The sequence below is a fragment of the Clostridium sp. LS genome (assembly GCF_002760435.1).
Lineage (GTDB): Bacteria > Bacillota > Clostridia > Clostridiales > Clostridiaceae > Clostridium.
In genome coordinates this window covers 1-57,671 of the sequence record NZ_AUUU01000031.1, presented here as the reverse complement: position 1 = coordinate 57,671, position 57,671 = coordinate 1, and the positions used below count along the sequence as shown (strand labels likewise).

The window sequence follows — 57,671 nt, the reverse complement described above, 5'->3', positions numbered from 1 at the left end:
GAAGATTGTTTTTGCTGTACCAGGAATAATACTCGCAACAATATTTGTAACATTTCCATTCGTAGCAAGAGAAATAATACCTCTTATGAATGCTCAGGGGACTGATGAAGAAGAAGCAGCGGCAATGATGGGAGCTAATGGCTTTAATATATTTAGAAAAATAACTCTTCCTAATATTAAATGGGGACTTATATATGGAGTGATACTTTGTGCGGCAAGAGCTATGGGAGAATTTGGAGCAGTTTCTGTAGTATCTGGCCATATTAGAGGAAAGACAAATACTTTACCATTACACATTGAGATTTTATATAATGAGTATCAATTTTCAGCAGCCTTTGCAGTTGCTTCTATATTAGTTATTATTGCAATTGTTGTTTTAATATTACGTAACATTGTGGAATGGAAAAGCAAGAAGGGGGTTTAGGACATGTATGTAGAATTAAAGAATATTAATAAAAATTTCGGAGATTATAAAGCCTCTGATAATGTTAATTTTAGAATAGAGCAAGGAAAGTTAATTGGTCTTTTAGGTCCAAGTGGAAGTGGTAAGACTACAATACTTAGAATGATAGCGGGGCTTGAAACGCCTGATGACGGTGATATCATTATTAATGGGGTTAAGGTTAATGATATAGAAGCAGGAAAAAGAGGAATAGGTTTTGTTTTTCAAAGTTATGCTTTATTTCGTCATATGACAGTTTATGATAATATAGCTTTTGGCCTTGTAGTGCAGAAGGCTAAAAAAGACTATATACATGAAAGAGTTATGGAGCTCATAGAGCTTATAGGTCTTAAAGGACTTGAAAAAAGATACCCAGGACAATTGTCTGGTGGGCAAAGACAACGTGTAGCCTTTGCTAGAGCACTTGCACCTAATCCACAGCTGTTACTATTGGATGAGCCTTTTGCAGCTATAGATGCAAAAGTAAGAAAAGAGCTTAGGAGATGGCTTAGAGAAACAATTTCAAAATTAGGAATAACAAGTATCTTTGTAACTCACGATCAAGATGAAGCAGTAGAAGTAGCAGATGAAATAATAATAACTAATAAAGGTAAGATTGAGCAAAAAGGAACTCCTGTTGAGATATATAAAAATCCAAAGACTCCTTTTGTGGCACAATTTATCGGTGAATCAAATCTTATAGAAGATTATACTAAGCTAAAGGGATTTGAAGCTGTAAACCCTAAAGAAACAAAGGCAATAGTACGTCCGGAATTTATACAAATAGCTAAAAATGACAAAGAAATATTAACTCCTCTTGCAGCAGAAAAAGGAATTATAAAAGATATTGCTTTTAGAGGAAATAATCTTGAAATAGATGTACAGGTAGGAAACCAAATACTTTATGCATACCGCAGTTTAGAGGATGAAGAACTAAAAATTGGCGAAGAAGTTTTAGTTTTAATTCATAGAGTTTATGCATTTAATGAGAATAGCGCTAATGTTGTAGAAAACAAAATTAAGACAGAAGAAATGTCTGTATTTATTTAGTAAAAATATTGACCTTAGAAAAAGGAGATATGCTATGAGTAAGAACGTTCAAGTAAAACAATTAGAGACAGATATATTAATTATTGGCGGGGGTACTGCTGGGTGCTATGCAGCACTAACAATACGAGAAGAAAATTCTAATGCATCTGTACTTATTCTCGAAAAAGCTAATATTAAAAGAAGCGGCTGTCTTGCAGCAGGAGTAAATGCAATTAATGCTTATATAGTTAAAGGAAGAACTCCAGAAGACTATGTAGATTATGCTAAAAAGGATGCGGATAATATTGTAAGAGAAGATTTACTACTTACAATGTCACAAGGCTTAAATAAAGTAACAAAAAAACTAGAAGATTTAGGGCTTGTTATTTTAAAAGATGAAAATGGTGAATATGTAGCTAGAGGAAATAGAAATATTAAAATTAATGGTGAAAATATTAAACCTATTTTAGCAGATGCAGTTAAAAAGCTTCCAGATGTTACAGTTATGAATCAAGTTAATGTTATTGATTATATTGTAAAAGATAATCATATACTTGGAGCCTTTGCAGTAGGAGTTGAAGATGAGACTCTATATGAAATTAAAGCTAAAAAAGTAATATGTGCTACAGGTGGAGCAGCAGGGTTATATAAACCTAACAATCCAGGGTTCTCAAGACATAAAATGTGGTATCCTCCATTTAATACTGGAGCGGGATATGCTATGGGAATAAAAGCTGGAGCTGAAATGACAACTTTTGAAATGAGATTCATTGCTTTAAGATGCAAGGACACTATAGCACCTACAGGTACAATTGCGCAAGGTGTTGGGGCAAAGCAAGTAAATTCAAAAGGTGAAGTATATGAAACAAAATATGGATTAACTACTTCAGAAAGAGTTTATGGCACAGTAAAGGAAAATCAAGAAGGTAGAGGTCCTTGTTATTTAAGAACAGAAGGTATTAGCTCTGCCCAAGATGAAGAATTGAAGAAGGCATATTTAAACATGGCACCTAGCCAAACTTTAAAATGGATAGAATCAGGCAAAAATCCAAGTGAGCAAAATGTAGAAATTGAAGGTACAGAACCATACATAGTAGGTGGACACACTGCTAGCGGATATTGGGTTGATACTAAAAGAGAGACTACAATAAAAGGTCTTTATGCAGCAGGTGATGTAGCAGGTGGATGTCCGCAAAAATATGTTACAGGTGCATTAGTAGAAGGTGAAATTGCAGCAAAAGCAGCAGTAGAAGCAATAAATAGTGATGAGAATAATATTACTTTATCAAAAGCTGAAGAAGACTCACTGATAGAGAAAAAGAAAGCAGAAGTTGAAAAAGTATTAAATTCTGAAAATCAAATATTCAATGTTGAACAACTTGAAGAAGCAATGCAGAAGGTAATGGATACTTATGCAGGTGGAATTGGAAGTAGTTATCAATTCAATGAAAAGCAGCTTGAACTTGCTGCTGAGAAAATTGAGCAAATTGAAAAATTAAGTGAGAATCTGCACGCAGAAGATATGCATGAGTTAATGTTTGTATATGAGTTAAAAGAGAGACTTACTCTTTGTAAATCTGTAATTGCTCACTTAAAGGCTAGAAAAGAAACTAGATGGCATAGCTTTGCAGAGAATCTTGATTATCCAGAAAAGAGTGACGAATGGCTTAAATATGTTAATTCAAAGCTTGAAGATGGAAAACTTACAATTTTATATAGAGATTTAGTGGGAAGAGGTGAAACATATGAGCATAGCAATAGATAAGAATAAATGCATAGGATGCAAAAAATGTTTAGCTGTGTGTCCTGGAAGTCTTATAAAATTAAGAGATGATGGAAAAGTTTATATAAAATATCCTAAAGATTGTTGGGGATGCTCTTCTTGTATAAAAGAATGCCCTACAGGTTCAATTTCATTATATCTAGGAGCAGATATGGGTGGAAGAGGAAGCAAACTTACAGTTAAATTTAAAGATGATATTGCGGATTGGAAAATTGAAGAAACTGATGGAACAGAGCATTCAATTAAAATAAACCGTAAAGATTCGAATCAATACTAAATTCAGTTAACAATTTACAATTAACAGTTTACAGTTGAAGTATGAAAGTCCTTGACTTTTATCAGAGTAATTCTACTTTATGAATTCAAGAAATCCTGTAAGGAAAGTGATGCTTGAAAAAGTGGGAATCAAAAAGTAAAGCTCCAAATTTTACATTTGGTTAGCTGCACTTTCACATAGTGCATTTTATATTTTGTTCTTTGAGCTTTCTCTTTAGAACTTTAACTACAATTGTAAATTTTTAATTGCAACATATAAATTTCAAAATTTTACTTAGTACACAAGGGGGACTAATATATGAGTGAATTATCACATCTTGATAAATTAGAAGCAGAAGCAATTTATATTATTAGAGAAGTAGCTGCAGAATGTGAAAAGCCAGTAATGTTATATTCTATTGGTAAAGACAGTTCAGTTATGTTACATCTTGCAATGAAAGCATTTTATCCTGAAAAACCGCCATTTCCTTTTATGCATATAGATACAACATGGAAGTTTAAAGAAATGATTGATTTTCGTGATAATACAGCTAAAAAATTAGGAATAGAAATGATTGTCCATTCGAACGAAGATGGAGTAAAGCAAGGAATTAATCCTTTTGATCATGGTTCAGCATATACTGACATTATGAAGACTCAAGCTTTAAAACAAGGTTTAAGCAAATATGGGTTTACAGCAGCCTTTGGTGGTGGTCGTCGTGATGAAGAAAAATCTCGTGCGAAGGAAAGAATTTTCTCTTTCAGAAATGAAGCACAAGCATGGGACCCTAAAAATCAAAGACCAGAGATGTGGAAACTTTATAACACTAAAATAAATAAAGGTGAAAGTATGAGAGTTTTCCCAATTTCAAATTGGACTGAAAATGACATATGGCAATATATAAAGCGTGAAAATATTGATATCGTGCCTCTATATTTTGCAAAAGAAAGACCATGCATTGAGCGTGATGGTAATATTATTATGGTAGATGATGATAGATTGAAACTATTACCAGGTGAGAAGGTTGAACATAAAACAATAAGATTTAGAACACTTGGATGTTATCCATTAACAGGTGGTTTTGAATCAGATGCAGTTACTTTAGATGCGATTATTGAGGAAACCCTTAGTGCCGTATCATCTGAGAGAACAACTAGAGTTATTGATAGTGAAGCAGCAGGTAGTATGGAAAGAAGAAAGAGAGAGGGGTATTTCTAAGATGAAGAGCTTATTAAAGTTTATAACATGTGGTAGCGTAGATGACGGAAAATCTACTCTTATAGGACATATTTTATATGATTCAAAGCTTTTATATGCAGACCAAGAAAAAGCTTTAGAATTAGACAGTAAAGTTGGAAGCAGAGGCGGAGCAATAGACTATTCTCTATTATTAGATGGCTTAATGGCAGAACGTGAACAAGGAATTACAATAGACGTTGCATATCGTTATTTTACAACTGATAATAGAAGTTTTATAGTAGCAGATACTCCAGGACACGAAGAATATACTAGAAACATGGCGGTAGGTGCATCTTTTGCAGAGCTTGCTATTATATTAATAGATGCAAAGCAAGGAGTACTTGTTCAAACAAGAAGACATGCAAGAATTTGTTCTTTAATGGGTGTAAAACATTTTGTATTTGCAGTTAATAAGATTGACTTAGTAGGATACAGCCACGAGAGATTTCTAGAAATTGAAGATCAAATTAAAGAATTAGTAAAAGAACTTTCATTAGAAAATGTTCATATAATTCCAGTATCAGCTACAGAAGGGGATAATGTTACAAAGAAGTCAGAAAATACTCCGTGGTATAATGGAGAGGCACTTTTAACATATCTAGAAAATGTAGAGATTGATAATAAATCAGAAGAAGGCTTCTATATGCCAGTTCAAAGAGTATGTAGGCCTAATCATACTTTTAGAGGATTCCAAGGGGAAATTGAAGCAGGAAGCATCGCTGTAGGAGATGAAATTACAACTCTTCCTAGTAATGAAAAAGCTCTAGTAAAAAGCATTCATGTTACAGATAAGGAATCACAAAGTGCAGGGCAAGGACAGGCGGTTACAATACAGCTTAATAAAGAAGTTGACGTATCAAGAGGCTGTGTACTTACAAAAGGAACTAGCATTGCTCCAAGCAAGCTGCTTAGTGCAAAAATTCTTTGGATGGATGACTCGGAATTAACAGCAGGCAAAGAGTATTTTGTTAAAGTAGGAACTAAGATGTTAACTGGTGTAGTAACAGATGTAAAGTATAAAATTGATGTTAACACTGGAGAACATTTACCAACTGGCTATTTAACAAAAAATGAAATAGCAGCATGTGATATTTTACTTTCTGAAAAGATAGTAGTTGATAAGTTCGATGCACATAAAACATTAGGAGAACTTATTTTAATAGACCGTATCACTAACATGACATCAGCTTGTGGTGTTATAGAAGATGTTCATAATAATGATGCTAAAAATGGAAAATTTGCTTTTGAATACAATGAATTAAAAGCAAGAGGAGACATTTTTGAAGAATTCTATTATGATACAGAAACTCTATCTATATTCAAATATAAACCAGAAGAAAAAACTTATACTGTAGGCGATGAACTTCCAATAGAAGGTGATAGTTACCAATATCCAGAAAACTTTGATTTATTAGTTCTTCGTGATGGAGTAGCAATTGAAGTAAGAGATAAGAAAATTGCTGGCATTAAATTAATTGATGAATATAAATATCAAGAAGTTCCAGTTATAAATGGTAGAGGATTTGAAGTTAAGGTAAATTCCAATGAGGAAGTTACAACATTCTTAAATGAATATAAAGAAACTAACGAGAAAACTCTAGGAGATTTCTTAAATAAATGGGTTAGATTTGAGACTTATAGAAAAGTAGTTTTTCATAGTACTAACTAGGAAATACATTGACTAATCAATTATATTCGTTGGAATAAAGTTTAGCATCAATAGATTGTAGATACAATTTATTGATGCTTTTTTTTTCATTAAATACTGAAATTTGTATTTGCATATTTTTAGGATAATGAGTTTAATAATTATTGCAATATTTAAATTACATATTGGAGATTAAAGCAATAAACATCACAAAATGTGATAAAATAAATGTAGGTTGTAGGTTTTAATTATTAACTAAAGTTAATATCGTATTTTGTAGCGAAAGGATAAAATTACATGGAAATTATTTCAACAATTGTTGGGCAGGTTAGCATTATGTATGTGTTAATGGCAATTGGATTTATTGTTTACCGTAAAAATTTAATTAATGAAGAAGGAGCTAAACAAATTTCTAATTTGTTAGTTTGGGTAATTAATCCATTAATTATGTTGACTCGTTATCAAATGAATTTTTCAATGGAGAAGCTCGAAGAGCTTGGAATTTCATTTTTAGTTTCCTTATGTGCAATGCTAATTGGATTCCTTATAGGGAAAATTATATTTAAGAAAAATCAAAGAATTGATAAATTTGCAATTGGATTTGCTAACGCAGGGTTTATTGGGATTCCTTTAGTAACTAATCTAATGGGAATAGATAAGGTCTTTTTTTTATCAGCCTATTTAGTTTGTTTTAATATTTTGAGTTACACTTATGGAATATATATGGTATCAAATAATAAAAATTTAATCACGGTCAAAAGTGTTTTGTTAAATCCAGGAATTATAGCAGTAGCATTTGGACTACTTATTTTTGTTTCACCAGTTAAATTACCATCACTTTTTTATGATGCTTTTAATTTAGTTGGGCAGACTAATACACCTATAGCAATGATTTTACTTGGTACATATATTGCAAAAGCTGAGCTTATTACACTATTTAATGATAGACATGCATATTTTGTGGCAGCTATAAAGCTTGTTGTAATTCCAATAATAATAACTGTTCTATTTAAGTTTTTACCTCCATATCTGGTAGAAATAAAAAAGGTTGTATTAATAGCTATGTCTACTCCTGTAGGTCTTACAGTACCAATGTTTTCTCAAATGTATGGAGGGGATTATGAGTATGGGGCTAAATTAGTTGGATTAAGCACATTGTTATCATTAGCGACTATACCAGTAATTTTATTTTTTGCTAATATTATTTGGTAAATGGTTATATTAAATAATAAATGACCATAGCAATTTTAACCATATCATCAGATAAATTTATATAAGAATGAGGTTTAGAAGAATCAAACACAATTGAATCTCCAACATTTAAAGTATAATTTGTATTATCAACATTTAAAGTTAATTGTCCATTATAAACGATTATGTATTCTTGGGTTTTTTCACCATGGGGGTTAGAGTCATATGAACTATTGCCATCCAATTCTACATGAAATAGCTCAAAGTTTCTATTTGTATTACTTGTAAAATAGCAATAAACTCTAAATTTATTATCTGAGGATTCTTGTTCCGTAGAATCTTCTTTTTTTATTAAGATATTATTGTTTAATGGTTCATCAATAAGAGTAGTATATGGAATTTTTAAACCGTTAGCAATTTTCCATATTGTATTTATTGTCGGGTTAGATTCACCGCGTTCAATTTGTCCAAGCATTACTTTACTAACGCCACATATCTCAGAAAGTTTTCCGAGACTTAGCTGCCTTTCGCTCCTTAATCTTTTTAGGTTACTAGCAATAATATTATTTAAATTCATATTTCCACTCCTTGACAAATATAACGTACAAAAGTAAGATATAACATATAGAAAGTATAACGTACAATGTATATATTATATATTACGATTTTATATAAAAACTATCAAGGGGGCATTTTATGGAATTGGGGAAAATACCAGATAATTCGTACAAAGAAGAAGAAAAAAATAATTTGGATCACTTTATTAAAGGAATAAAAGACTGCATTCCAACTATTTTTGGATATTTAAGTTTAGGACTTGCCTGTGGAGTTTTAGGAAAATCATGTGGATTAACAATTTGGGAAGCCATGGGGATGAGCGCATTTGTTTATGGAGGATCGTCTCAGTTTATTGCTTCAAGCATGATTTTATCATCAGCGTCAGTGCCAAGTATAATATTTACTATCTTTTTTGTTAACTTTAGGCATCTATTTATGAGTGCATCAATTGCACCATATTTTAAGAAAAACTCATTGCTAAAAAATCTCTTTATTGGTGTACTGTTAACTGATGAAACTTTTGCAGTAGCATCCGAAGAAGGAATTAGGAAAAATAAAATTAATAATTTATGGATGATTGGATTAAATATTACTGCATATATAAATTGGATTATGGCTACAGGGGTTGGGGTTCTTTTAGGAAGTGTTATCCCAGACTACAAAGCTTTTGGCTTAGATTTTGCATTAGCAGCTATGTTTATAGGATTACTGATTTCAGCTATAAGGGTAAACTTAAAAATAAAAAAAGCAATAATAATAATTTTTACTGCAGTAATTATACTTATAATCAGCACGAAATTTGTTTCAACTAGCATCGGTGTAATTATAGCAGCGACCAGTGGTGCATTAATTGGGGTGGTGATTAAGGAATGAATTATTATGTATGGAGTGTCATTCTAGGGGGATGTATTGTAACTGTACTTCCAAGAATACTCCCTATAACTATATTATCAAAGATTAAATTAAATAAGAGAGTTGAAGAATTCTTAACATATATACCAATATCAATTTTAGCGGCTTTAATAGCGGTAGAACTTTTTACAGTAGATAATAAGTTTTCAATCGATGGGAATTTTTTGGAGTTAATAGCTGCAATACCAACAATATTAGTTGCTATTAAAAAAAATGAGTTATTATTAACAGTAGTTGTAGGAATTATATCAATTGCAGTTTTAAGATTTCTATATTAATAACGAGGATTAGATTAAAGGTATTACATTTATGTAGATACCTTTTTTATTTGACTTGGAATTTATATAAGTGTATTATCTTCTATAAGTAAAGGATAATAATGGTTATAAATTAATGATAAAGGAATAACAAAATGAAAGATAAAATAAAGTTAACAGCAAAAACTAAAATTTGTATTAAAAACAGTATAATACTTTCTATTATAATTAGCATTTTTGCACAAATATATATATATCCTTTTAGCAATAAGTTCGTTTTGGGAGCTGGAGTCATTGTAATAGGTTTTGTTTTTTCCATATCTGAAAATATATACCCATTTATAATAGGAGTAATAGCGGGAATTTTAACAGCATTCATCAGAAGTATGGGGTTAATAATAACTTCTTCCAGTTATTCAAATGATATTATATTGCAATTTATACCAGCTGCCATTTTTTATATTTCTTATGGAATTTTAGGCACAATATTTCCGTTGAATAAGAAAAATAAATCCATAATGTATTTATATTTTTCTTTAACCTCTTTTGATATAATATGCAATGTTATAGAAATAGAAATTAGGAATATGTTTTCTATATCAACAATGGAAGTGATTATAGTTACAGGCCTCATTCGAGCATTTATTCAATGTTCTGCTTACTTATTATACAATTATCAGAAGTTATATATTAAAAATTCAGAGCACCAAAATCGTTACGCTGAGCTAAATTTAATGGTTTCTAAAATATATGCTGAAGCATTCTATTTGCAAAAATCCACGCATGATTTAAATAAAGTAATGAAGGAAGCATATGATTTGTATGAAATAAATAAAGGTAAATCAGAATTTTCAACTAAAGCTTTAGCTATTGCTCAGAATGCTCATGAGATCCGTAAAAATAATGATAGGGTTCTTAGAGGAATAAATCAATTAGTAGAAAATGTTGAAAAAGCAGAATACATGACTATTTCAGAAATTTTTTCTATAATAGAAGATAGTACAAAAAGACAGGTAGATAGTATTAATTCTAGCATTTTTATAGAATTTAAATTAGAAAAAGATTGCTCAATTAAAAGATATTACGATATTTTTGCAATTTTAAATAATTTAGTTATCAATGCTATTGAAGCATGTAATTATAAAAATACAATTAGTGTAACAGGGAAAGTTTTAGAAAAAGCATTGATGCTTAAGGTTTCAGATGATGGGACAGGCATCGATGAAGAAGTATTACCATATATATTCAACATCGGATTTTCTACTAAATTTGATAAGAATACTGGAGCAATGTCTTCGGGAATAGGGTTGTGCCACGTTAAAAATCTTTTGGAGGATTTAGGTGGAACAATAGAAGTTAAAAGTAATTCTAATATTGGAACCACATTTGTGATTAATATACCAATATTAAGTTTATAAAGAATTTATATTAAGGGAGTATTTATGGAAACAACATTTGTAATTATCGATGATGATATAGCGATATGCAAAATTTTAGAACAGACAATTAAAAAGAATAACTTAGGAAAAGTTTTATCAATTTTAAATTCAGGAAAAGATGCAAAAGATATAATAACCAAATTAAATCCTGACATTGTATTAGTTGATTTGTTATTACCGGAAGTAGATGGTATAGAAATTGTAAAAAACTCATATGAAAGTGGATTTAAAGGTAAAATTATAATGTTATCTCAAGTAGAGGAAGGCGAAATGATTTCTAATGCTTATAAAAGCGGAGTACTTTTTTACATTAATAAGCCGATTAATATGATTGAAACAATTAGTGTTATTAAGAATGTAAAAAAGCAAGTTGAATTAGAAAAATCTATATTAATGATAAAAAGCGTGATTTTTCCTGACAATATTGAAAAGACTAAAGAAGTACAAAATGATACAAGTTATTCCTCTGCTGAAGATAAGCTGTTAAGAATATTTTCGGATGTTAATATAGTAGGAACTGCTGGTGTAGATGAGTTAAAGCTTGTAATATTAAATATAATTGATAAAAAGAAAATAAATCCATCTAAGCCATATCAGCTAAAAGAAGTTTATATGGAAGTTGCAAGAGAATTATATGGTAAGGAACTTGCAGCTATTAATTGTAGAGCTATGGAACAGCGTATTAGAAGAACGATTACCAAGGCAATGACATCTATAGCTAGTTTAGGAATTGAAGATCTAAATAATAACATATACAAAGAATATTCTTCATCCCTTTTTGAGATTAAACAAATAAAACAGGAAATGAGATCTCTCAAGCAGTCTTCAACAAAACAGGGAAAAATAAATACTAAAAAATTTATTGAAGGTATATTAATTAAAATATTAAATTAGTATACAAACTACAATAAACTACAGAAAACACAGAATGCTTAAATCTATTGAATAAAATACTCTTAAAATATATAATCTATCTAAGATTTATGAAAAAGCGAAGGAGCTTTGGTGTATATGCCAAGGCTCTTTTTTTATACAACAAAATCTATTATGTGATAACTATTATTCGATTTGAAATAAAAGTTTAAATAAAAGGGGGGCAATAGATGATTAGGCTAGAAAACGTAGTTAAAAATTTTGGGGATGTTCATGTTTTAAAAAATGTAAACTTAACTGTTAATGAAGGAGAAAAGTTAGTTGTAATAGGACCAAGTGGATCTGGAAAATCGACTCTTATTAGATGTATTAATTATTTAGAGGAACCTACTTCTGGAAAAGTTATTGTAGATGAGTATGACTTGAGCTTGAAAAAAGATTTGGCTAAAGTAAGGCAGTCTACTGCAATGGTTTTTCAGCAATTTAACTTGTATCCACATATGACCGTATTAGAAAACTTAACTTTAGCACCTATAAAACTTCAAAAGGTAAGCAAAAAAGAAGCAGAAGAATCAGGGAGAAAGTATTTAGAAAGAGTAGGTTTAAAGGAAAAGGCAGATTCTTATCCAAACCAATTATCGGGGGGACAACAACAAAGGGTTGCAATTGCGAGAGCACTTAATATGCATCCTAAAATAATGTTATTTGATGAACCTACATCAGCATTAGATCCAGAAATGATTCAAGAAGTGTTGGATGTCCTAGTCGGCTTATCTAAAGAAAATATAACAATGGTTGTTGTAACTCATGAAATGGGATTTGCGAAACAAGTTGCAGATAGAGTTGTATTCATGGATGGTGGTCAGATTATTGAAGAGGCTCCACCAAAAGAATTTTTCTCAAATCCAAAGAATGAGAGAACAAAAGCTTTTTTAAATAAGGTTATTAGATAACAAATCAAATTTTACATAAAAGTAATGAAAATAGGGGGATAAATAGATGAAGTTAAGAAAAGTATTTTTAGCGTTAGGATTAGGTATATGTATAATGATGGCAGGTTGTAGTTCAACTCCATCAACACAAAGCAGTGCAGGAGTAAATACAACTGAAGCAAAAGAAATACAAGCTATAAAAGATAGAGGAGTATTGAAGGTAGGAGTAAAAGTAGATGTGCCTAAATATGGTTATAAGAATCCTAAAACAGGTGAAATGGAAGGTTTAGAAATTGATTTATCAAAAGCAATAGCAAAAAAAATCTTAGGTGATGAAAATAAGGTAGAATTCCAAGGGGTAACAGCTAAAACAAGAGGACCGCTTCTTGATAATGGAGAAATAGATATGGTTGCGGCTACATTTACAATAACTGATGAAAGAAAAAAGAGCTATAATTTTTCAGATCCGTATGTAAAGGATGGTATTGGATTACTTGTTAAAAAGAGTCTTGGCGCATCATCACTCAAAGATTTAAACGGAAAGACTATTGGTGTAGCTCAAAGCTCAACAACTAAGGATGCGTTACAAAAGGAAGCTGAAAAGCAAGGAATTACTCTTAAATTTTCTGAACTTGGTGGATATCCAGAACTTAAAACAGCACTAGATTCGGGCAGAATTGATTGTTTTGCAGTTGATGCTTCTATTTTAAATGGATATGTTGATGATTCAACAGTAATATTAGATGATAGATATAATCCTCAAGAATATGGTATTGCAAGTAAAAAAGACAATACTGAACTTGCTAAAGTAATAAATGAAGTTATAAATGATATGAAGAGTTCAGGGGAATTAGATAAATTAATTAAAAAGTGGGATATTAAGTAATGAATGGACCTTTTTCAATATTTAAATGGGAAGCACTTTTTAAAGACTTTAACATATTTTTTGAGGGATTTGTAACAACACTTGAGGTTTCAATATTAGGACTTATATTAGCCCTAATACTTGGAACTATCTTTGGAGTACTTTCTACAAGTAAAATTAAGATTTTTAAGATTATATGCAGAATATATGTAGAGGTAATTCAAAATACACCTCTTGTAATACAAGTATTCTTTCTATTTAATGGATTGCCATATGCAAAGATTGTACTGCCAGTATTTTTAATAGGAATACTTGGAGTTGGAGTTTATCATGGTGCATATATTGCAGAAGTTGTAAGAACTGGTATAACATCAATATCAAAAGGACAATTTGAGGCTGCTAAGTCACAAGGATTTTCACATATTCAAACTATGAGATATATAATATTACCTCAAACCATAAAGATAATAATACCACCGCTTGCAAATCAAATGGTAAATTTGATAAAAAATACTTCTGTATTGGCTATGATTGCAGGTGGAGATTTAATGTACACAGCAGATTCGTGGTCTAGTGCAAATATGTACTATGGTCCTGCGTATGTTATAACTGGTGCACTTTATTTTGTGATTTGTTATCCATTGGCAATGCTTTCAAGAAAACTTGAACTTAGAGAAAAAAAGAAGGCTTTAATAAAGGTTGAAGATTCTATATCAGGACAAACTGCTGTAGTAGAAGGGGGGCTATAATAATGTCAAGTGTATTTAATCAAGCTAATGTATCCTTTCTTTTGCAGGGAATGGAATTGACTTTAATAATAGCATTTCTATCAATTATATTAAGCGTGTTTTTTGGAACAATTCTTGCAGTGTTAAGAAATCATTCAAAAGGGATTTTAGGAAAAATTGCAACAATATATATAGAAATTTTTAGAAATACACCAAACTTATTATGGATTTTAGCTATTAGGTTTTTAGTTCCTATAAAACCTATGAATTCAGGAATCCTCTCTTTTACATTATTTACTTCAGCTGCTATGGCTGAAATATTTAGAGGTGGTATGAATTCTATAAATAAGGGACAGTATGAAGCAGCATATTCCCAGGGATTTTCAAAGTTTCAGACGTTAAGATATATAATATTACCTCAAAGCTTTAGGCGTTGTGTTCCGACTTTTTTATCTCAAGCAATTACTGTAATAAAAGATACATCTTTTTTATGGGCAGTTGGAATAGAAGAATTTACAGGAAAAGGCATGATTCTTATGGGAAGTTTTGTTTCATCTTTTCAGATATTCTTGTTGTTTGGAACTATAGCAGCAACGTATTTCATAGTAAATTTTGCAATATCATGTTGTGTGAGGACTATTAGAACTGAGTATTAAGATTAGATAAAAATTAATATATTTATTTCAAGTGGAAAAATAGTAGAAGTAAAACAGTTTTAGTTTAACTCCTACTATTTTTTATTTGGTTTCAATTCCAATTAATACATTGGAGCAAGAAAGATAAATTCCTAGAAGTACGAATATAAGACTGATAATATGAATTGGTAAAATTTCTTCTCTTAATACTATTCCGGAGAGCAAAATGCTACTGAGTGGCATAACTCCTGTAAATACAGCAGCATTACTTGCATCTACTTTTGCAATTCCTTTAAACCATAGTATATACGAAATTACGCAAACAAATAATCCATAATATCCAATAGATAGGTATGCTGTCGTGTTAAAATTACAAAAATCAAAGGATAGAAAATCATGTAGCGCAAATGGCATGAAACATACAACTGAAAACATTGTAATTAGTGTTGTTCTATATATTGGTGGTATTGGAAATGCATTTTTCTTGCTTAATATGGAAAAAAGAGCTTCACATATTACTGCTAAAAACACCAATATAGTTCCTTTAATAGAGTTTATATTACTCATAGGTAAGATAAATAAGTTGTAAAAATTTACGAGTAATATCCCTATAACAACAAACACAATTCCTAGAATTCTGTTTAAATATAGTTTTTCTTTTAATATAAAAAAAGCTAATATCCCAATTATAGCTGGGGTAGTGCTAGTTACTAATCCACTTTCAACTGCGGATGTAAATTTTAATCCGAAAAAAAGTAGAGCTCTAAATAAGCAAATTCCAGTAATAGATTGAAGAAACAATATAAGCATTGTTCTCTTATTAATTTTAGGGATTTCTTTTTTTATTTTATAAGTTAAAGGCACCAGTATAATTAACGCTATCATAAGGCTCAATTCTGAAGCTAAGAAAACAGGCAAGGTTTTAACTAGCAATTTACTTGCCACAACTGAGCTGCCAGCTATAATCATTGCTAAGGTTAGTTCTAGATATGCACTAAGTTTATCTTTCATTTTGGATTCTCCTTCTATCATTGTAAGTTTGTGGTGTTTATTTTATAATATTAACATCTGTAAAGTGGTTTATGTAGTTCCAATTAATATGGCTTTTTACAGTACCACTTTCGTTAGGAGATGATTAAGTAATGTGGTTAAGCATAGATAGACATAGTGATATATCACTTATAAGACAGATTTATGGGCAAATAAAATTACTTATATTGGAAGGGAAATTAGTTGAAGGAAGTAAACTTCCATCAACAAGATGGCTTTCTGAAGACTTAAATGTGTCAAGGAATGTTATATTGGAGGCTTACGAGCAGCTTATGGCTGAGGGATATATTGAAAGCAGGCATGGATCAGGTACGATTGTTTCAAAAGGTACTTATTTTAAAAGAGAAGCAATAAAAGAAAATCAAGTTGTTTCAGCCAAGATTCAAAAAGAATATGATAATGATATCATTGATTTTAGATCTGGAATACCCGAATTAGGAATGTTTCCTAAGAAGGAGTGGGGAAATTTGCTTAATAAAACTTGCATTAATAACTCATGCTCAATATTTAGGTACTGTGATCCTGAAGGAGTAATTGAGCTAAGGCAAGAACTTTCAAAATACCTATTTAGAACTAGGGGAATACAGAGTAAACCAGAACAAATAGTAATTATATCAGGTTCTACACAAGGATTATCTTTAATATCAAAGATATTATACAAATCTAATGCAGAAGTTATAGTAGAAGATCCTATTCATTATGGGTTATTAAATGTTATTTCATCCTGCGGATATTCAATAAATCCTATTCCTGTTGATGATAAAGGATTAAAAACGGAAATGATGAATTCAATAGGTAAGGTTGAATTTGTATATGTGACACCATCCCATCAGTTTCCACTAGGTGGGGTTATGCCTATACAAAGGCGTATAGATCTAGTTAAATTTGCTGAAAAGAATAATTGTTATATCATTGAGGACGATTATGATAGTGAGTTCCGCTATGAGGGGCAACCAATAAGTTCACTTTATGAATTAGAACCTAGTAAAGTAATATATGTCGGATCTTTTAGTAAAATTTTAGCTCCAGCATTAAGGCTGGGATACATGATATTACCAGAAGAATTATTGGATAGATATAAGAAACTAAAAATGTACACAGATGTACATACTGAGTCTATTTCCCAACTTGCTTTAGCAAAGTTTATAAGCGAAGGAAAGCTAGAAAAGCATATATGGAAAATGAGAAAAGAATATACAAAGAAACGGCAGATATTAATTAAAAATTTAGATTATTATTTTTCAAATAAATATATTGTTAAAGGACAAGCGGCAGGGTTACATTTAGTAATTGAATTCGAAGATATAACTTTTAATGAGAAAATATTAGAGGAAATTATTAAAGAAAAGGTAAAAGTATACCCAGTTGAAAAATATGCAATAAATAAAGGCAATCATAAGAACGAAATTATTTTAGGATATGGGCATTTGAGTATTAAGGAAATAGAAGAGGGAATTAGAAGAATTGAGAAGGCTTTAACGCAATATATTAGATTCAAATAAAAAAATAAAATAAATTTCTATATTGACTTAAAGCGCACTTTAAGTGATATGATTTTTTTGAGGAGGAAGTTTATGTTAGAATTTGAAATAAGTGAGGTATCAAAAATAACTAAATTAAAATCTCACACTTTAAGGTATTACGAAAGTATTGGGTTAATTAAAGATATCAAAAGAAATACAGCAGGAAAAAGGGTATATACTGAGGATGACTTAAAATGGCTTGAAGTAATAAATAGACTTAGGGAAACTGGAATGAATATAAGACAAATGCAAGAGTATGCAAGATTAAGGCACATGGGAGATGAAACAATTTCAGAAAGAAAGATAATAATGGAGAATCACTTAGAATCAATAAATAGAGAAATTGATAAATTATTGGAAGCAAGAGATTATGTAGAAAAGAAAATCAAGATTTATAATGAAATGGAGGAAAAGATTAATGAAAGAAGAAAGTAGATTTGAAAGAGGATATAAAAAATTACTTGAAATAGATGGAAAAGCAGGACAAGAGGTAGAGAATAGTTTAAAGGATATTTCCCCTGATTTAATGAACTATATTATAGAGTATAGTTTTGGTGATATTTATTCAAGAGAAGGTCTTGACTTAAAGTCAAAAGAAATTGCGGTGGTTGCTGCTCTAACAGCCCTTGGAAACGCACATCCACAATTAAAGGTTCATATAAATGGAGCATTAAATGTTGGATGTACAATTAATGACGTTAAGGAAGTAATCCTACAAATGTCAGGATATTCTGGTTTTCCAACGTGTATAAATGCAATGAATGCCTTAAAAGACGTAATTGATGAACGAAAAATTCAAGGTATTAATGATATTGTTGGAGAGGAACCTACTAATGAAGTATCTCCGGCTCAGAGATATGAAGTCGGAGTAAAGGAACTTTCAGAATTAGATAACAATCAAGTAAAGGTTCTTGAAGAAGCTTATAATGAGTTTGCACCAGACCTAGTAAAGTTTGTAGTGAATAGCTATGCTGATATTATTGGTAGAAATAACTTGAGTAAAAGATATAGACAGATTGCTACAATTGCAGCCTTAACAGCTTTAGGTAATGCACAGCCTCAATTAAAGTTTCATATAAACGCAGGTTTAAATGTTGGATTAACAGCTAATGAAATAAAAGAAATAATGCTATTAATGACTGTGTATTCAGGTTTTCCATCTGCAATAAATGGAATGAATATATTAAAAGAAGTATTAAATAAATAGTGTTCCTTTTTATTCAAGCATAGGATATTATTAGAACTGTGGTAAAAAATAATATTATAGTTTATACTTGTATCAAAAGGGAGATAATATATGTCTAAGATTATGATAATAGAAGATAATGAAAATATAAAAAAAGAACTTATTGAATTTTTGATGCGTTATGGATATGAAGCCTATGCACCATCAGACTATGAAAATATAGTAAGTACAGCTTTAAAGGATGAACCTAATTTAATTTTACTCGATATAAACCTTCCTTATTATGATGGATACTATATATGCAGAGAAATTCGAAAGGAAAAAGATATACCAATAATAATTGTAACAAGCCGCGATAGTGAAATGGATGAAATTATGAGTATGAACTTAGGTGCAGATGATTTTGTAACAAAGCCATATAATACTCAAATATTGCTTGCAAGAATAACTGCAGTGCTTAGAAGGACTTCAGGGAATAATTCGAATTTTGAAATAGTTGAACATAAAGGCTTGAAGCTTAATGTTACTAATGGAAGTGTAAGTTTTAATGAAAATAAAGTTGATCTTACTAAAAATGAATTAAAAATACTCCTATGCCTTCTAAAAAATAAGGGGGCTATTGTAAGCAGAGAGGATTTAATGGATTTTCTGTGGAATTCCGATCTTTATATAGATGACAACACATTATCTGTTAATATAACTAGACTAAGAAAAAAACTAGGTGAATTAGGTTTTAATGATGGAATTGAAACTAAGAGAGGGCTTGGATATATATTGTTATGAATACAAGAGAATACTTTATTTCAAAATCGCCTTATATAATAATTAATTTAATAATATACCTATTGATTTTAGTTATTATGAGTATAGCTAAAACGCCTGCTATAATAATGTTTATAGTTTTTCTTATATGGTTTTTACCTTTATTAATTTATATATTAATAGATCTTTTTATTAAGAAAAAATTTTATGATGATATAATAGGTGTTACTGAAAAATTGGATAAAAAATATTTATTACCTGAAGTAATAAAAGTTCCTAATTATTATGAAGGAAAAATTATTTATGAAACATTAATGGAATGTAATAGAAATATGCATGAGCATGTTAATTTTTATAAAAACCTTCAAAAAGAATATAGAGAATATGTTGAGACATGGGTTCATGAAATTAAAACGCCCATATCTTCTTCAAAATTAATTATCGAAAATAGTGAGAGTAAAGAAAAGAATGCTCTAGGAGATGAATTGAAAAAAATTGAGGAATATATTAATCAAGCTCTCTATTATTCTAGAAGCACAGATGTTAGTAATGACTATATAATAAAGGAATTTGAAATAAAGGAAGCGATTCAAGAAGCTATTAGAAATAATAGGAGAGATTTTATTAACAAAAAGATAGCTGTTGATATAGAGGAAGTATCTGGAACCGTAGTAACTGATATTAAATGGATAAAGTTCATTGTAAATCAAATCATAATTAATTCAATAAAATATAGTAAGACTAAAAATGCAATTTTAAAGGCATATACAATAAAGGGAAAAGACAATTTAATGCTTATCATTGAGGATAATGGTATAGGAATCCCGCAAAATGATGTGAACAGAGTCTTTGATAAAGGGTTCACAGGTGAAAATGGAAGAAAGTATGGAAAGTCCACAGGAATAGGTCTTTATTTATGCAAGAAACTTTGTGAAAAATTAGGACTTGGAATATCATTAAGCTCTGAAGAAGGGGAAGGTACTAAGGTTAATATAATTTTTCCCATTGGAGATTTTACAAGCTTTAAGTAATTATGTGAAATAGAATTAATTAATGAAAGCATTAAAAAGTATAGCATGCACCCTAAGTTTATGGTAGAATATGGATGTGATTAAACCATAATATTAAAATAACATTTCAACATTGGATCAGAGTAATAAGTTGTTTTATTACTCTTTTTTTATTTATGAGATTTATCCAATTGACAAAACTTATATGTAATATACAATTATGTTATATTAATCCAAGGAAAGGAATAAAGATATGAGAAAAATAAAGAAAAAATCTTTACTTATTATATTATTCGGGATAATTCTAATTGGAATTAATTTTCCTCAAAGTGCTTATGCAATATGGGAGAAAGACAACTATGATTGGAAGTATATTGGAGATTACGGATATGAAAAGGGATGGAAGCAAATAGATGGTAGATGGTATTATTTCACTCCAGATACTGGAATAATGAAGCTTGGATGGTTCTATGATGAGGAATATAAGAAATGGTACTATTTAAATGCAGATGGTTATATGGATTCTTCAAAGACTACTCAAAGCTATCCACTAGAATTACAGGAAATCAGTGATAAAATAAAGCAGTATGTAAGTGAAGAAATTAGTTACCAAGGCACTAGTAATATTGATGGAAATATTTTTGCGAGCTTTGTAAGTGACAGTAATGTAACGCCTAGGAAATATTATTATCACTTATCAACAGGCAATGTTTATGAAGTAAAGAATGGTATTTTCAATAACCTTGAAACTCATGATGTGATTAATATTTTTACTGAAGAACAAGCAGTTAATTTAGTAAGGGACTATCTTTCAAAGAATAATGAATATGTTCCAGGAGTAATTAAAGTGGAATCTGATGAAGGAGATTCTTACCTAGTTCATTGCTATGATGATATGGGAGGATATACTTCTGCTAGCAGCTGGTATTATGTTAATAAAGATACTAGAGAAATTAGATCTATGTCATAATTCATTCGCAGCGATAATTTTTGATGTAATAATAAAAAAAATTGTATTCTTTGAAATCATGTTGTAATACTAAAAATGGTGAAGTGTTACTAATATAGAAAAGAAGTGATATTTTTGAGTTTAGAAAATAGTAATAAATTAAATATTGGCGATGTAACATTAAATTATTATGAAAATGGATATGGTGAGAATTTAATACTTCTACATGGTAATAGCATGGATAGTAAAAGTTTATACAAAATATATAACTATTTTTCAAAAAGATATAAAGTAATTGCTATTGATAGTAGAGGACATGGATTGAGTGATTATGGAGAAATCCCTTATTCAATAAGTTTATTTACAGATGATATTTTCGCTTTTTGTAAACAAAAAGGGATTTCTGATATATGTATAATTGGGTACAGTGATGGTGCAAATATTGCATTAATGTTAACAAAAAAGTACCCTAAATTAATTAAAAAATTGATTATTATTTCAGGGAACTATAAAGTAAATGGTATTAAGAAATGGTTTATAAAAATAATAGAGTTCTCTAATTTGCTATTGAGTCCTTTTATAAAATATTTTAAATCAATTAAAACGCAGAAATGGAGATTTGATTTAATGTTGAACGATATGGGGATTTCAGAATTTGATTTAAATCAAATATTAAAACCAACTCTCATATTAGGAGCAGAAAATGACCTTATTTATGAAAAACATACATTAGATTTTTACAAAAATATTTATGACTCACACGTAAAAATAATAAAAAGAACTAATCATTTTAATATAGTACGTAATCAAAAAACTATTTTAGCAATAGATGAATTTTTGAATAGAAGTAACACATTATTATGATAAAAAATGGAATTTGCTTTATATAACACCAAAGGAAATAAATACTTGTTTTATAGCTATATTTCTTTAACTGATACAATAAATTGAAATAAAAATAGTATAATATTTTCAAAGGACTATTGAGAAATAATATTAATTCAATAGTCCTTTATAATTTAGTCTTTCGACGTCAAAAATAAATTTTAAATTATTTGAGGTTTATGAGAAATACAAAATTTAAAAATAAAATGGCTTTAATACTGATTTGATATTAAAATAATATGTATAAATACTTACCTTACAAAAATGTAAGATAGTTGAAAGGTAGTTCGATATGAAGAAAAGTAAAATAGCTTTAAAATATATCCATAGAGTTGATTAAATTATTTAGGGATTAGGGTTTAACTAGATTTATTCAGCTAACATTAGTCAATTAGGAGGATAGCTATGGAAAATATTTTAAATGTACAGAATGTAGAAAAATACTATGGGAATAAGGAAAATGTGACTAAGGCGCTTGATAATATAAGCTTTAAAGTTCAAAAAGGTGAATTTGTTGGAATAATGGGGCCTTCAGGTAGTGGTAAAACTACACTTTTAAACTGTATATCTACTATTGATAAGGTTACAACTGGAGCAATTATAATTGATGAAGATGATATTACTAGATTAAAAAGTAAAAAGTTAGAGAAATTTAGAAGAGATAAACTAGGTTTTATATTTCAAGATTTTAATTTATTAGATACATTAACTGCTTATGAAAATATAGCATTAGCATTAACAATAGCAGGAAAGAAGGGAAGTGAAGTTGACGATTTAGTTGAAAAATCAGCTAGAAGTTTAGATATATCAGAGGTACTAAATAAGTATCCTTACCAAATGTCAGGGGGGCAGAAACAAAGAGTAGCTGCAGCGAGAGCTATTGTTAATAATCCTAAATTAATTTTAGCTGATGAACCCACTGGTGCCTTGGATTCCAAATCTGCTAAACTGCTTTTAAATTCGATTGAAAAATTAAATGAGGAATTAGAAGCTACAATTTTAATGGTAACCCACGATGCATTTACGGCAAGTTATGCCCATAGAATTTTATTTATTAAGGATGGCAAAATTTTCAACGAATTAGTAAGGGGAGAGGATTCTAGGAAAGAATTTTTTAATAAAATAATTGATATTGTTACACTTCTTGGAGGTGATTCAAAAGATGTATTTTAAAATTGCCTTAAATAACGTAAAAAAGAGTTTTAAAGATTATACTATTTATTTTTTAACTTTGACTTTTGCAGTATGCATATTTTATAGTTTTAATTCCATTGACTCACAGTCAGTAATGGCAGATATGAATGCCGGGCAAACGGAGTATGTTAAAATTATGGGACAACTTATTTCGTATATATCAGTAGGGGTTTCTGTTATTTTAGGTGGATTAATCATATATGCAACTAAATTTCTAATTAATAAAAGAAAAAAAGAGTTTGGCATATACATGATTTTAGGTATGGGAAAAAGAAAAATGTCACAGATTTTGTTTTTTGAAACACTATATATAGGTGTAATATCTTTAATGGCAGGTTTGTTACTTGGAATGCTATTTGCACAAATACTGTCTATATTCACGGCTAAGCTTTTTGCTGTACAAATGACTAAATACAGCTTTGTCATCTCAATAAATGCTATTCTAAAAACAATTTTATATTTTGGAATAATGTATTTGCTTGTTATGATATTTAATATAGTTATCGTTTCAAGATATAAATTGATTGATTTATTATGTGCAGATAGGAAAAATGAAAAGGTGAAAATTAGAAATCCTTATATAGCAGCAACTATGCTGATTGCTTCAATAGCAGTCTTAGGATACGCATATTATTTAATTAACCTGGTAGGATTAAATTTTTTCGATAATAGGTTTAGAACCTCAATAGTGCTTGGAATTATAGGAACAGCCCTTTTCTTCTATGGAATTGCTTCAGTTATGTTTTTTATTCTTCAAAAGAATAAAAATTTATATTTAAGCGGATTAAATATCTTTAGTATTAGGCAGATTTCTAGTAAATTTAATACTAATTTTATTTCCATGACAGTAATTTGTTTAATGTTATTTGTTACCATAGGAACTTTATCAAGTGGACTAGGAATAAAAAATTCTATGGAAAAAACATTAGAAAATCAAACTCCGTTTGATGCTACTGTGCAAATAATTAATAATGAAAATAGTAAATTATCAGTTATAGATGCATTAAAACAAATGGATTATAATTTAGAGAATAATTGCAATTATGTTGTACTTAGACAATATAAGTATGATATGAATGTGAAAAATCTATTAGATAAATATACATTAACTAATGATGAAAAAGAAATTACAAATCTTAAGGTTTTTGAGACTACTGATATGATAAAAGTATCAGAATATAATAATATGAGAAAATTAAAAGGTGAACCAAATGTAAAATTGAATAATGATGAAGTAATAGTTAGTTCTAATTATGAGCCGTTAAAAGATTTACTTAGCAAATATGTTAAAAATGAAAATTCAGTAAAAATTGGAGATAAGGAATATAAGATAAAGGATAAGAGAATAGAAACTGAGGCATTTTCTACAACACCAACTAGTGATAGTATCTTTACGTTAATAGTACCTGATGATTTAGTAAATGGAATGGAACCTTCAAATGAAGCAGTAGATTTAAATTTTTCAGATAACAATAAAGAAAATGCAAAAAAAGAATTAACAACGATTTTAAATAACTTTAGATTTGATAATGCTGAATATAAGAAATTAGGCTTTAGAATTGCCGGTGAAACAAGGGAAATGGCATATGATGATAGCAGAGGATTATCAGCAATAATCTTATTTATAGCTGTTTATATGGGCATAGTATTCTTATTGTCAAGTGCAGCAGTACTTGCTCTTCAACAATTGTCACAATGCAATGATTCTTTAGAAAGATATAAATCATTAAGGAAAATTGGTGCAACTAAAAGTATGATTAATAGGAGTATATTTAAGCAGGTGACTATATTTTTTCTATTACCATTAGCACTTTCAATAGTTCATTCCTATGTAGGAATTAATGTAGTAAATAAGTATCTAATAGCCTTAGGGTCAGGAAATAAATTTGAGCCCATTATAGTAACAGCTTTAATGATGATTATTGTTTATGGAGGATATTTATATGCAACGTATATAGCCTACAGGAATATGGCTGCTAGTGAATATAATTAAGCAATAAATATTATAAGAAAAAGAATTAAAGAGATGTTTTAAAGTAACTAATTAATTATTTTAAAACATCTTTTTATATTTATTAAAAAAATTGAAACTTTGTTGATGTTATGGGTGTATTGTTATAATATAGGAGATTTCATAGTACTTGTTGAAAAGGAGGGGGAGATTTGGATGTAGATAAGAAGCTTATTATAAAGTGCAAAAAGTATGATAAGAATTCTTTCATGGAGTTATTTCAGCTTTATGAAAAATATTTATATTGCTTATGTTATAACTATACTCAAAATCAACAAGATGCACTTGATTTAGTGCAGGAAACATATATCAAAGTTTTTAATAACATAAGTAATTTTGATGAGAGTCTTCCCTTTCATCCTTGGATAAGAAAAATTACTGTAAATACATGCTTGAATTTTAAAAGAGCAATAAAAAACAACCTTGTTTCTCTAAATCAAAGCTTAGATGAAGATATAACATTGGAAGATATCTTAGTTTCGGAAGATGATGTTGAAGATAAGATTATAAATTTAGAAATCAAGAGGATTATAAAAGATAATTTAAAAGAAATACCAGATAAGTATAGGATTATTATAGTACTTAGATATTATGAAGACCTCAATTATAATGAAATAGCCAAAATATTAGACAAGCCTTTAGGGACTGTAAAGACAGAGCTTTATAGAGCTAAAGCTATATTAAAGAATAAACTAAAAGAAGCAATGGAGGTGAGAAAATGAGTTGTAAATTTGATAAGCAATTGCTATATTCTATGGCAGATAACACTATAGAACCTCTTGAAAAGATTTTTGTTGAAGAACATTTGAAATATTGCAGTGAGTGTAAGAAGGAATTTGAATTAATAAAAGAACTTGATAAAGAGCTTGGTGAGTTTGAATTTGAATTGGAATTGCCAGAACGATTATCTACTATTTCACAATTAATTGTAGAAAACTGCATTAGTGAAATTGAGAATGAAAATGAAGAATTAAAAGTTCACAATTATAATGAAGAAATGAAATTATTAAAAAAGACTATTATTGAAGCAAATAAGTTTTCTTACAATAATCCATATAATAAATTTATTGAAAGAAGCTTAACAAAAACCATAAGCTTTATAGGCAAACCAGTTAAAAACTATTATAAGAAAAAGATATCCAATAGTAAAATTGGCAAGCTTTTTAAGGTGGTGTAGAAGTATGGTGATTGGGTTTATAATTTTTAATATATTAATGATAATAGTTTGCATATTGCTGTTTATTTTATTATTACTATTATTTATTCCTTTCCAATATTCATTTATTGGCAGAATAAATAATAGTGTTGAGGGGTTAATAGAGATAAGCTGGATATTTGGATTGACTAAATTTACTATCAGCAAAGATGAAAAGAAGCCTAAATTAAAAATAAAAATTTTAAAATTAAATATTTATAATAAAGAGATAATTAAAAAAAATCATCCAAATAAAGAAAAGAAATCAAAAAGTAGATTTAATTCTAGGAGTTTTGGGAAAGAATTACTAATAGAATTACTAAAATTTATCAAAGATATTTTTAATCTTGTAAAACCTCGATATTTAAAGGTTATAGGAGTTTATGGATTTGAAGATCCATCCTTAACTGGAATATTATTGGGACTAATAAGTATAATAGAAGAATCATTTCCTAAAGCTGAAATTAATTTAAAGCCAGCTTTTGATGAAAAGATTATAAATATTGAAGCACAGGTTGGTGGAGAGATCAAACTATATTTACTTTGCTATAGAACCCTTAAACTATTTATGAAAAAAGAAGTAAGACAAAATTTATTTAAAAAACCCAAAACCGTTGAAACTTTTTAGCAAAAGTATGTGTATTAAGTATTAACATATATTTAAAATTTAGGAGGTAATAACCATGGAGAATAATGCTGTAAAAGAAAATTTAGATTCACTATTTGGTAATTTAGAAAAGTTTTTAAAGACAGAAACTGTTGTAGGAGAGCCTATTGTTGTTGGTGAGGTAACTCTTGTACCAATTATAAGTGTTATGTTTGGATGCGGTACAGGTGGAGGCACAGGACATGATAATAAAGGAATGAATGGAACAGGTTCAGGTGGAGGCGGAGGTGCAAGAATAACACCAAATGCTATTTTAGTAATTAAAAAGGATGAAGTTACATTGCTGCCAATTAAGGAAAAAAGTAATATAGACAATCTTTTAAATATGGTACCTGATATAGTTTCAAAGCTTAATATTAAAAAGGAAAAAAATGAAGAAACTCAAGAAGAAAAATAAAATTCAAATTGTACATTTTATAGTTCAGATATAAAAAACACACTGAAATACTTTGGTGTGTTTTTCTAATGGTTAAGTTATAAGTATTTCTATAACAAGCTCCAATAAAAAAGGTAATATATAGCATTATTTCTTGATTTATTGTAAATTATATATATTATAAGATATGATTATTTTTTAAATGTCAGGAGGAAATAAAATGTATGATAAAATAATGGAATCAGTAGAATATATAAGAGGAAAAATAAATAGAGAACCTAAAATTGCAGTTATACTTGGATCTGGATTAGGGGAGTTAGTTAATGAAGTCACTGAGCCAGAAGAGATACAGTATAAAGATATACCAAATTTTCCGGTATCCACAGTTAAAGGTCATGAGGGAAAATTAGTATTTGGTAAAATAAATAATGTGGAAGTGTTATTAATGCAAGGTAGATTTCATTATTATGAAGGATATACAATGAAAGAAGTTACATACCCGATCTTTGTAATGAAGAAATTAGGAATTGAGAAAATTATTATTACTAATGCATGCGGAGGTATAAATAAAAATTTTGAGCCAGGAACTCTGATGCTTATTAATGATTTTATAAATCTATTTGGAGATAACCCTTTAATTGGTATAAATGATGAAAGATTAGGTCCAAGATTTCCAGACATGTCAGAACCATATAAAAAAGAACTTATTAGTAAAGCTAAAAAAATGGGTGATGAGCTTGGAATAAAATATGCTGAAGGAGTTTATGCAGGTTTTATGGGTCCTTATTACGAAACTGCCGCTGAAATTGTAATGATTGGAAGAATGGGTGCTGATGCAGTTGGTATGTCAACTGTACCAGAAACAATAGCAGCAAACTATTTAGGAATAGATGTGCTAGGAATAGCGTGTGTTACTAATATGGCCACGGGAATACAAAAAGTAAAGCATTCTCATGAAAGAGTAGTGGAAACAGCCAAGAAGATTTCCATTGACTTATGTAAATGGTTAGCAAGAATTATTGAAGAAATATACAAGTAGTTATAAGTTGAAAGTGATAAGTGGCAAGTTGAGGAAGAAAAGCCGGCTTTTCAGAAAAATAATTTTCAGAAATCGCCTTGGTCGATTTCATCCTGAACTTTTCACTTATAACTTATCACTATTTATAAATTCCTGTATATATGAAGACAGCATCTCTTAAGAATGCAGCTAGACCAGGTTGATGTTTATCGTAAAAAGCAGTGAACCTTTCATCATCTACATACATTTGTGCAAGTCCTGCATGTGCTTCTTTTGAATAGTTACTCCAAGAATAGCTTAACCACTGGCGATGCAAATCTGCCGCCTTCTGTGCAAGTTCACTTGACGGATCATTTGTTTCAAAGGCCTCTTTTAATGTGTCAATTACTTTAGTACCTAACTTTTCAAATTTATCATATTCTTCTTTGCTCATATTTTTGAATTTCTTATTTGATTCATCTATAGCATTGTCACCATATTTGGCTCTTATTTCTTCGCCATATTTTTTCTCATTTTCATCTATTATATTTTGTTTAAATCCTTCGAATTTATCTTTATCATTCATTATAATTCCCCTTTCTATGGATGCGATTGTTTTGTTAACGTTAGCTATCAGCATATCTATCTGATTACGTTTATCAAGAAGTTTATCACGATGTTCCTTAAGTGCAAAAGTGCTGTCAAAGGATGGTGATAATAATATATTATTTATATTTTCTAAACTTACACCTAATTCTCTATAAAACAATATTTGTTGTAATTTATCAACTTCCTTTTTGCCATAAATACGGTAACCAGACGAATTAATTCTTGCCGGCTTAAGAATTCCTATTTCATCATAATATCTAAGTGTTCTAGTACTTATACCTGCTATTTTGCTTAGTTTTTGAACTGTGTATTCCATGTGATCATCTCCTTACAAATTTACTTTACACCTTTACGCAGCGTTAATGTCAATAGTTTTATTTAAGAAAAATTTGACATTAAGTATTCTTTGTTTTAAAATATTTTCTAGAAAATAATAGGAGGTAATAACATGATAAAAGAAAATGGTAATATTTCAATTGACACAGAAAATATATTTCCGATTATTAAAAAATGGCTTTACTCTGATAAAGACATATTCATCAGAGAAGTTATAAGTAATGCATGTGATGCAATTAGTAAATTTCAAAGACTAGTTTCTCTTGGAGAAGCATCTATAAGTGGAGATGAACAATATAAAGTTGTTGTATCCATAAATAAAGAAAAGAAAACTCTTAAGTTCATAGACAACGGTATTGGAATGACAGAAGAAGAGGTTAAAAAATATATTAACCAAGTTGCATTTTCAGGAGCAACTGATTTTATGGAAAAATATAAGGACAAAATGGATGAAGGTAAGGATATAATTGGTCACTTTGGATTAGGATTTTATTCAACTTTCATGGTATCAACTAAAGTAGAAATTGATACACTATCATTCAAAGAAGGCGCTGAAGCTGTAAAATGGGAATGTACAGGTGGAACAGAATACGAAATTGGACCTACTAATGAAAGAACAACAAGAGGTACGACAGTAACATTATTTATAGATGATGAAAGTTCAGAATTCTTAGAAGAATATAAAGTAAGAGAGATAATAAAAAAATATTGTTCATTCTTACCTACAGAAATATACCTGGAAGATGAAAACAAACCAAAAGAAGAGCCAAAGTATGAAACAAAGAAAAAAGAAGATGGAACTGAATATCAAGAGCTAGTTGAACCAGAAGCTCCAAAGCCTTTAAATGATACAAATCCACTATGGGTAAAAGCACCAAAGGATTGTACTGATGAAGAATACAAAGATTTCTATAGAAAAGTATTTATGGACTTCAATGAACCATTATTTTGGATTCATTTAAATGTTGATTATCCATTTAACTTAAAAGGTATATTATACTTCCCTAAATTAACTCATGAATTTGAAGCAACTGAAGGCCAAGTAAAGTTATATAATAATCAAGTTTTTGTTGCTGATAACATAAAGGAAGTAATACCAGAATTCCTATTATTATTAAAGGGTACTATTGACTGTCCAGATTTACCTTTAAATGTATCAAGAAGTTTCCTTCAAAATGATAAGGAAGTTTCAAAAATTTCTAATCACATTGTTAAAAAAGTGGCTGATAAATTAGTTGATTTATTTAAAAATAGCAGAGAAGAATTTAATAAATTCTGGCCAGATATACAAATATTTATTAAATATGGCTGCTTAAGAGATCCAAAATTCTATGATAAGATTAAGGAAATAATAATATTTAAGAACTTAAAAGGTGAGTTTGTAACATTAAAGGATTATCTTGAAGCTAATAAAGAAAAACATGAAAATAAAGTATTTTATGCTAATGATGAAAAGCAACAATCTCAATATATAAAGATGTTTAAAGAGTATGATTTAGATGCTGTCATATTAGATTGTTCACTAGATGATCACTTTATTTCATTTTTAGAAATGCATGAGTCTGGTGTTAAATTTAATAGAATAGATTCTGATATTTCTGATACATTAGGAAGCAAAGCAGATGAAAATGATGAAACTGTAAAAGCATTAAATAAGGAAATAGAGGATTTATTTAAGAATTCCCTTGGAGATAAGATTAAAAATTTAACTATTGAAGGATTAAAGAATGAAGATACTCCTGCACTTATCTTAGTTTCAGAAGAGTCAAGAAGAATGGCTCAAATGAGTAAGATGTATGCAAAATCAGGAATGAACTTTCCAGGAATGTTTGATGAAGAAAAAACTTTAGTAGTAAACAATAAAAATGTTATTATTAAGAAGCTTATCGAGATTTCAAAGAATGAAGCTAAAAAGGAAGATGTTAAATTTATTTGTGAGCATATTTTAGACTTAGCTAAGATTGCAAATAAAGAGTTAGATGCTAATGAAATGGATGAGTTTATAAAGAGAAATAATATGCTTTTAAATAAGGTTGTAGCCCTTTAATGGTTTAAATGCATTCAGAAAATACCCTGAAATTTTCAGGGTATTTTTGTTAATTGTTTTGAATGTAATTGGGATATTTAAGTTTAGTTCCAAGATTATATTAAATGTAAATATTATCAATAGTAAACTAAAGGAAATTGCGCAATACAATAGATTTGAAGTTGAATTTAAATATGATAAAATAGTTCTAATAAAGGTTAACTTAGGGGATGATGCGATAATATGTAGTATTGGGGTTAAAATATAATTTATATAGTTATAGATAGTATAATTAATCAATATTTACATATAAACTGCAATAATAAAGGGGAAATACATATGAGAAGTCAGATCTATAGACCTAAGATATTACATAGAAAGCGTATAGATGATATGCTTTCACAAATTTTTGAAGTACCTGTATTCTTTATATCTGCATCTATGGGGTATGGAAAAACAACTTCAGTTAAAAATTTTCTAGATAAGAAAAAAGATGTGCAGACTATTTGGTTTGATACGGCAAATGAAGAAAATGATGATATTTGCGTGTGGTATAAATTTTGCAACTCCATGAAAAGTATATGCTCAAATCTAAGTAAAAGACTTAGCTCATATGGATTTCCAAAAAATAATATGGATTTCTATAGAATCATAGATGATATTAAGGAGGAAATAAAACAGAAAACAGTCTTTATTATTGATGATTGGTACGATACAAAAATCACTTATATTAATCAATTTATAAAGGCCCTTGCTTTTGCTGAAATACCAAATTTTCACATGGTTATAATAAGCCGTAATAAACCTGATGACCAATACCAAGAAGTTGAATTAAAGCAAAAATGTCTGGTAATGTGGCAAGATGATATAGCGTTCGATTATAATGAAACAATTGAATTTTTTGAAATTAATGGGATAAATTTAAACCAGGAAGAAAAGGAAGAGGTATATTCGTATACAGGGGGATGGACTTCAGCTACTTATCTGGCATTACTTCAATATAATAGTACTAAAACTCTTCATAATATACCTAAAGCAACTGAAATTATTAAAACAGCCGTATTTGATAAATTTGATGAAATAACGAAACAAATTCTTCTAAAACTTTCGCAAGTTGAAAATTTCACTTTAGAACAGGCCATGTATGTTACTGAAAATGAGACGGCTGGAGATGTGATTAAAGAGCTGCTATCAAATAACTGTTTTATAAAATACAATGATAAATCAAAGTTTTACACTTTTCATGCAATTTTAAAAAGTGCTTTAAAAGAAGAATTTTTATCGTGGAATATAGATTCAAATAGAATTAATAACGCTTGTGGTGACTGGTATTCAAATAATTTTCAAGATTCAAGAGCTATGGAATATTACTACAAGGCAAAAAATTACTATCGTATACTTGATTTAATAGAAAGAAATAAAACAATAGATCTTACTATGTCATGGGAAAAGGTTATTGCGCCAGTGTTTAATGAGTTGAGTTTAGAGGAAAAAGTAAATAGACCTATAGCATATCTGATATATATCTTTTTCTATATAATTTATGTAGACCCTATAGCAGGTAAAGAGCTTTTATATGAGTTGTGGGTTATTTATGAAGTAAATGATGATTTAAATGATAGAAAACAGGTTCTGGGAGAAATTACATTTTTGGAAAGTATTCTGCTAATTGATAATATTAAAAAGATGACTGAATATCATAAAAAAGCATATGAATTATTACAAGGAGGAACCTCGAAGATTGCTAATAATAAAATGCCAGTCACTTTTGGCTCTCCTCATCTTTTATGTTTATTTCATAGAGAAAAAGGTGAATTAAAAAGCTTGGCAGATCATTTGAAAAATGAATTAACTTATTTTATTCATATATCAAATGGTGGAGCGGCGGGAATAGATTATTTGATTAGCGCTGAATATTTTTTTGAAACAGGGGATCTAGATAATAGTGAATTATATGCGTATAAGGCATTATATAAAGCAAGAGCTAAAAGACAGATAAGTATTATAATATGTGCACTTTTTCTTCTAATGAGAATTCATATAAATAAAGACGATATTTATAGATTTAGAAGTAAGTATAGAAGTTTAATTGAAGAATATAAAAATCTTAATATTCCTAAATATCTTAATGGAACAGAATTAGCATTAAGGTATGTTGATGGGATTACTGGAAATTTAAAATGTATTGACAAATGGATTGAAGATACAGAGTCTCTGAATATGCAAATCATTTCACCTAGTACTCGTATGAACTATATTATATCGGCTTTTTCAATGGTAATTAAAAAGAGTTATATTGAATTAGAAGTTCACGCTGAAATTATGTTAGAAGCTTATTCAAGAAAAAATATTATATTTGGAATTTTATATGCTTATATATTTGATTCAATTGCAAAGTATAATCTTTATGGACTAGACGATGCAAAAAAATCATTAATAAAGGCAATTAGCTTAGCGGAAGATGATAATATTATAATGTCCTTTATAGAGCTGTCTCCACATATACTTCCTATACTTAATGAACTTAAAAATGAAAATAAATATGCGGAAATGCTATTTCCTAAATGCAAGAAGTTTAGTGAAATATATAAAAAAATTAATAGTGAGGCGGAAATGGTTGAATTGACGCCAAGGGAACTTGAGATAATGAGGCTAGTACATGAAGGATATAAACAAATTGATATATCAAAGAAATTAAATATAGCACTAGTTACTGTAAAAAAGCATATAGCATCTGTATATTACAAATTGGATGTAAAAAATAAAATAGTAGCTATAAATCTTCTAAAAGAAAAAGGGATTATCTAGATAAGATAATATAAATGTGATGAAATAAGTAAAAGCATTGCATTTATATTGTTTTTTTTATGGTTAGAATTGGGAAAGTAGTAGAATTATAAATAAAAAAAGTATACTTTAGTATAATATAAAATTAAGATAGATATAGGTATAATCTAATAGTAGAGAGAGTTATTTATTTTATTAGGGGTAAATGCTATATCAACTATGGTGATTACATGATTTATTGTTATTTAATTGTAGTTAAGTACAATTAAGATAAATAAATACTTAGTGCTTAATTGTAATAGGTAATAGAGGTTTTAGGGGATAAACAATATTGCGTAAAATTAAAAGGGCGTAATCTGTAAAGGATTACTGAAATAAAATATAATAAATATTATATAAAAGAAAAACTGATATAAATTGTGCATGAACAAATTTATATTAAATATTTATTATATTTTTATTTTTAGTAAGTAAAGTAAGGTATTGATAAATAAACTGAATATTTATATGGTAGCTAGTATTTTTACATAAGGAAGTTATAGAAGCTGTTGAATACCTTTTATATTATCATACAAATAAATTAATATGGGGGTTTTTCTATGAGTATAGAATTATATAAGGCGGCTAGGGATATTTTTAAATTTGTCGGGCCTACAGAAAATATAATATCGGTAGGAGAGTGTTCCACAAGATTAAGGCTGAACTTAAAAGATAAGAAAAAGGTTGATATTGGATTCTTAAGAATGGTAGATGGAGTACTTGGAGTTGTTGAAACAAATGAGCAATTGCAAATTATTTTTAGATATCATAATGTGAATGAACTTAAAAATGAATTTATTAGAGTCGCTGGAGTAAAATAGCATTTTGTATCAGGAATAGTTTTCCACCTTTACAAATAAAATATAGGGAAAAAGAGATTTCACTAAATCTTTTATACTTTAGTATATTATGATATAATTAGCATGGATATTTTATTAATGGAGGATTATTTAATGAAACACATAAAAACTATAAACAAACCAAACATAAAAGATAGTTTGTGTAAGCCAGGATGTAAAGAATGTGCAAATTCATGTCAATCAGCTTGTAAGACATCTTGTACAGTTGCAAACTTAGAATGTGAAAACTAAATTTCAGGCAGTAACTATATAGTTACTGCTTACTTTTATATGTTTAGGAGGAAACTAATTTGTCTTTAATACATAAATTTAAACAAGGTGAAAATTATTTTGTTTTAGATGTAAATACAGGAGCAGTTCATGTTGTTGATGAACTAGTTTATGATATATTAGATGATGATAAATTAATGAACAAGAAGGCAGTAATGGAGAAGCTAGGTGATAAGTATAATGAAGAAGAACTTTCAGAAGCTTATGACGAAATTCAAGAATTAGCTGAAGAAGGTATTCTTTATTCACAAGATCAATACGAAGAAATAGCACATAAATCTATGGATGATAGAGATTATATAAAGGCCATTTGTTTAAATGTAATTCATGGATGTAACCTAAGATGCAAATATTGCTTTGCTGATGAAGGAGAGTATCATGGACATGGCGGAGTCATGAATATTGAAACGGCTAAAAAGGCAATAGATTATGTTATTAAAAGAAGTGGTCCAAGAAAAAATATAGAAATTGATTTATTTGGTGGAGAACCAACCTTAATTATGGATACAATAAAAGAAATAATTAAGTATGCTAGAGATAATGAAGAAAAGTGGGGCAAGAAAGTTAGATTTACAATGACTACAAATGCTACGCTTTTAACTCCAGATATGATGGACTATATGGACAAAGAAATGGGCAATATAATTCTTTCTTTAGACGGAAGAAAAGAAGTTAATGATAAGGTAAGAATAAAGGCTGATAAGAGTGGTTCTTACGATGACATAATTCCTAATATTAAAGAAATGATTAAGAGAAGAACTAAAGGAAAAACTTATTATGTAAGAGGTACTTTTACAAGGGAAAATACCGATTTTTATCAAGATGTTATGGCTATGGTAAATGAGGGCTTTAGGGAATTATCAATTGAACCTGTTGTATTAGAAAATGGACACCCCCTTTCAATTAGGGAGGAAGATATAGAGACTATTTTTGATAATTATGACAAGCTATACGAAGAAATGGCAGAAAGAAAAAGACAAGGAAACGGTGAATTTAAATTTTATCATTTTAATATAGATCTTCAAGGCGGCCCATGCGTATATAAAAGAATTTCTGGATGTGGAGCCGGCTTTGAATATGTAGCAATAACTCCTCAAGGAGATGTATACCCATGTCATCAATTTGTAGGAAAAGAAGAATTTAAGTTAGGAAGCATTTACGAGGATACTTATAATGAAGCTTTAGCTAAGGAATTTAAAAAAGCGCATATATATAATAAACCTAAATGTAAAGAGTGCTGGGCAAGATTCTACTGCAGTGGTGGATGCCAAGCTAATAATTTCAATTTTAATGGAGATATGAATATACCATATGAAATTGGGTGCAAAATGCAAAAGAAAAGAATCGAATGCGCAATTGCCCTAAAAGCGGAAGAAAATTAATATATAATTCAGTGATACTCAGCCGAAAGAAATGGTACTCTATTGCTCGGTTGCTAGAGAATATAGCTGTGGATTTCTAACATTAGAAGTTGTGCCCATCTATGCCTGCTCCAAATGTAAAATTTGGACAGGCATAGATGGAACAACTTCTAATGAAGAAATCCATACAGATATATTCTCAATGCAACACTACGCAAAAGAGTACCATTTCTTTCTGGTATGGGTATGCACGAATATAATATTATTTTCTAATTAATTAGCTATAGATGATGGAATAATGTCTGGTAATATACAATTGAATAAATAATATTATAAAATTTTAATTGAAGTATGTTTCTTAAGAAATTATAATGAAAATTAATGGCATTAAAATCAAGGTACAAGGAGAAAGAGTATTTGGAAGAATATATTTTAGAAAATGGTTTGAAATTAATATATAAGCATACGGATTCCGAACTTGCATCAATTTGTATATCTTTAAATGCGGGTGCCGGAGTTGAGAAAGAGAAGTTCGGAGTTGCTCATGCAACTGAACATATGGTTTATAAGGGAACAAAAAATAGGACTGAAAAAGAGATTAACGAAGGTTTAAGTAATCTTTTTGGCTTTAATAATGCCATGACTAATTATCCTTATGTTATTTATTATGGAACACTGCTTAAGGAAGATTTAAAAGGTGGTCTAGAATTATTGAGTGATATAGTTCTTAATCCAAGCTTTAATAATGATGGTTTTAAAGAAGAAATGGATGTAATAAAAGAAGAACTTAAGGAATGGGATGAAGATTTAGAACAATATTGTGAAGACAAGTTATTTTTTAATTGTTTCAATAAGAGAAGGATAAAGCATCCCATTATAGGAACTAAGGATAGTTTAGAAAAAATGACACTAAGTGATATTAAGGAGTTTTATTGCAATTACTATAGTCCTAAAAATACTTCAATAGCAGTAGTCTCATGTGTAAAATTTGAGAGAGTTAAAGATATTATAATTGAGTTATTTGGAGAATGGAAGAATTCTGGGGAAAATGTGGAATGCAACACTGAGCTGGCTAATAACTTTGATTATGAAGAGCCTAAAAATGAAATATTTTATAATAAAAGAGAAGGAATAAAAACTTGCAGAGTGGAAATAGTGTGCCCAATAGACTCTTTAAGCAATATAGAAATTAAATCTCTTAAGCTTTTTAATCAATATTTTGGAGAAGGCGTAAATTCTATGCTTTACGATATATTAAGGACTAAAAATGGTCTTATTTATGATGTAATAACTAAAATTGCACATGAAAATTATATAAAATTATATAAAATCACGTTTAATACATCAAAGGAAAATGTAGATAAGTCAATAGCATTAATTAGAGAATGTATAAAAAAATTAGAGTTAGCAGAATCAGAATTTGATAAAAAACAATTGGAACAATTAATGAAGAACTTTAGATTAAAAAAATTATTTAGGGAAGAACAAAGTATAGTTTTGGCAAAGGAATTGGCAACCTATGATTCTATGTTTGGAGATTATAAAATATATTTAGGCGAAGCTGATGAATTAGATAAAGTAACCAGTGAAATGGTATTTGATATAGGAAGTAGAGTATTGAAAAAAATGACAATACAAATAATTGAGACAGCATAAACGGAGGGATAAAATGTACAGTTTTAAAAATGATTATAGTGAAGGTGCCCATGAAAGAATATTAAATGCTTTAATTGAAACGAACTATGAACAAACAGACGGGTATAGCACAGATGGTTATACTGAAAAGGCTATAGAGTTATTAAAAGAGAAACTAGGTCGAGAAGATGTTGATATTCACCTCTTAGTTGGAGGAACTCAAGTAAATTTAACTGCTATTTCCGCTTTTTTAAGACCACACCAAGCAGCAATAGGCGCTGATACAAGTCATATTAACTGCCATGAAACTGGAGCCATTGAAGCTACAGGTCATAAGGTAATAACTGCAAATACTACAGATGGAAAGCTTACACCAGCTTTGATTCAAAAAGTTGTGGAGGCTCATAGTGATGAACATATGGTTCAGCCTAAATTAGTTTATATATCAGATTCTACGGAATTAGGGACTATATATACTAAATCAGAATTAATAAATTTACATAAATGCTGTAAAGAAAATAACTTGCTTTTATATATGGATGGTGCACGTTTAGGATCTGCGCTTGTGGCAGAAAAAAATGATTTATCATTAGAAGACATAGCTAATTTAGTAGATGCTTTTTATATTGGCGGAACAAAAAATGGAGCGCTTTTTGGTGAGGCACTTATTATTTGTAATGATGCATTAAAAGAAGATTTTAGATATTATATAAAACAAAAAGGTGGGTTACTTGCAAAAGGTAGATTATTAGGTATTCAATTTAAAGAACTATTTAAGGATGATTTATATTTTGATCTTGCAAAACATGCTAATAGAATGGCTATTATGTTAAAAGATGCATTGAAAGAAAAAGGGTATGAATTTTTAACTGATTCATGTACAAATCAACAATTCCCTATTTTGCCTAATGATGCGATTAAAAAACTAAATGAAAAGTATTCTTTTTATATTGAAAAGATAATTAATGGTAATAACTCAGCAATTAGGCTGGTAACCTCTTGGGCAACAAAAGAAGAAAATGTTCTAGAATTTATTGAGGATTTAAAGTATATTTAAGTTAATATTTAAATGAACAAATACAAAAAGCTTTGCATTATATATTAGTGATGCAAAGCTTTTTGCAAAAATTAGATAGGAGAGATAGTTTTGAAATTGCCGTTATTGGAAGAACTAATAAAGTACCATGATGAAAAAAATTTATTACTCTCTATGCCTGGAAATAAAGGAGGCATTGGATTTTTGAATGATGAGATTGGAAAAAAATTTGCTGACAGATTAGGATTTTTGGATATTACTGAAGTTGAGCCTTTAGATAATCTTCATTACCCAGAAGGGGTAATAAAGGAGGCGCAGGAATTATTAGCTGAAACCTATAAGGTAAAAAGGGCTTATTTTTTAGTAAATGGAAGCTCAAGTGGAAATCTAGTAGCTATGTTTTCAGCCTTTGAGGAAGGTGATGAAATTTTAGTAGAAAGAAACTGCCACAAGTCAATTTATAATGGATTGATTATGAGAAAACTAAAAGTCAAATATATTGAACCTATTATTGATGATGAAAATGGTATTTTCCTACCTCCAAACAAAGATAATATTTATAAGGCATTGAGTGAAACATCAAACCCTAAAGGGATAATTTTAACTTATCCTAATTATTTTGGAATTACTTATGATATTGAAGCTGTTACAAAAGATTTAAAATCAAAGGGATTAAAAGTTATTATAGATTGTGCACATGGAGCTCACTTTGGAATAAATGAAAGGCTGCCTAAATCAGCTGCTAATTTTGGGGATTATATTATTTTAAGTGCTCATAAAACTTTACCAGCATTAACTCAAGGTGCATATCTCTTAGTAAATGATGATAATGACCTTATAGAATTTTATTTAAAAGCTTTTTTAACAACATCTCCTTCCTATTTGATTATGGCATCTTTAGACTATGCTAGATATTATTTAGATAACTATGGTCAAAAAGAGTATGGAGAATTAATAGATAAAGCAGAAAGATGGAAGAAAAAAATAAACAATCTTAATAAGGTGCATCTATTAAGTAAAGAGGATTTAAATAAGGAATATGATTTTGACTTAAGTAGGTATATAATTATTTTACCTAAGTGTTATAGTGGACATAAGCTTTTAGACTATTTAAGAAAGCAAAAGATACAAGCTGAAATGAGTTTTTCTAGAGGAGTGGTTTTAATCTTATCTCCTTTTAATGCTGAAGAAGATTTTAATAATATTTATAATGCAATTTCTATGTTAGAAATACAAAGTGTTAGTGGACAAGTTGAAGCTAAATATGTTTCTAAAATTCCTGCAAAAGCATTAGAACCATATGAAGTTTTTAAATTAGAAAGTGTATGGAAAGAAGTTGAAAATTGCGAGGGTTGCGTTGCCAAAGAGACAATAATACCTTATCCACCAGGAATACCATTAGTTTGTCCTGGGGAAATAATATCTAGGGAAAGTATAGACATTATAAAGGATTATATTTTAAATAAAAAGACCATAATAGGAGTTAAAGATAAGAAGTTGCAAGTTATAAGTTAAGATTGAAGGCCGAAGGCCTTCTGGAAATTATAATATAAAAATCCCTTAGAGGATTTTATCCTTAAACTTTTAACTTATCACTTTTAACTCTTAACTGAATATAATTATTGTGGTAAAATATAGCTATTTAGATTACTATATACGGTAATATAAAAAGGGAGGGGTAAGAGATTATAATATGGAAACAAATGTTGTTACCAAACAGAAAAATGCGATTAAGGTGAAAAAACCCAAACACTATAAAGTTGTTATGTATAATGATGATTATACTACTATGGAGTTTGTTATTAATATATTAGTAAGCGTGTTTAATAAAAGTCTAATAGAAGCTGAAAAAATAATGTTAGATGTTCATGAAAAAGGTAAGGGAGTAGCAGGAATATATAGTTATGACATTGCAGTAACAAAGGTTTCTACTGCAATGTCTTTAGCTAAGGAACAGGGCTTTCCATTTAAGCTTACTGTGGAGGAGGCGTAGAAAATGAAAATTACGAATGAGGTTAATTTGATATTACTTAAAGCATATGAGGAAGCAAAAGAGAAAAATTGCGAATATATTACACCAGAGCATCTTTTGTATGCAGCATCATTTAATAAAGATGTGGAATATGCTATTAAAGAATGTGGTGGCAGTTTAGAAAGTTTAAGATACAATCTAACTACTTATATAAAGACATATATAAATAAAATTGGTCATGGAGAACCTCAAGAAAGTATTGAATTTCAAAGGGTTATATTAACAGCAAATGAACAAATTAAATATAGTGGGAAAGATGCTATAGATATAGATCATATACTTTCAGCAATATTTAATCTAGAAGACAGCTATGCACGTTTTTATTTAGAGCAAGAAGGTGTTACAAAAAGAGATTTATTATTTTGTTTATGTCATAGTGTAGGCGAAGTTAACCAAAACTCTTATGATGATGAGGATGCTGAGGATAATGATCAAAGAAATTTAGAAGAAGAAGTCATAGGTGAGGAAAACTCTGCCAAAAGAAAAGAAGAAGCATTTCTAAGTAAGTTTACTATAGATCTAATAAAGAGAGTGAAAGAAGAAAATAGCGATCCTTTGATAGGAAGAGAAGATATTTTAGATAGAAGTATTCAAATACTTTGCAGAAGAATAAAGAATAATCCTATTCATGTAGGGGAATCAGGAGTTGGTAAAACAGCTATTACCTTAGGCCTTGCAAAGCTCATAAGTGAAGATAAAGTACCAGATAAATTAAAAGGGAGTTCTATGTTCTCTTTAGATATAGGATCAGTAATTGCAGGGACTAAATACAGAGGAGATTTTGAAGAAAGAATAAAAAGAATTTTAGATCTAATTGGAAAGCAAGATAAGCCTATAGTATATATAGATGAAATTCATAATATAGTTGGAGCTGGGTCATTGAATGGAGGTGCTTTAGATGCATCTAATTTATTAAAACCTTATTTGACAGAAGGAAAAATAAGGTTTATTGGAGCTACTACTTTTGATGAATATAAAAAATTCTTTGAAAAAGATAAAGCATTAAGCAGAAGATTTCAAAAAATTGATGTTAAAGAGCCATCTATAAATGAGGCAATTGAAATTCTTAAGGGGCTAAAAGGAACTTACGAGGAATATCATAACGTTACTTATACAGATGATGCAATCAGTGATGCTGTAATTTTAAGTGATAAATATATTAATGATAAATTTTTACCAGATAAAGCTGTAGATATTATAGATGAAGCTGGAGCTTTTGTTAGAATGCATAATCAAAATTTAGAAGAGAAAATAGTTATTGATAGAAAAACTATTGAGGAGATAATTTCAAAAGTATGCAGTATTCCAAAACAAACAGTAGAGAGCAGTGAGATAAATTCATTAAAATATCTTGAAGAAAATTTAAAGAGCAATATCTTCTCGCAAGATACAGCAATTGAAGAGGTTGTAAGGTGTATTAAGATGTCAAGATCTGGGTTGAATGAAGAAGATAAGCCTGTAGCATCTATGCTTTTTGTTGGGCCTACAGGTGTTGGAAAAACTGAAATAGCTAGGTGTCTTTCTAAAATGTTGGGCATTGAGCTTATTAGATTTGATATGAGTGAATATGCCGAAAAGCATGCCGCTGCAAAATTAATTGGATCACCTCCTGGTTATGTAGGATATGAAGAGGGAGGACTGCTTACAGATGCAATTAGAAAAACTCCGCATTGTGTTTTGTTATTAGATGAAGTTGAAAAAGCCCATGAAGATATATTAAGCGTACTTCTACAAGTAATGGATTATGCTACACTTACAGATAACAAGGGGAGGAAGGCTGATTTTAAAAACACAATAATTATAATGACTTCAAATGCAGGGGCTAGGAATATTGGTAAGAAACTAATAGGTTTTGGGGATAGAGAAGTAAAAGGTGAGGCTATAATGGAGGAAGTAAAAAGATTTTTTACTCCTGAGTTCAGAAATAGATTAGATAAAATAGTAGTATTTAATAGTATGACTGATTCTATGGCAATAAATATTGCTAAAAAACAATTAAATGACTTTAAGGGTAAATTAGCTAATAAAAATATTGAAATTCAATTTAGTGAAGAATGTATAAATTATGTTGCTAAGACAGGAACTTCAGAAGAGTTCGGTGCTAGAGAAATTGCTAGAATTATAGCTTCTAAGATAAAGCCACTATTAGTTGATGAAATTTTATTTGGAAAGTTAAGTGATGGAGGGAAATGTTCTATTAATTTTAAAGATGATGATTTACTATTAACAATAGAGTAAAAACCCTCCTGAATAAAAATTGAAAATAAAGAAAAAATATAATTGACTAAGAGGAAACTCTAAACTAAAAGAGGAGGTGAACTATTGCAAAGTTATCAATTTACTTTAGCAATGGGACATTAAAATGGAAGATAGAAAACTTACTTGTAAAGATTGTGGAAATGAATTTACCTTCACCGTAGGGGAACAAGAATTTTATAAAGAGAAAGGTTTTGAAAATGACCCTGTTAGGTGTGCCGAATGCAGAAGGGCTAGGAAGCAACAAAGCAATAGAAGATAGTCATTCTTAAATTTAAAGAGACATAAGATTTACTTCCTATGTCTCTTTTATTTTCAAAATATATAATGTTATTTAAATATTAAAATGGTTTATGTAATTATATTTTATTAAAAAAATATGAAAATCCTATTGAACTTTTTATACTTTTGCTAGTATAATATAAAGAAAGATTTAAGTAAAAGAAAAAATTTATTCATAGATATTTTTTCTTTGAAAATTTATAGACAATAATTCATGTACATGATTGAACAAATAAAATTTTAAATTATGGTTTTAAAGATTGTGATAAGGAATAGTATATAATGATGAGCTTTTAAGAGAGCTAGAGTTTGGTGGAATCTAGCAGGCGAACTTTATAGAAGCAGCCTTTGAATTTTATAGCTGAAAAATAAAAATTATTTATATTATAATTTTTAACTAGGTTATAACGTGACCCTCACGTTATAGAGGATGAGTATATTATATGTACTCTAGCTGAGTGAACAATATTTATATTGTTTATTAGGGTGGTACCGCGAAGTAGTTCTTTCGTCCCTTGTATGGGATGGAGGATTTTTTTTATTCTTAAAAAGTATATTCAAAAAAATAGGAGGTTATTTTCAATGGAGGAAATACTTGAAATTCTAGAAAAAAATAGTAGGTATAGTGATGAACAAATAGCTGTTATGAGTGGAAAAACTGTTGAAGAGGTAAGAGAAGCAATTAGAGATTATGAAGAGAAAAGCATAATAGCAGGTTATACTACTCTTATTAATTGGGAAAATACAGGTAGTGAGACAGTAACAGCTTTGATTGAAGTAAAAATAACTCCTCAAAGAGGTGTAGGTTTTGATAAAGTTGCAGAAAGAATATATAATTTTTCAGAAGTTAAAGCGTGTTATTTAATGTCTGGAGGCTTTGATTTGACAGTTATTGTTGAAGGAAAGACAATGAAGGAAGTAGCACTTTTTGTATCTGAAAAGCTTGCAGTACAGGAATATGTATTAAGCACAGGAACTCATTTTGTTTTAAAGAAGTATAAAGATCATGGTAAGATATTTAAGGAAAAGAAACTGGAAGATAGGGAGGCTATATTTATATGAGATTAGAGGATATGATTTTAGATAATGTTAAAAATATGCCTCCATCGGGCATAAGAAAATATTTTGATATAGTAAATGAAATGGAAGGGGTAATCTCTTTAGGGGTTGGAGAACCTGACTTCGTTACTCCTTGGAATGTAAGAGAAGCAGGTATTTATTCTTTAGAGCAAGGTCATACCCACTATTCTTCAAATGCAGGATTTATTGAACTTCGTACAGAAATATCAAAGTATCTTAAAAGAAGATTCAATCTTACTTATAAACCAGATGATGAAATAATAGTTACAGTTGGTGGGAGTGAAGGTATTGATATAGCGCTAAGAGCCTTAGTTGGACCAGGAGATGAAGTTATAGTTCCAGAGCCAAGCTTTGTAGCATATAAAGGGTGTACAGCCTTCACTGGGGCAACTGCAAAAGTATTAAATCTTAAAGCAGAAGATGAATTTAAACTTACTCCTGAGGCATTAGAAGCAGCTATTACTCCTAAAACAAAGGTTGTTATAATACCTTTTCCTAATAATCCAACAGGAGCAATAATGACGAAAGGTGAACTTGCAGGAATAGTAGAAGTCTTAAAAGATAAAAATATTATTGCAATTTCAGATGAAATATATTCAGAACTATGCTATGGAGAAAAACATGTTTCGATAGCCTCTTTTCCAGAAATGAGAGACAAGACTTTGGTTATAAATGGATTTTCTAAATCATATGCAATGACTGGATGGAGACTGGGTTATATTTGCGGACATCCAGTTTTAATAGAAGCTATGAAAAAGATTCATCAGTATGCACTTATGTGCTCTCCTACAACTGCACAGCTTGCTGCAATTGAGGCTTTAAAAAGTGGAGATAAAAGTGTAGAGGAAATGTCCAGGGAGTACAACAGAAGAAGAAGAGTGCTGTTAAATGGTTTTAGAGAGATGGGATTAGATTGTTTTGAAGCTCTTGGAGCATTTTACTTATTCCCAAGTATTAAATCTACAGGTATAACATCGGATGAGTTTTGTGAGCAATTACTTATAAATGAAAAGGTGCTGGTGGTTCCGGGAAATGCATTTGGAGAATGTGGTGAAGGATTTATAAGAGTATGTTATGCTTCATCGATGGATGATATCATGGAAGCGTTAAAAAGAATAAAGAGATTCGTTAATAGTTTAAATAAAGGATAAAACATAAGATATAAGAGAGTAATCTAAGTAATATATATTTTAGATTGCTCTTTTTTTGTTTCTTAGAGTATATAGAAAGAATAATATTTTTTCAAAATATATTTGAAAATTAATTATCATATATAAATATAAGATTATACAGAATTGGCTTAAAATAAAGATATAGGGTATATTATTTGTTTTTATAATAATTTAATGTATAAATAATGAGATAAATAGTGATATTGACATAAGATTCTTAATATATTATGATGAATGTGGAAGCGATACCATAAATAAAATTTACAACGGGGTGGATTTTTATGCCTGTAACAATTAGCGATATTGCTAAAAGAGCAAAAGTATCACCAGCGACTGTTTCAAGAGTTCTTAATAGCTCAGGATATGTTAAAGAAGATACGAAGAAAAGAATATTAGCAGCAATAAAAGAAATGAACTATACTCCAAGTGCAATAGCGCGAAGTTTATCAAAAAGTGAAACTAACACAATTGGAGTTATTGTTCCAGATATAACCAATGCTTATTTTGGGGAAATTATTAAGGGAATAAGTGAGATTGCTGAAAAGAATAATTTAAATATAATTTTATATAATACTGATAACTTTTTAGACAAAGAGATACGTGCTCTAAATTTACTTAAGGAACAAAGAATTCAGGGAGTTATTATGACTCCAGGTTTTGGAGCAGAGCAGTTTAATGAAAATTATATGAAAACAATAAATAATCTTAATATTCCAATAATTTTGGTTTCAGCAGATGTTAATTTCACAAAGTTAAACGGAGTTTTTGTTGATAATATAAAAGGCAGTTTTGATGCAACAAATTTATTAATCAAAGAAGGGCATACTAAAATAGGAATTATGACAGGATTATTAAGTTCAGAGCCAGTAATGGATATGTTAGAAGGATATAAGAATGCACTAAAAGAAAATAATATTCCGTTTAATAGTAAGTATGTTTTTTATGGAGACTTTAAATTAGATAAGTCATATGAATTGACTAAAAATTTACTTAAGGAAAAAGATAGGCCTACCGCTTTATTTGTATGCAGCAATATGATGACAATGGGAGTAATAAAAGCACTAAAGGAACAAAATAAAGATATTCCTAAAGATTTAGCTATAGTAGGTTTTAATAAAATTGATTTCTTAGACATCGTAGGACTAAATATTACATATGTAGAAGATTCTCCAATTGAATTAGGCAGAGCATCTATGGATATGCTTTGCGAAATTATCAGCAACACCGAAGATGCTGATGTTAAAAGACAAATTATTGCACCACAAATAGTAGTAAAAGGTTCAGAAAAAAAGCTGTAAATAACATATATAAAATGGTATAAGATTAAGCAATATTTATATGATAAATTTAACATATTATAAATATAAGATAGTAATATTATAATGAGGCACAATCAAAAAAATAATAGACCAGTATGCGTGCCTATTTTGCACCATACTGCGTCAGCAATTTAAGCTAATAGGCTCGCTATGAGCGTAAATTGATTCCTTGTCTGGTGCAAAATATGCACAGATAAAAAAGCAGCTATGCTGCAAATAAGAACTTTTTGACGCATCTTTGGCCTATTATTATTTTTTCATGTGCCTAACTGCTTTATTAAATTTAAGTCATGATAAACTCATGAGTTAAAATATTAAATATTATATTTAGGAGGAAGGTTAATGAAAAAAAGAATATTATCATTATTAGCTATTTCAGCAATAACAGTAACATTATTTGCTGGATGTGGATCAAGTGGTTCTGGCACAGCTGACAAAGGAACAGCTGATAAAGGTGCTGGTACTGAAAAAGAATATAAGGTTGCTATGGTAACTGATACTGGTGGGGTAAATGACCAATCATTCAATCAATCTTCATGGGAAGGATTGCAAAGCTTTGAGAAAAATAATAAAGGTGCAAAAGTAAGTTACTTAGAATCTAAACAAGAATCAGATTATGCTACTAATTTAGATAAAGCCGTTGATGGAGGTAATAAATTAGTATGGGGTATTGGTTTTGCAATGGCAGATGCGATAACAAAGTCAGCAAAACAAAATCCAGATGTTAATTATGCTATAGTTGATAATTCGTATGGAGATAATACTCCAGCAAATGTAACAGGAGTTATGTTTAAAGCTCAAGAACCATCATTTATAGTAGGGTATATTGCAGGAAAGACAACTAAGACAAATAAAGTAGGTTTTGTTGGTGGTATAACAGGTAATATAATAGATCAATTCCAATATGGATATCAAGCAGGGGTACAATATGCAGCAAAAGAATTGGGTAAAGATATAACTGTAGATGTTCAATATGCTGAAAGTTTCTCTGATGCATCAAAAGGAAAAGCAATTGCATCTAAAATGTTCTCTTCTGGATGTGATATAGTATTCCATGCAGCAGGTGGTGCAGGTACAGGTGTAATTGAAGCAGCTAAAGAAGCCAATAAATTTGCAATAGGTGTTGACCGTGACCAAGCGTATTTAGCACCTGACAATGTTTTAACATCAGCATTAAAATTAGCAGGTGTTGCAGTTGAAAATCTTTCAAAGGAAGCTATGAATGGAACTAAGATTGGTGGAAAAACATTTACTTATGGGTTAAAAGAAAACGCAGTAGGAATTCCAACTGAAAATAAGAATATGGACCCAGCAGTATATAAAGCAGCTATGGCAATCCAAGATAAAATTAAAGATGGTTCTATAGTTCCACCTTATAATAAAGATACTTTTAGTTCTTTTGGTAAGTAATTGAGGCACAATCAAGAAATATAGCAATGTTTAAATAAAGATGCTTTGTTGACAAGTTTTCTATTGTTAGCAAAGCATCTAAATTAAGGGAGGACTTGGTGTGGAAGTTAGTAAAGAATATGCAGTGCAAATGCGTGGTATTACAAAAATGTTTGGTTCATTCTGTGCCTTAGATGATATTAATCTTAATATCAAAAAAGGTACTATTCATGCACTATTAGGAGAAAATGGAGCAGGTAAAAGTACGCTAATGAATGTACTTTATGGGCTATATCAAGCCGACCAAGGAGAAATCTATCTTAATGGTGAAAAAGTAAATGTAAAAAATCCTAACATAGCAATTGAAAATGGAATTGGGATGGTTCACCAACACTTTATGCTAGTTGAAAATTTCACGGTTACGCAAAATATTGTATTAGGCAGCGAAATTACAAGTAAATTTGGAATATTGGATATGAAAAAGGCGCGCCAAGATATAGTAAGTATTGTAAAAAAATATGGATTAGAAGTAGATCCAGATGCAAAAATTGAAGATATTTCAGTGGGAATGCAGCAACGTGTTGAAATATTAAAGGCATTATATAGAGGTGCTGATTTGCTAATATTAGATGAACCGACTGCAGTACTCACTCCTCAGGAAATTAAAGATTTGATAGAAATTATGAATAATCTTATTGCTGATGGAAAAACAATAATTATAATTACACATAAATTAAAAGAAATTAAAGAGTCCTCTGATGTTTGTACAATTATTCGTAGAGGAAAATATATTGACACAGTTAATGTTAACGATGTAACAGAGGAAGAGCTTGCTACGATGATGGTAGGGCATGCGGTTAAGCTGACTGTTGATAAAAAACCAGCAAATCCAAAAGAAGTTGTATTTGAAATAGAAAATTTAACTGTAAAGGATGAAAGAAAGTTAGATGCAGTTAAAAACTTATCACTTAAGGTACATAAAGGAGAAATTGTTGGTATTGCGGGCATTGATGGAAATGGGCAAAAGGAATTAATTGAAGCAATTACATGTCTAATAAAGTGTGAAAGCGGTACCATTAAAATAAATGGAGAAGAAATACAAAATACTAGTACAGAAAATGTTATTAAGCATAAAGTTTCAACAATACATGAAGATAGACAAAAGCGTGGACTTGTATTGGATTTTACTGTTGCGGAGAATGTTGTAATAGAAAAATATAATAGTGAGCCTTATAGTAAAAAAGGTTTTCTAAATAAAGATGCAATTATTTCTCATACTAAAGATATGATAAAACAATATGACGTAAGACCTGATAACTGTGAATTAGCTCCTGTTAGAGGATTATCTGGAGGAAACCAGCAAAAAGTTATAATTGCAAGAGAAGTAGCTAATGATCCAGATTTACTAATTGCAGTACAGCCAACTCGTGGTTTAGATGTGGGGGCTATTGAATATGTTCATAAAACATTAATTAGGGAAAGAGATAATGGAAAGGCTGTACTTTTAGTTTCCTTTGAACTTGATGAAGTTATGAATGTTTCTGATACTATAGCTGTAATTTATTCTGGAACTATTGTGGATACATTTAAGCAAGGAGAAGTTGATGAGAATACAATAGGTTTATTAATGGCAGGAGGTAAACAAAATGAATACAGTAACAAAGATTCTTAAAAAGCCAGTCACTGCAACATTTATTGCAATATTTTTTGGATTTGTTGTTTCTGCAATAGTGCTTAGTTTAGCAGGATATAATTCAATAGATGCTTTTAGTGCACTTTTTAATGGAATTTTTTCAAGACCTAAGTATATATCAAATACAATAATTAAGGCTACACCAATTATTTTAACTGGTCTTAGTGTTGCATTTGCATTTAAAACAGGTTTATTCAATATTGGAGCAGAAGGCCAATATATAGCAGGTACAATTGCTTCAACAATAGTTGGAATCAAATTAAACTTGCCTGCAGTACTCGAAATTCCAGTAGTAATTTTGGCAGGTGTTGCAGCCGGGGCTATATTTGGAGGTATAGTAGGAATACTTAAAGCTAAATTTGGAATACATGAAGTTATCACAAGTATAATGTTGAATTGGATTGCACTTTATTTATCTAATTTTATTGTAGCAACTGATGTATTTCATCAACCAGACTCAACAAGTACTTACCCTATTAATGAATCTGGTTTTACTATGATACTTGGAAATTGGAAAACTACTGATGCTGGAATAGAATCTCTTTCACATAATAAATGGCTTTCAGAAGTTTTAATAAAGACTGATGTAAATATTGGAATTGTTGTTGCTATTATAATGGCTGTGTTAATATCAATTTTATTATATAAATCAGCTAAAGGATATGAATTACGTGCAGTTGGACTAAATAAAGATGCAGCGGAATTTGCTGGAATAAATGTTGATCGTAATATAGTTCAATCAATGATAATTGCAGGTGCATTATCAGGACTTGCAGGTGCATTAATTATTACAGGAACTGCTCCACACAAATTATCTACTATGGCTGCTTTTGAGAATTATGGTTTTAATGGATTATCAGTTGCATTAATTGCAGGAAGTTCACCAATTGGATGTATATTTGGAGGATTACTTTATGGAGGATTATTATATGGAGGTCAATCAGTACAATCCGAAATAGGTGCGCCATCAGAAATAATTAATATCATGATAGGAACCATCGTATTTTTTGTTGCGTTGACTAAAATTGTGCCTATTTTAGCTGATAGACTTTTGAAGAGAGGTGAAAAAAATGTTAAATAGCATAACATTACTAATAGGAATTACCTTAATGTATTCTTCGCCACTGATTTTTGGAGCATTGGGAGGTGTTGTTTCTGAACGTTCAGGAGTTGTAAATATTGGGATTGAAGGTATGATGACTGTAGGTGCCTTTACTGGTGCTGCAGTAGGATATTATACTGGTAATGCATGGCTTGGTTTTCTTGCAGCAGGAATTTCAGGAGGAATTATAGCATTGTTACATGCAGTTGCTTCTGTGACCTTTAAGGCAGACCAAACAATATCTGGTATTGCTATAAATCTTTTAGGTTCTGGTTTTTCTCTATTTTTGTGCAGATTATTATTTGAAGGCGCTACTATGACTAAGCCAGTTCCTACTAAATTACCTAAAATATTTGGTGAAGATATTACAGTTTTCTTAGCAATTATAATTACAGTTGTTACATGGTTTATTTTATACAAAACTAAATGGGGACTTCGTATACGTGCAGTAGGAGAACATCCTGCAGCTGCAGATACTCTTGGAATTAGTGTAACTAAAATTCGTTATGTATGCGTAATAATTTCTGGAATATTAGCTGGATTTGGAGGAGCATCTATGACACTTGCAATAATTGCTCAATTTACTCCAACTGCAATCAGTGGTCAAGGATTTATTGCATTAGCTGCAGTTATTTTTGGAAAATGGACTCCACAAGGTGCATATGGAGCTTGTATATTATTTGGATTTGCTCAAGCATTGACTGTTGTATTAGGTGGTGGAAGCTTTGCTATACCTTCACAAATTCTTGCAATGCTGCCATATATTTTAACAATAGTAGTTTTAATTCTTTTTGTTGGGAAGTCAGTTGCGCCAAAGGCTGATGGAGTACCATATGAAAAAGGAAGTCGTTAATAATAACTAATAAGGAGAGATAAAAAAATGGATATAGCTAAATATATAGATCACACAATATTAAAGCCAGAGGCAACTGTAGAGGATGTAAAGAAGCTTTGTAAAGAAGCGAAAGAATATAAATTTGCATCTGTTTGTGTAAATGGATGTTACGCAAAATTAGTAAGCACTGAACTTGCAGGAAATGATGTAAAAACTTGTGTAGTAGTTGGATTTCCACTAGGAGCTATGACTAAAGAATCAAAAGCATTTGAAACCTCAGAGGCTATTAGAAATGGTGCTAGTGAAATTGACATGGTTATAAATGTGGGAGCGCTTAAAGAGAAAAATTATACACTTCTTAAAGAGGATATTGAAGCAGTGGTTAATGCTGCGAAAGGAAAAGCAATTGTAAAAGTAATAATTGAAACTTGTTTATTAACTGATGAAGAAAAAGTTAAAGCTTGTGAAATAGCTAAAGAGGCAAAGGCTGATTTTGTTAAAACATCAACTGGATTTGGATCTGGAGGTGCAACAAAAGAGGATATTGCGCTTATGAGAAAGACAGTTGGGGAAAGTCTAGGTGTTAAAGCATCAGGAGGAATTAGGGACTTTAAGACAGCAATGGAGATGATAAATGCAGGCGCAAGTAGAATAGGTGCTAGCGCAAGTATCGCTATAGTTAATGAAAGTAAGTAATTATATTTATTGTTGAAAAATATAAGAAAATTAAGGATAATAGCATATAAACAATTAAATATTAAAAATATATAACCAGGTATAACTGTTAACTGTTAATTGTTAACTGTTAACTGAATTAACGGGGTGATTTTATGAAGATGATAGATATTATAAGTAAAAAAAGAAATGGTCAGGAGCTTACTACAGAAGAAATTAATTTTTTTGTACAAAATTATACAGAAGGAAGTATTCCAGATTATCAAGTCTCAGCTCTACTTATGGCAATTTGTTTTCAACAAATGAATATGAGAGAGACTTCAGATCTTACAATGGCAATGGTTAATTCTGGAGATATTCTTGACTTATCAAATATAGAAGGAATAAAAGTGGATAAACATAGTACTGGCGGAGTTGGTGATACCACGACGCTAGTGCTTACACCAATGGTTGCAGCCCTTGGAATCCCAGTTGCAAAAATGTCGGGAAGAGGCCTTGGTCATACTGGTGGTACTATAGATAAATTAGAATCTTTTGAGGGATTTTCAGTTGAAATAAGCGAAGATAAATTTATAAAAAATGTAAATGAGAATAAAATAGCAATTATGGCTCAAACTGCAGATTTAGCACCAGCAGATAAGAAACTATATGCATTAAGGGATGTAACTGGAACAGTTGAAAACATATCTCTTATATCATCAAGTATAATGAGTAAAAAAATAGCTGCTGGAGCAGATGCAATTGTACTAGATGTTAAAATTGGTGATGGAGCATTTATGAAATCTTTTGAAAATGCAAAAGAACTTGCTGAGGCAATGGTGAGTATTGGAAAGAATGTTGGTAGAAACACAGTAGCTGTAATATCTGATATGGATCAACCATTAGGTTTTGCCGTTGGAAATGCATTAGAAGTGAAAGAAGCTATAGACACATTAAATGGTGCTGGTCCCAAGGATTTATTAGAATTGTGCTTAACTCTTGGAAGTAATATGGTAGTATTAGCAGAAAAGGCGCAAACTATAGAAGAAGCAAGGCAAATGCTACTTAAAGTTATTGAAGATAAATCAGCATTAGTAAAATTAAAAGAATTTATTGCTTCTCAAGGCGGAAATCCTAATCAAGTGGATAATACTGAACTTTTGCCAAAAGCAAAACATATTGTTGAAATAAAAAGTGAAGAGGACGGTTACGTTACTAAAATTGATTCACAGCATATAGGTCTTATAGCAATGGAACTTGGTGCGGGAAGAGCCACTAAAGAAGATTCTGTGGATTTAGCCGTTGGAGTACTTTTAAACAAAAAAAGAGGAGATAAAGTATTAAAAGGTGAAACTTTAGCTTATATACATGCAAATGATGAAAGTAAAATTGAAAAAGCAGGAAAAAATATAATTGAAAGTTATCATATTGCAAAAGAAAGTCCTAAAGATATTCCTTTGATATATGGAGTTGTTAAGTAGTTAACAGTTCACAATTTACTGGTTACAGTTGAAATGCAAATTCCTAGGAAATTAAAATATATTTTTATAAACATTTGGTGTTTCATCCTTAACTGTGAACTGTACACTGGTAACTGTAAACTGAAGAAAGGGAGGTTTTTTAATGGTAAATAGAGTTATATGGATAGTGTTAGATAGTGTTGGCATGGGAGCAATGCCAGATGCTGAGAAGTTTGGAGATGTTGGCGCAAATACAATTGGAAATATATCTAAGGCAGTAGGCGGATTAAACTTACCTAACATGGTTAAGCTGGGGCTTGGAAATATTGAAGGTATTGCAGGTGTGGAAAAGTGTGAAACACCATTAGGATGCTATGCAAGATTTAGCGAAGCATCCAATGGTAAAGATACGACAACAGGTCATTGGGAAATGGGTGGTATTGTATCAGAAGTAGCTTTTCCAACTTACCCCAATGGTTTTCCAAATGATTTGATTGAACAATTTGAAAGATTAACTGGAAGAAAGGTTATAGGAAATAAACCAGCATCAGGTACAGCTATATTAGATGAGCTAGGTGAAGAACAAATGAAAAACGGTAGTGTTATTGTTTATACATCAGCAGATAGTGTTTTTCAAATAGCAGCTCACGAGGAAGTAGTTCCTTTAAGTGAATTATATAAAATGTGTGAGATAGCAAGGGAAATGTTAAAAGGAGAACACGCTGTTGCAAGAGTAATAGCAAGACCTTTCCTTGGAGAACCAGGGAATTTTACACGGACTCCAAATAGAAGAGACTTCTCATTAATGCCTCCGCATGATACTGTTTTAAATAAAATTAAAAATAGTAGTTTGGATGTAATTGCTGTTGGTAAAATAGAAGATATTTTCTGTGGTCAAGGAATTACGGAAGCAATTCATACTAAAGATAACATGGATGGCGTAGATAAAACCATAGAGTACATGAAAAAAGACAATAGAGGATTAATATTTACTAATTTGGTTGATTTCGATATGAAATGGGGTCACCGAAATGATTTTAAAGCATATGCCAATGGTTTAGAAGAATTCGATGTTAGGTTAAAGGAAATTATTGATTCGATGAAGGAAAGTGATATTTTATTTATCACAGCAGATCATGGCTGTGATCCTACAATGCCAGGAACAGATCATAGCAGAGAATATGTTCCGTTTTTAGCATATGGAAAGAGCTTAAGAGAAAATGTTAATTTAGGAACTAGAAATTCTTTTGCAGACATGGGGCAAACATTAGCAGAAATATTAAATGTAGAAAAAATAAAGAATGGGGAAAGCTTCTTAAAGCAGATAACAGCCAATAGTTGATAATTAACATTTAAGGGATATACTCAATTGAGTTTAGAAAAATGACACAAATAAAAGGTGCACCGGAGTAGTGAATTAAGGGAAATCCTAAAAGGGTTTCATCAATAAACTGTTAACTGTTACTTGTTAACTGTTAACTGTTAACTGAGTTAAAGGGGGGAATTTTATGGATTATAAAGAACTTATAAAAGTAGCTTTAGATTATAGAAATAGGGCATACTCGCCTTATTCCGATTTTAAGGTTGGAGCTGCTGTGCTTTTTGAAAGCGGCAAAATTTATGGTGGATGTAATATAGAAAATGCATCATTTGGAGCTACTAATTGTGCTGAAAGAACTGGAATATTTAAAGGAATATCTGAAGGCGAAACAAAAATAAAAGCTGTAGCAGTAGTTGGAAGTTTGGAAGAATATACTTACCCTTGTGGAATATGCCGTCAAGTAATTGTAGAATTTGGAAGCGAGGATGTTAAAATAATAATAGCTAAAAGTGAAGATGATTATATAGTTAAAAGTATGGATGATATTTTACCGGGGGCTTTCAAGAAAGAAGCACTGGGAAAACTATAAATAGTTCACAATTTACAGTCACAGTTCACAGTTAAGGAGCAAATTACTACGTAATTTGAATAAAATTTAAATACAAAATTCCTGAAAGGAATTTTTTCCTTAACTGCTAACTGTAAATTGTTAACTGTTAACTGAATAAATTTGGAGGTAACAAAATGAGTGTTCATATTAATGCACCTGAAGGTGCTATTGCAGAAAATGTATTACTACCAGGAGATCCGTTAAGAGCTAAGTTTATTGCAGAAACATTTTTAGAAAATGCAGTATGTTATAATGAAGTTAGGGGCATGTATGGATTTACAGGAACATATAAGGGAAAGAAAATATCAGTTCAAGGAACTGGAATGGGTATACCATCAATCTCTATATATGTTAATGAGCTAATACAAAGTTATGGAGCTAAAAACCTTATTAGAGTTGGAACTTGTGGAGGATATAGTGAAAAGGTTAAGGTTAGAGACCTTATTATTGCAATGTCAGCTTCAACAGACTCAAATCTTAACTTAGTAAGATTTCAAGGAAGAACATATGCTCCAACAGCGAGTTTTGAATTATTAAAACCAGCATATGATATTGCAGTTGAAAAAGGATTTGATCCAAAGGTAGGAAGTATATATAGTTCAGATGTATTTTATGGTGATGATAATGAAGACTGGAAGAAATGGGCTAAGTTCGGCTGCTTAGGAGTAGAAATGGAAGCAGCAGCATTATATACAATCGCGGCTAAATTTGGTGTTAATGCACTAGCATTACTTACAGTAAGTGATCATTTTGTAACTGGAGAAGTTACAAGTGCAGAAGAAAGGCAAAAAACTTTTACAAACATGATGGAAGTTGCTTTAGAAACAATTGTTAAATTGGATAAATAAATTTAATACAAAAAAGGGGCTGTTGCAAAACTAACATAGTTAGTTTTGTAGCGGCTCATTTTTTAGA

At 29.9% G+C, this 57,671-nt stretch carries 55 protein-coding genes and 1 other annotated feature (1 of these 56 running past the window's edge); of the genes, 52 read left to right on the top strand and 3 right to left on the bottom strand.

Annotation, left to right across the window (positions count from 1 at the left end):
• The 7 genes from cysW to COL3_RS08190 all read left to right on the top strand — a co-directional run.
• Positions 1 to 424, top strand: the 3' portion of a protein-coding gene (gene cysW / locus COL3_RS08220; protein WP_180277928.1) for a sulfate ABC transporter permease subunit CysW. 392 nt of this gene lie to the left of the window's left edge; 424 of the gene's 816 nt are visible here — the last part of the coding sequence; its start codon lies beyond the left edge, outside the window; its stop codon occupies positions 422 to 424.
• A gap of 3 nt (positions 425 to 427) precedes the next feature.
• Positions 428 to 1,492, top strand: a complete 1,065-nt coding sequence (locus tag COL3_RS08215) for an ABC transporter ATP-binding protein (protein ID WP_008428105.1) — start codon at positions 428 to 430, stop codon at positions 1,490 to 1,492.
• Between the two features lie 34 nt (positions 1,493 to 1,526).
• The gene (locus COL3_RS08210) at positions 1,527 to 3,236 is read left to right on the top strand and encodes an adenylyl-sulfate reductase subunit alpha (protein WP_008428104.1); all 1,710 of its coding nucleotides are present in this window, start codon (positions 1,527 to 1,529) and stop codon (positions 3,234 to 3,236) included.
• Complete coding sequence (locus COL3_RS08205) at positions 3,217 to 3,531, top strand: ferredoxin family protein (RefSeq protein ID WP_008428103.1); 315 nt, start codon at positions 3,217 to 3,219, stop codon at positions 3,529 to 3,531. Before COL3_RS08210 ends, COL3_RS08205 begins: the two co-directional genes overlap by 20 nt.
• Before the next feature lie 297 nt (positions 3,532 to 3,828).
• The gene (gene cysD / locus COL3_RS08200) at positions 3,829 to 4,728 is read left to right on the top strand and encodes a sulfate adenylyltransferase subunit CysD (protein ID WP_008428102.1); all 900 of its coding nucleotides are present in this window, start codon (positions 3,829 to 3,831) and stop codon (positions 4,726 to 4,728) included.
• Between the two features lies 1 nt (position 4,729).
• A complete protein-coding gene (locus tag COL3_RS08195; protein WP_008428101.1) occupies positions 4,730 to 6,418 on the top strand; it encodes a GTP-binding protein in 1,689 nt (562 codons plus the stop codon).
• Positions 6,419 to 6,694: 276 nt separating this feature from the next.
• A complete protein-coding gene (locus COL3_RS08190; RefSeq protein ID WP_008428100.1) occupies positions 6,695 to 7,609 on the top strand; it encodes an AEC family transporter in 915 nt (304 codons plus the stop codon).
• A gap of 4 nt (positions 7,610 to 7,613) precedes the next feature.
• Here the strand turns inward: COL3_RS08190 and COL3_RS08185 are convergent, their stop codons facing one another.
• Positions 7,614 to 8,165, bottom strand: a complete 552-nt coding sequence (locus COL3_RS08185; protein WP_008428099.1) for an XRE family transcriptional regulator — start codon at positions 8,163 to 8,165, stop codon at positions 7,614 to 7,616.
• 119 nt (positions 8,166 to 8,284) lie between these two features.
• On the opposite strand from COL3_RS08185, the gene COL3_RS08180 reads away from it, so the two are divergent.
• From COL3_RS08180 to COL3_RS08145, 8 genes are all read left to right on the top strand, one after another.
• Complete coding sequence (locus tag COL3_RS08180) at positions 8,285 to 9,019, top strand: AzlC family ABC transporter permease (protein ID WP_008428098.1); 735 nt, start codon at positions 8,285 to 8,287, stop codon at positions 9,017 to 9,019.
• Positions 9,016 to 9,336, top strand: coding sequence for an AzlD domain-containing protein (locus tag COL3_RS08175; RefSeq protein WP_008428097.1), 321 nt, complete (start codon positions 9,016 to 9,018; stop codon positions 9,334 to 9,336). Before COL3_RS08180 ends, COL3_RS08175 begins: the two co-directional genes overlap by 4 nt.
• 134 nt (positions 9,337 to 9,470) lie before the next feature.
• The gene (locus tag COL3_RS08170; RefSeq protein ID WP_008428096.1) at positions 9,471 to 10,733 is read left to right on the top strand and encodes a sensor histidine kinase; all 1,263 of its coding nucleotides are present in this window, start codon (positions 9,471 to 9,473) and stop codon (positions 10,731 to 10,733) included.
• Between the two features lie 24 nt (positions 10,734 to 10,757).
• Positions 10,758 to 11,648: a response regulator gene (locus tag COL3_RS08165; protein WP_008428095.1), complete on the top strand. Its 891-nt coding sequence runs from the start codon at positions 10,758 to 10,760 to the stop codon at positions 11,646 to 11,648.
• Positions 11,649 to 11,857: 209 nt separating this feature from the next.
• Positions 11,858 to 12,580 (top strand): amino acid ABC transporter ATP-binding protein, encoded by a 723-nt coding sequence (locus COL3_RS08160; protein ID WP_008428094.1) that lies wholly within the window; start codon positions 11,858 to 11,860, stop codon positions 12,578 to 12,580.
• A 46-nt stretch (positions 12,581 to 12,626) separates the two neighbouring features.
• Positions 12,627 to 13,445 carry a transporter substrate-binding domain-containing protein gene (locus COL3_RS08155; RefSeq protein ID WP_008428091.1) on the top strand — a complete coding sequence of 273 codons (819 nt, stop codon included), beginning with the start codon at positions 12,627 to 12,629 and terminating at the stop codon, positions 13,443 to 13,445.
• Complete coding sequence (locus COL3_RS08150) at positions 13,445 to 14,173, top strand: amino acid ABC transporter permease (protein WP_008428089.1); 729 nt, start codon at positions 13,445 to 13,447, stop codon at positions 14,171 to 14,173. The genes COL3_RS08155 and COL3_RS08150 overlap by 1 nt, the downstream gene beginning before the upstream one ends.
• A 2-nt stretch (positions 14,174 to 14,175) precedes the next feature.
• Entirely contained in the window at positions 14,176 to 14,808 is a 633-nt protein-coding gene (locus tag COL3_RS08145; protein WP_008428087.1) for an amino acid ABC transporter permease, read from the top strand.
• Between the two features lie 81 nt (positions 14,809 to 14,889).
• On the opposite strand, the gene COL3_RS08140 is transcribed toward COL3_RS08145, so the two are convergent.
• A complete protein-coding gene (locus COL3_RS08140) occupies positions 14,890 to 15,798 on the bottom strand; it encodes a DMT family transporter (RefSeq protein WP_008428085.1) in 909 nt (302 codons plus the stop codon).
• A gap of 131 nt (positions 15,799 to 15,929) precedes the next feature.
• Between COL3_RS08140 and COL3_RS08135 the strand changes: the two genes are divergently transcribed.
• The 14 genes from COL3_RS08135 to COL3_RS08070 all read left to right on the top strand — a co-directional run bounded on the left by COL3_RS08135 (position 15,930) and on the right by COL3_RS08070 (position 28,634).
• The gene (locus COL3_RS08135; protein WP_008428083.1) at positions 15,930 to 17,339 is read left to right on the top strand and encodes a PLP-dependent aminotransferase family protein; all 1,410 of its coding nucleotides are present in this window, start codon (positions 15,930 to 15,932) and stop codon (positions 17,337 to 17,339) included.
• Positions 17,340 to 17,411: 72 nt separating this feature from the next.
• Positions 17,412 to 17,795: a MerR family transcriptional regulator gene (locus COL3_RS08130; RefSeq protein ID WP_008428081.1), complete on the top strand. Its 384-nt coding sequence runs from the start codon at positions 17,412 to 17,414 to the stop codon at positions 17,793 to 17,795.
• Entirely contained in the window at positions 17,779 to 18,567 is a 789-nt protein-coding gene (locus COL3_RS08125; RefSeq protein ID WP_008428079.1) for a carboxymuconolactone decarboxylase family protein, read from the top strand. Before COL3_RS08130 ends, COL3_RS08125 begins: the two co-directional genes overlap by 17 nt.
• Positions 18,568 to 18,657: 90 nt before the next feature.
• Positions 18,658 to 19,329, top strand: coding sequence for a response regulator transcription factor (locus tag COL3_RS08120; RefSeq protein ID WP_008428077.1), 672 nt, complete (start codon positions 18,658 to 18,660; stop codon positions 19,327 to 19,329).
• Positions 19,326 to 20,339, top strand: a complete 1,014-nt coding sequence (locus COL3_RS08115; RefSeq protein ID WP_008428076.1) for a sensor histidine kinase — start codon at positions 19,326 to 19,328, stop codon at positions 20,337 to 20,339. The genes COL3_RS08120 and COL3_RS08115 overlap by 4 nt, the downstream gene beginning before the upstream one ends.
• Positions 20,340 to 20,571: 232 nt before the next feature.
• A complete protein-coding gene (locus COL3_RS08110) occupies positions 20,572 to 21,288 on the top strand; it encodes a cell wall-binding protein (RefSeq protein WP_008428074.1) in 717 nt (238 codons plus the stop codon).
• A 114-nt stretch (positions 21,289 to 21,402) separates the two neighbouring features.
• A complete protein-coding gene (locus tag COL3_RS08105; RefSeq protein ID WP_008428072.1) occupies positions 21,403 to 22,131 on the top strand; it encodes an alpha/beta hydrolase in 729 nt (242 codons plus the stop codon).
• 426 nt (positions 22,132 to 22,557) lie between these two features.
• Positions 22,558 to 23,325, top strand: a complete 768-nt coding sequence (locus tag COL3_RS08100) for an ABC transporter ATP-binding protein (protein ID WP_008428070.1) — start codon at positions 22,558 to 22,560, stop codon at positions 23,323 to 23,325.
• Positions 23,315 to 25,339 (top strand): FtsX-like permease family protein, encoded by a 2,025-nt coding sequence (locus COL3_RS08095; protein WP_008428069.1) that lies wholly within the window; start codon positions 23,315 to 23,317, stop codon positions 25,337 to 25,339. Before COL3_RS08100 ends, COL3_RS08095 begins: the two co-directional genes overlap by 11 nt.
• A gap of 170 nt (positions 25,340 to 25,509) precedes the next feature.
• Complete coding sequence (locus COL3_RS08090; protein WP_008428067.1) at positions 25,510 to 26,079, top strand: RNA polymerase sigma factor; 570 nt, start codon at positions 25,510 to 25,512, stop codon at positions 26,077 to 26,079.
• Entirely contained in the window at positions 26,076 to 26,534 is a 459-nt protein-coding gene (locus COL3_RS08085; RefSeq protein ID WP_008428064.1) for a zf-HC2 domain-containing protein, read from the top strand. Before COL3_RS08090 ends, COL3_RS08085 begins: the two co-directional genes overlap by 4 nt.
• 4 nt (positions 26,535 to 26,538) lie before the next feature.
• Positions 26,539 to 27,180: a DUF2953 domain-containing protein gene (locus COL3_RS08080; RefSeq protein WP_008428063.1), complete on the top strand. Its 642-nt coding sequence runs from the start codon at positions 26,539 to 26,541 to the stop codon at positions 27,178 to 27,180.
• 55 nt (positions 27,181 to 27,235) lie between these two features.
• Positions 27,236 to 27,616: a spore germination protein GerW family protein gene (locus COL3_RS08075; protein ID WP_008428061.1), complete on the top strand. Its 381-nt coding sequence runs from the start codon at positions 27,236 to 27,238 to the stop codon at positions 27,614 to 27,616.
• A 199-nt stretch (positions 27,617 to 27,815) separates the two neighbouring features.
• Complete coding sequence (locus COL3_RS08070) at positions 27,816 to 28,634, top strand: purine-nucleoside phosphorylase (protein WP_008428058.1); 819 nt, start codon at positions 27,816 to 27,818, stop codon at positions 28,632 to 28,634.
• Positions 28,635 to 28,752: 118 nt separating this feature from the next.
• Here COL3_RS08070 and COL3_RS08065 read toward each other — a convergent pair whose 3' ends face one another.
• Positions 28,753 to 29,517, bottom strand: a complete 765-nt coding sequence (locus tag COL3_RS08065; RefSeq protein ID WP_008428056.1) for a MerR family transcriptional regulator — start codon at positions 29,515 to 29,517, stop codon at positions 28,753 to 28,755.
• Positions 29,518 to 29,649: 132 nt separating this feature from the next.
• On the opposite strand from COL3_RS08065, the gene htpG reads away from it, so the two are divergent.
• From htpG to deoD, 23 genes are all read left to right on the top strand, one after another.
• Positions 29,650 to 31,584 carry a molecular chaperone HtpG gene (gene htpG, locus COL3_RS08060; protein WP_008428053.1) on the top strand — a complete coding sequence of 645 codons (1,935 nt, stop codon included), beginning with the start codon at positions 29,650 to 29,652 and terminating at the stop codon, positions 31,582 to 31,584.
• Between the two features lie 318 nt (positions 31,585 to 31,902).
• Positions 31,903 to 34,371, top strand: a complete 2,469-nt coding sequence (locus COL3_RS08055; protein WP_008428048.1) for a LuxR C-terminal-related transcriptional regulator — start codon at positions 31,903 to 31,905, stop codon at positions 34,369 to 34,371.
• Positions 34,372 to 34,949: 578 nt separating this feature from the next.
• Complete coding sequence (locus COL3_RS08050; RefSeq protein WP_008428046.1) at positions 34,950 to 35,210, top strand: PTS transporter subunit EIIB; 261 nt, start codon at positions 34,950 to 34,952, stop codon at positions 35,208 to 35,210.
• A 132-nt stretch (positions 35,211 to 35,342) separates the two neighbouring features.
• Positions 35,343 to 35,480, top strand: coding sequence for a six-cysteine ranthipeptide SCIFF (scfA, locus tag COL3_RS08045; RefSeq protein WP_008428044.1), 138 nt, complete (start codon positions 35,343 to 35,345; stop codon positions 35,478 to 35,480).
• A 59-nt stretch (positions 35,481 to 35,539) separates the two neighbouring features.
• Positions 35,540 to 36,901, top strand: coding sequence for a thioether cross-link-forming SCIFF peptide maturase (gene scfB, locus COL3_RS08040; RefSeq protein ID WP_008428042.1), 1,362 nt, complete (start codon positions 35,540 to 35,542; stop codon positions 36,899 to 36,901).
• Between the two features lie 396 nt (positions 36,902 to 37,297).
• Positions 37,298 to 38,536 (top strand): pitrilysin family protein, encoded by a 1,239-nt coding sequence (locus COL3_RS08035; RefSeq protein WP_008428040.1) that lies wholly within the window; start codon positions 37,298 to 37,300, stop codon positions 38,534 to 38,536.
• A gap of 13 nt (positions 38,537 to 38,549) precedes the next feature.
• Positions 38,550 to 39,572: a low specificity L-threonine aldolase gene (locus COL3_RS08030; RefSeq protein WP_008428038.1), complete on the top strand. Its 1,023-nt coding sequence runs from the start codon at positions 38,550 to 38,552 to the stop codon at positions 39,570 to 39,572.
• Between the two features lie 84 nt (positions 39,573 to 39,656).
• Positions 39,657 to 41,066 carry an aminotransferase class I/II-fold pyridoxal phosphate-dependent enzyme gene (locus COL3_RS08025; protein WP_099716595.1) on the top strand — a complete coding sequence of 470 codons (1,410 nt, stop codon included), beginning with the start codon at positions 39,657 to 39,659 and terminating at the stop codon, positions 41,064 to 41,066.
• 178 nt (positions 41,067 to 41,244) lie between these two features.
• Positions 41,245 to 41,544 (top strand): ATP-dependent Clp protease adaptor ClpS, encoded by a 300-nt coding sequence (locus COL3_RS08020; RefSeq protein ID WP_008428034.1) that lies wholly within the window; start codon positions 41,245 to 41,247, stop codon positions 41,542 to 41,544.
• Between the two features lie 3 nt (positions 41,545 to 41,547).
• Positions 41,548 to 43,821 carry an ATP-dependent Clp protease ATP-binding subunit ClpA gene (gene clpA / locus COL3_RS08015; RefSeq protein WP_008428032.1) on the top strand — a complete coding sequence of 758 codons (2,274 nt, stop codon included), beginning with the start codon at positions 41,548 to 41,550 and terminating at the stop codon, positions 43,819 to 43,821.
• A 124-nt stretch (positions 43,822 to 43,945) separates the two neighbouring features.
• Entirely contained in the window at positions 43,946 to 44,101 is a 156-nt protein-coding gene (locus COL3_RS08010) for a zinc-ribbon domain-containing protein (RefSeq protein ID WP_008428030.1), read from the top strand.
• A gap of 273 nt (positions 44,102 to 44,374) precedes the next feature.
• Positions 44,375 to 44,640, top strand: a binding site (T-box leader).
• A gap of 63 nt (positions 44,641 to 44,703) precedes the next feature.
• A complete protein-coding gene (locus COL3_RS08005; protein ID WP_008428028.1) occupies positions 44,704 to 45,183 on the top strand; it encodes an Lrp/AsnC family transcriptional regulator in 480 nt (159 codons plus the stop codon).
• The gene (locus COL3_RS08000; protein ID WP_008428025.1) at positions 45,180 to 46,352 is read left to right on the top strand and encodes an aminotransferase class I/II-fold pyridoxal phosphate-dependent enzyme; all 1,173 of its coding nucleotides are present in this window, start codon (positions 45,180 to 45,182) and stop codon (positions 46,350 to 46,352) included. Before COL3_RS08005 ends, COL3_RS08000 begins: the two co-directional genes overlap by 4 nt.
• Positions 46,353 to 46,654: 302 nt before the next feature.
• Positions 46,655 to 47,671 carry a LacI family DNA-binding transcriptional regulator gene (locus tag COL3_RS07995; protein ID WP_008428022.1) on the top strand — a complete coding sequence of 339 codons (1,017 nt, stop codon included), beginning with the start codon at positions 46,655 to 46,657 and terminating at the stop codon, positions 47,669 to 47,671.
• 363 nt (positions 47,672 to 48,034) lie between these two features.
• Positions 48,035 to 49,102, top strand: a complete 1,068-nt coding sequence (locus COL3_RS07990; RefSeq protein WP_008428019.1) for a BMP family ABC transporter substrate-binding protein — start codon at positions 48,035 to 48,037, stop codon at positions 49,100 to 49,102.
• Between the two features lie 100 nt (positions 49,103 to 49,202).
• Positions 49,203 to 50,753, top strand: coding sequence for an ABC transporter ATP-binding protein (locus COL3_RS07985; protein ID WP_008428017.1), 1,551 nt, complete (start codon positions 49,203 to 49,205; stop codon positions 50,751 to 50,753).
• A complete protein-coding gene (locus COL3_RS07980) occupies positions 50,728 to 51,855 on the top strand; it encodes an ABC transporter permease (protein WP_008428015.1) in 1,128 nt (375 codons plus the stop codon). The genes COL3_RS07985 and COL3_RS07980 overlap by 26 nt, the downstream gene beginning before the upstream one ends.
• Positions 51,845 to 52,729, top strand: coding sequence for an ABC transporter permease (locus tag COL3_RS07975; RefSeq protein ID WP_008428013.1), 885 nt, complete (start codon positions 51,845 to 51,847; stop codon positions 52,727 to 52,729). The genes COL3_RS07980 and COL3_RS07975 overlap by 11 nt, the downstream gene beginning before the upstream one ends.
• A gap of 27 nt (positions 52,730 to 52,756) precedes the next feature.
• Positions 52,757 to 53,407 (top strand): deoxyribose-phosphate aldolase, encoded by a 651-nt coding sequence (gene deoC, locus COL3_RS07970; RefSeq protein WP_008428012.1) that lies wholly within the window; start codon positions 52,757 to 52,759, stop codon positions 53,405 to 53,407.
• Between the two features lie 134 nt (positions 53,408 to 53,541).
• The gene (locus tag COL3_RS07965; RefSeq protein ID WP_035284273.1) at positions 53,542 to 54,846 is read left to right on the top strand and encodes a pyrimidine-nucleoside phosphorylase; all 1,305 of its coding nucleotides are present in this window, start codon (positions 53,542 to 53,544) and stop codon (positions 54,844 to 54,846) included.
• Between the two features lie 142 nt (positions 54,847 to 54,988).
• Positions 54,989 to 56,167 carry a phosphopentomutase gene (locus COL3_RS07960; RefSeq protein WP_008428008.1) on the top strand — a complete coding sequence of 393 codons (1,179 nt, stop codon included), beginning with the start codon at positions 54,989 to 54,991 and terminating at the stop codon, positions 56,165 to 56,167.
• Between the two features lie 166 nt (positions 56,168 to 56,333).
• The gene (locus COL3_RS07955; protein WP_008428006.1) at positions 56,334 to 56,735 is read left to right on the top strand and encodes a cytidine deaminase; all 402 of its coding nucleotides are present in this window, start codon (positions 56,334 to 56,336) and stop codon (positions 56,733 to 56,735) included.
• Positions 56,736 to 56,890: 155 nt separating this feature from the next.
• Positions 56,891 to 57,604 (top strand): purine-nucleoside phosphorylase, encoded by a 714-nt coding sequence (gene deoD, locus COL3_RS07950; protein WP_008428004.1) that lies wholly within the window; start codon positions 56,891 to 56,893, stop codon positions 57,602 to 57,604.
• The last annotated feature ends 67 nt before the right edge of the window (positions 57,605 to 57,671 follow it).

Bases quoted from the DNA above. Each gene is read 5' to 3' on its own strand.
- COL3_RS08215 (WP_008428105.1), top strand. From the start codon at position 428: ATGTATGTAGAATTAAAGAATATTAATAAAAATTTCGGAGATTATAAA.
- COL3_RS08210 (WP_008428104.1), top strand. From the start codon at position 1,527: ATGAGTAAGAACGTTCAAGTAAAACAATTAGAGACAGATATATTAATT.
- COL3_RS08205 (WP_008428103.1), top strand. From the start codon at position 3,217: ATGAGCATAGCAATAGATAAGAATAAATGCATAGGATGCAAAAAATGT.
- cysD (WP_008428102.1), top strand. From the start codon at position 3,829: ATGAGTGAATTATCACATCTTGATAAATTAGAAGCAGAAGCAATTTAT.
- COL3_RS08195 (WP_008428101.1), top strand. From the start codon at position 4,730: ATGAAGAGCTTATTAAAGTTTATAACATGTGGTAGCGTAGATGACGGA.
- COL3_RS08190 (WP_008428100.1), top strand. From the start codon at position 6,695: ATGGAAATTATTTCAACAATTGTTGGGCAGGTTAGCATTATGTATGTG.
- COL3_RS08185 (WP_008428099.1), bottom strand. From the start codon at position 8,165: ATGAATTTAAATAATATTATTGCTAGTAACCTAAAAAGATTAAGGAGC.
- COL3_RS08180 (WP_008428098.1), top strand. From the start codon at position 8,285: ATGGAATTGGGGAAAATACCAGATAATTCGTACAAAGAAGAAGAAAAA.
- COL3_RS08175 (WP_008428097.1), top strand. From the start codon at position 9,016: ATGAATTATTATGTATGGAGTGTCATTCTAGGGGGATGTATTGTAACT.
- COL3_RS08170 (WP_008428096.1), top strand. From the start codon at position 9,471: ATGAAAGATAAAATAAAGTTAACAGCAAAAACTAAAATTTGTATTAAA.
- COL3_RS08165 (WP_008428095.1), top strand. From the start codon at position 10,758: ATGGAAACAACATTTGTAATTATCGATGATGATATAGCGATATGCAAA.
- COL3_RS08160 (WP_008428094.1), top strand. From the start codon at position 11,858: ATGATTAGGCTAGAAAACGTAGTTAAAAATTTTGGGGATGTTCATGTT.
- COL3_RS08155 (WP_008428091.1), top strand. From the start codon at position 12,627: ATGAAGTTAAGAAAAGTATTTTTAGCGTTAGGATTAGGTATATGTATA.
- COL3_RS08150 (WP_008428089.1), top strand. From the start codon at position 13,445: ATGAATGGACCTTTTTCAATATTTAAATGGGAAGCACTTTTTAAAGAC.
- COL3_RS08145 (WP_008428087.1), top strand. From the start codon at position 14,176: ATGTCAAGTGTATTTAATCAAGCTAATGTATCCTTTCTTTTGCAGGGA.
- COL3_RS08140 (WP_008428085.1), bottom strand. From the start codon at position 15,798: ATGAAAGATAAACTTAGTGCATATCTAGAACTAACCTTAGCAATGATT.
- COL3_RS08135 (WP_008428083.1), top strand. From the start codon at position 15,930: ATGTGGTTAAGCATAGATAGACATAGTGATATATCACTTATAAGACAG.
- COL3_RS08130 (WP_008428081.1), top strand. From the start codon at position 17,412: ATGTTAGAATTTGAAATAAGTGAGGTATCAAAAATAACTAAATTAAAA.
- COL3_RS08125 (WP_008428079.1), top strand. From the start codon at position 17,779: ATGAAAGAAGAAAGTAGATTTGAAAGAGGATATAAAAAATTACTTGAA.
- COL3_RS08120 (WP_008428077.1), top strand. From the start codon at position 18,658: ATGTCTAAGATTATGATAATAGAAGATAATGAAAATATAAAAAAAGAA.
- COL3_RS08115 (WP_008428076.1), top strand. From the start codon at position 19,326: ATGAATACAAGAGAATACTTTATTTCAAAATCGCCTTATATAATAATT.
- COL3_RS08110 (WP_008428074.1), top strand. From the start codon at position 20,572: ATGAGAAAAATAAAGAAAAAATCTTTACTTATTATATTATTCGGGATA.
- COL3_RS08100 (WP_008428070.1), top strand. From the start codon at position 22,558: ATGGAAAATATTTTAAATGTACAGAATGTAGAAAAATACTATGGGAAT.
- COL3_RS08095 (WP_008428069.1), top strand. From the start codon at position 23,315: ATGTATTTTAAAATTGCCTTAAATAACGTAAAAAAGAGTTTTAAAGAT.
- COL3_RS08085 (WP_008428064.1), top strand. From the start codon at position 26,076: ATGAGTTGTAAATTTGATAAGCAATTGCTATATTCTATGGCAGATAAC.
- COL3_RS08080 (WP_008428063.1), top strand. From the start codon at position 26,539: ATGGTGATTGGGTTTATAATTTTTAATATATTAATGATAATAGTTTGC.
- COL3_RS08075 (WP_008428061.1), top strand. From the start codon at position 27,236: ATGGAGAATAATGCTGTAAAAGAAAATTTAGATTCACTATTTGGTAAT.
- COL3_RS08070 (WP_008428058.1), top strand. From the start codon at position 27,816: ATGTATGATAAAATAATGGAATCAGTAGAATATATAAGAGGAAAAATA.
- COL3_RS08065 (WP_008428056.1), bottom strand. From the start codon at position 29,517: ATGGAATACACAGTTCAAAAACTAAGCAAAATAGCAGGTATAAGTACT.
- htpG (WP_008428053.1), top strand. From the start codon at position 29,650: ATGATAAAAGAAAATGGTAATATTTCAATTGACACAGAAAATATATTT.
- COL3_RS08055 (WP_008428048.1), top strand. From the start codon at position 31,903: ATGAGAAGTCAGATCTATAGACCTAAGATATTACATAGAAAGCGTATA.
- COL3_RS08050 (WP_008428046.1), top strand. From the start codon at position 34,950: ATGAGTATAGAATTATATAAGGCGGCTAGGGATATTTTTAAATTTGTC.
- scfA (WP_008428044.1), top strand. From the start codon at position 35,343: ATGAAACACATAAAAACTATAAACAAACCAAACATAAAAGATAGTTTG.
- COL3_RS08030 (WP_008428038.1), top strand. From the start codon at position 38,550: ATGTACAGTTTTAAAAATGATTATAGTGAAGGTGCCCATGAAAGAATA.
- COL3_RS08020 (WP_008428034.1), top strand. From the start codon at position 41,245: ATGGAAACAAATGTTGTTACCAAACAGAAAAATGCGATTAAGGTGAAA.
- clpA (WP_008428032.1), top strand. From the start codon at position 41,548: ATGAAAATTACGAATGAGGTTAATTTGATATTACTTAAAGCATATGAG.
- COL3_RS08010 (WP_008428030.1), top strand. From the start codon at position 43,946: ATGGAAGATAGAAAACTTACTTGTAAAGATTGTGGAAATGAATTTACC.
- COL3_RS08005 (WP_008428028.1), top strand. From the start codon at position 44,704: ATGGAGGAAATACTTGAAATTCTAGAAAAAAATAGTAGGTATAGTGAT.
- COL3_RS08000 (WP_008428025.1), top strand. From the start codon at position 45,180: ATGAGATTAGAGGATATGATTTTAGATAATGTTAAAAATATGCCTCCA.
- COL3_RS07995 (WP_008428022.1), top strand. From the start codon at position 46,655: ATGCCTGTAACAATTAGCGATATTGCTAAAAGAGCAAAAGTATCACCA.
- COL3_RS07990 (WP_008428019.1), top strand. From the start codon at position 48,035: ATGAAAAAAAGAATATTATCATTATTAGCTATTTCAGCAATAACAGTA.
- COL3_RS07980 (WP_008428015.1), top strand. From the start codon at position 50,728: ATGAATACAGTAACAAAGATTCTTAAAAAGCCAGTCACTGCAACATTT.
- COL3_RS07975 (WP_008428013.1), top strand. From the start codon at position 51,845: ATGTTAAATAGCATAACATTACTAATAGGAATTACCTTAATGTATTCT.
- deoC (WP_008428012.1), top strand. From the start codon at position 52,757: ATGGATATAGCTAAATATATAGATCACACAATATTAAAGCCAGAGGCA.
- COL3_RS07965 (WP_035284273.1), top strand. From the start codon at position 53,542: ATGAAGATGATAGATATTATAAGTAAAAAAAGAAATGGTCAGGAGCTT.
- COL3_RS07960 (WP_008428008.1), top strand. From the start codon at position 54,989: ATGGTAAATAGAGTTATATGGATAGTGTTAGATAGTGTTGGCATGGGA.
- COL3_RS07955 (WP_008428006.1), top strand. From the start codon at position 56,334: ATGGATTATAAAGAACTTATAAAAGTAGCTTTAGATTATAGAAATAGG.
- deoD (WP_008428004.1), top strand. From the start codon at position 56,891: ATGAGTGTTCATATTAATGCACCTGAAGGTGCTATTGCAGAAAATGTA.